Source organism: Streptomyces sichuanensis, assembly GCF_020328095.1.
GTDB classification, from domain to species: domain Bacteria; phylum Actinomycetota; class Actinomycetes; order Streptomycetales; family Streptomycetaceae; genus Streptomyces; species Streptomyces cinnamoneus.
The window spans coordinates 1-56,399 of the sequence record NZ_JAIXMK010000080.1; the positions used below are offsets into that span (position 1 = coordinate 1).

The window sequence follows — 56,399 nt, forward strand, 5'->3', positions numbered from 1 at the left end:
ACCGACCTCACCCGCGAGACCGGCACCACGGCCGACGCCGTCGAGCTCGTCCCGCGCGGCGACCGCGACCTGGTCATGGTCAAGCTCGCCAAGCCCGTCACCGGCGTCGCTCCCGTGAACATCTCGGGTTACGAGCCCCGCAAGGGCGAGGACCTGCGCGTCACGGGCTACGGCCGCACCAAGGACGAGTGGGCCCCCGACCTGCTGCACACCGCCGACTTCGGTATCGGCGCCGTCTCCGGCGCCACGCTGGAGCTCACCGGCAAGTCCGCGGACGCCGCCTTGTGCAAGGGCGACACCGGCGGTCCCGCCTTCCGCGAGAAGGACGGCGCCGTCGAGCTCGCCGCCATCAACACCGGCTCCTGGCAGGGCGGCTGCTTCGGCACCGACGAGAGCGAGACCCGCAAGGACGCCACGAGCACCCGCGTCGACGACATCGCCCACTGGATCGCACAACTCCGCCTCACCGGCAGGACCGACCAGCTCACCAACGTCATCACCACCGCCGACTTCAACAACGACGGCCGCACCGACATCGCCGCCGTGCTCAAGGACGGCTCGCTGCACGCGTTCTACGCCGGGCCGGACGGGACGTTCGAGTACGGGCGCGATCTGTGGCGCGACAAGACCTGGGACGGCAAGAAGCAGATCATCGGTGGTGACTTCAACGGCGACGGCAAAGCCGACGTCCTCGCCATCGGCTACGACGGCGGCATGCACCTCTACGCCGGGCAGGACAACGGCAAGCTCGCCGACGGCAAGGCCGCCTGGGGTGACAAGTCCTGGGGCAAGATCCCGCTCGTGACCCGTTACAGGGGTGACGGCTGGAACCGCGACGGTCTGATCGCCCAGTGGGACGACGGCACACTCATGGCCTACTCCCCCGCCCCCGACGGTACGCTCAGCGGCGGTTCACGCAAGGAGATGTGGCGCGACAAGACGTGGACCAAGAAGCGCATCGCCACCGGGGACTTCAACGGTGACGGGCGCGACGACGTCGCCGCGGTCGCGGCCAACGGCCAGCTCCACCTGTACGCCGGCAACGGCAAGGGCTCGTTCGACAACGCCCGTGACCTGTGGCGCGACGCCAGCTGGGACACCATGCAGCTCGTTTTGGGCGGCGACTTCAACGGCGACGGCAAGGGCGACCTTCTCGCCCGCTGGGGCCGCGGCGACCTGCGCTGGTACGCCGGTGACGGCAAGGGCAGCCTCGCCGACGGCCGGGCGGTCTGGCCCGCCGGGTCCTGACCGGCGTCATGAAGAAGGGGTTGGCCCCCACCACTCCCGTGGTGGGGGCCAACCCCTTTGTACACACCCGCTACTTCAACTCCAGCCGCCCCGACTGCAGCGTCCCCTCCGGCGTGAGCGAAGCCGCGACCAGTCGCTTCTTGGCGTCCACCGCGACCGACGGCGGACCCACCATGTGGGTGCCGAAGGTCGACCAGCGCTGCTTGGCGCCCGCGCCGATGGCGCTGGCGCTCAGGGTGCCCGAGCTGTTGCGGGTCACCAGGACCGCGCGTGACGGGTCCGCCGGGTCGCCGGCCAGGGCCATCGCGCCGTAGCCGCGGCCCGCGAGGCCGAGGTGGACCGGCTGCCACTGGTTGCCGACGGCGTCGGGCAGGCGGAAGGCCAGGGGCTTGGACGTCTTCGGCTCGCGGTAGGTCAGCAGCAGCGAACCGTCGGGCTGGGCGAGGAGCGTGGGCGGGTCGGCCGGGGTGGGCAGGCGGCCGTCGTAGGACGGGGTGAGCTCGCCGTTGGGCCTCTCCTGGGCCCAGTGCAGGATGGTGCCGTGGCCGGAGCCGACCACGTGGATGCGGCCGTCCTTGTCGGTGACCGCGCTGAGGCCCTCCTGCACCTCGTCCGGGCCGCCGCCCGAGCCGGCCTTCGCGCCGGGGCCGCTGCGGGGGCCCTCGGCGAGGCCGCCGAGGCCGCCGGAGCCGGAGTTGCCGGAGGCGTCGCGCCGCGGCGCGTGGTCCGGCTCGTCGGACTCGGGGCCCAGACCGCCGGGCGCCGCGTCGGCGAGCACCTTCCACTCGCTCCAGCTGCCGTCGGGCGCCTGCCGTCTGGTGCTCACGCCCTTGGCCGCGTTGCGTGCGAACACCTGGGCGCTGCCGTCGGCGTTGCGCGCCACCACGGGCGCGCCCGTGAGGCGGTCGCGTGCCGGGTCGGCGTCGGGCGTGCCGAGGGAGGTCCAGGTGCCGAATCCCCCACCGGAACGTTCCTGCTCCACGGTCACGATCTCGCGGCGGTTGCTCTCCGGTGCGTGACCGAGCCCGGCGATGCGCTCGCCGAACAGTTGCCAGCGGCCGTCCTTGGTCCGGGAGACCGCCAGGTGCGGCATGAGGGGGCCGCCGCCGAGCAGCTTCGGGCCGTCGAAGCGGCCGCTGCCGGGGGCGGTCTCGGTCCACATCGCGGCCTGCCGGTCGAGCACGCCGAACGCGGTGAGGCGGCCGTCGGGGCCCTGCTGCAGCCACGTCGTGGTGCCGGGGTAGCGGTGGACGGTGCTCTGCAGCCAGCCCGTGCCGTAGCTGCGGTCGCGGCCGACGTCGTAGTCGCCGCAGCCCGCGGCGAAGCCGCAGCCGAACTCCGGGGAGCCGCCGTAGGCGTTGAGCACGTTGCCCTTGTCGCGCACCGCGGCCGGGGTGAGGTTGAACGGCCAGCGCTCGTTGTAGTAGCCGCGGTAGGCGGTGACGGTGAAGTGCTTGCCGCCGCCCGGGCCCTTGTAGCGGTCGAGCGCCGCGTAGGTGAACTGCGCGGCGGCCGTGTGGTCCGGGTGGTCGGAGAAGCCGGGCTGGTCGTGGTGCTTGCGGTTGGTGGCGTCGTGGATCTGCGCGTCCGGGTCCGGGTCCATGGTGCGCACCAGCGTCGGCTTGAACCGCTCCAGCACGTTGGCCAGTGCGTCGACGACGCCGGCGCCGGTGACGGGGCTGGACTCGCGCACGGTCGAGCCGGTGGCCACGCGGGTGCGGCCGACGGCCTGCGGGTCCGCCCACAGCTTCTGCAGGCGTACGTCGGAGCCGGGCTGGTCCGCGGTGTGCTGGGCCACGCCGAGGAAGACGAGGGTGACGCCGGGGTGGTCGACGAGGCTGTCGGTCTCGGCCTTCCAGCCGCCGGGCAGGTCGAGGGTGGTGCGCTTCCACTCGGCCAGCGGCTTGCCGGTCGCCATCAGGGAATACGCCTGGCGCAGTCCCTGCTGGCGGGAGCCGGCGTAGCCGCCGAAGTCCGGCTGGGGCTTCACCTTCTGCCCGGGCACGTTGTTGCGGCCGTCGGCCTCGCCACTGGTCAGGTAGACGCTGACCACACGGTGGTTGGCGTCGATCGACTGGTGGACGTCGGGGTTCATGAAGTACAGGTCGTCGTCGGGGTGGGCGACGACCTGCAGGGTGACGGCGCCGGCAGTGCCGTCCTTGCGGGCGGAGACCTCCGCCCGCGGCGCGGCGGCCGGGGCGGAGGGCTTGGGCTTCTCACCGCCGGAGGCGGTGCAGCCGGCGACGCCGAGCGCGAGCATGGCCGCGAGCACGCTCCTTCTGCTGGGGCCCGCCACCCCCGTCACCGTGCCCCGTGGGCGAGGCGGCTGTTGCGGACCGAACCCTTCTCGTACTGCGAGGCGACGGGGAAGTAGCTTGCCAGGAAGACGGCCAGGGCGTCGGCCTGCTCGTCCTCCGGCACGTCGCCGTCGTGGTAGTCGTTGATGCAGAACACGTCGTGGGAGCGGGCCGCCAGCAGGCGGTGCAGCCGGACGTGGTGCTCGCGCAGGCCGACGTTGACGAAGGCCGAGCTGATGCCGCTGGGGACGCTGCGGCCGGTGAACATGCCGTACCAGTGGTGCAGCGACGAGGTGATCGCGAGGTCCGTGCGGGCGCGGAACTGCGCGCCGGCCGTGAGGGCGACCTCCTCGGCGAAGCGCTCCTCGATCTCCTCCAGCGTGCTGCGGCGCAGCGGGTGCGGCGCGTGCAGGAAGGTGTTGGCGACCGTCTTGCCGAACTCCCGCTCGATCAGGGCGCGGTTGTTCTTGGCGGCGGCGAAGACGAGGTCGCTGTCGAGCGACGGGTCGCCGGCCGGCACGGCGGTGGGCGAGACGAAGCACTTGGCCAGGCCGCTGCCGAGGAAGAACGACTCGGGCTGCATCGGACGGCCGAGGAAGACGTCGTCGTTGAAGTACAGGACGTGCTCGGCCAGGCCCTCGATGCGGTGCAGCCGGCTCTCGATGGCGTGCGAGTTGTACGAGGGCAGGCGGCCGGTGTCGCCGAAGATCTCGCGGTGGCTGACCACGCGGACCCGCGGGTGGTCGGTGTCGAGCCACTCGGGCACCTGGTCGTCGGTGACGAGGTAGATGTTGCGCACCCAGGGGGCGTGCAGGTCCAGGGAGCGCAGGGAGTAGCGCAGTTCGTCGCGGCTGCGGAAGCGGGCGGAGCTGCCGGCGGAGGCGGCGGCCAGGATGCCGTGCTCGGCCTGCGTGCGCTCCTTGCGGGCGAGCCACTCCGGGTCGGTGCCGTCGACCCACGTGTAGACGACGTCGATGGGGAAGTCGACCTGGTCGACGAAGGTCTTGGTGTACGCCTCGACGGTGCTGTACTCGCGCTCACCACCGACGCTCTTGCGGGCGGTGCGGGCCAGCTCGGTGCGCGGCAGGGTGGCGCCGTAGCGGGTGCCGCCGGGGATGGTGACGGTGCTCTCGTCGTCCTCGGTGTCGCGCCAGAAGGCGACGTCGCAGCCGTAGACGCCGCTGACGCGCAGCTGGCCGCGGCCGGTGAGGACGGGCCGGAAGACGCGCACGGCGGTGCAGCCGGCCGGCAGCGAGGCGGGGGTGAGGACCGCGGCGAGGACGGTGCGCAGGACGGCGCCGCGCTCGTTGAGCAGGCCCGCGTAGACCGGCTCGTCGCGGTAGCGCTCGGCGAAGTCCTTGAGGAAGGCGTCGCGCTGGGCGCCGTCGACGGTGAGGGTGTGGCGCAGCTGCGGGGTGTCGGTGAGGACGTAGGGGATGTCGAGGGACTCCAGGACGTCGACCGCGAGGTCGAGGTTGTCCCGCATCACCTCGAAGGGGGTGGTGTCCTCGCGGACGAGGCAGATCTGGCCGCCGGCCCGGCGGACGTCGGGGCGGGCCGCCTCGATGCGCACCTCGTGCGCCTTGTCGGCGACGCCGGCCTGGGGGCGGTCGACGCCCTTGGGCACGGCCGCTCCGACGATGCCGCCCTGGGCGTCGGCCGCGGCCTGCAGGGTGCGGCGGACGGCCTTGTCGGCGTCGCGGCTGCCGCTGTCGCGGTGGGCGGCGAGCTCCTCCAGGAGCTCGTCCCACTTCTGGGCGACCTCGCCGTCGGTGAAGCGGGTGGAGGTCTTGAGGGCGGCGGCGCCCATCTCGTGCCGGAGGGCGTCGTCGTCCATCAGGCGGGCGAGGGCGGCGGCGAGCTCGCCCTCGTCGCCGAGGGGGACGAGGAGGCCGTCGTGGCCGTCGGTGAGGATCTCGGCGGGGCCGTTGGGGCAGTCGTAGGCGATGACGGGCACGCCGGCGGCCTGGGCCTCGACGAGGACGAGCCCGAACGCCTCGACGCGCGAGGTGAGCATGGCGATGGACGCCTTGGCCCATTCCTCGGTCATGTTGGGGGTGCTGCCGACGAGCTGCACCTGGTCGGCGACGCCGAACTGGCCGGCGATGCCCTTGAGGGCGCGCATGCGGGGGCCGTCGCCGAGGACGCGCAGGGTCCAGCGCGGCCGGTCGGCGGCGGCGGTGGCGAAGGCGCGGATGGCGTGCTCGATCTGCTTCTCGGAGGCCAGGCGGGCGCCGAGGACGACGGTGCGGGTCTCCAGGGTGGAGCGCGGGCGGTAGCCGTCGGGCAGGGCGTTGCCGATGGTGGCCAGGCGCGGGGCGCAGTCGCCGAGGGTCTCGGCGAACCAGTCGCGGGTGCGCTCGGTGAGCGAGACCAGCCCGTCGATGGCCGAGGTGAACATGCGCAGCGGCTCGCCGGAGGTGCCGCGCAGCTCCGAGACGCGGTGGTCCAGGTGGACGGTGAGGACGTGCCGGGGCGCGAGCTGGGCCATGTAGGCCATGAGCGCCGGGGTGGTGGAGATGAGCACGTCGGCGTCGATGGTGCGCAGCGCCTCGGTGAGCTCCAGGTCGGTCAGCCGGTTGAAGGCGGACTCCCACTCGGGGCGCACGAGGGCGCTGGGGGTGGCGGCGAGGCGCTTGTGCGCCGCGGTGAGGTCGGGGCCGCCGGCGGGGGCGCTGCGCACGGGGCGCTGCTGGCCGCGCTTGTCGACGAGGTTGCGCACGCGCACCGTGCCGCTGTCGAAGAACGACTCGCCGCGGGTGCGGAAGACGCTCAGGATCTCCACCTCGTGGTGCCGGGCGAGCAGCTCGGCGAGCGTCATGGTGGCGCGTTCGGTGCCGCCCATGGTGTCGGCGGAGGTCAGCAGAAAGGTGATTTTCACGTGCGGCCTTCGAAGTGTGCGGCGGTCCGGGTGCGGTGGCCTCGGTGGTCTAGACGGGTTGGCTCGGTGCTCGGTTGCCTCAGGTGCTCCCGAGGCTGCTCGGGGTGCAGACGAGCTGGAGCGCGCCGCGGCGGGTGTACTGGGGTTTGACCTGGATGAACGCGCCGGTCTCCGTCCGCACGGTGAAGGCGGGCGGGGTGAGGACCTTGCGGGGGGCGTTCAGGTCGTGCTCGTGGCGGCCGAGGTCGAGCGGCTTGGCGCCGCGGGGGCCGGGCACGAGGCGGAGCGAGAGGGTCTGGCGGCCGGAGGTGCCGGCGAGGAGCCGGCCCAGCGGCAGGGTGACCCGCCACGCGGTGTCGTCGCCGGGCAGCGGCTCGGCGTCGTGGTGCAGGAGCCGGCGGCGCTGCTGGTCGACGAGCTCGACGGCGGGGCGCGGGTCGCCGGCGGTGCCGGCGGCGGGCCCGTAGAGCGCGAAGAGCAGCTTGGCGCCGGTGAAGGAGCGCTCGATGCGCAGGACCTCCGCGCGGGGCAGCGGTGCGGCGACGGTGAGCCGCAGCGCTCCGGCGGGGGTGAGGCCGAGGCGGTGCCGGCGGCCGGTGCGCGGGCAGGTGGCCAGGGCGCGGGTGGGGCCGGCGTAGTCGGGCGGGCCGTCGCCGAGCAGGCGCAGCCGTACGGGCGCGGTGTCGCCGTCGAGCTCCAGGCCGAGGGTCCAGCGGCCGGTGCCCAGGGGCAGGCCGCCGATCTCCTCGCCGAGCAGGACGGTCGCCTCGGCGGTGGTGCGGCCGTCGGCGTCCTGCCGGAGCCGGGCCTCGGCCCGCAGGCGGGTGGAGCCGCTGACCAGGAGCACGTGGGCGCCGCGGTCGGCGGGCGTGCCGGAGGGCAGCGCGGCGTTGAGGTTGAGGGTGTGGCCGTCGAGGACGGCGGCGTACTGCACGCGCGCCGCGGAGCCGTGGGCGGCGGGCATGAGGACGGAGTCGACGAGCGTGCTGCGTCCCGTGGCGAGGCCGGAGGCGGCCCGGCGGCGCACCGTCGCACCGACCTTCATGACCGGGCTGCGGCGCAGCGCGATGCGTGCGGACTTCTTGATCACGCGCAGGGCGTGACGGGGCGCGGTCACGGGCGTACCCCGCGTCCGTTCGCCGCCGGCGCGGGGCCGGAATCGTCGCGCGGGCTCCGCCGGGCCCCGGGAGTCATGATCTGGAAGTACACCCAAACAGGGTAAACGGATCTCCGGCACGCGTGCGGCCGACGATGAGTCGATCTTCGGCCTGGGTGCGGCCGGTTCCGGGCGTATGTCCGCCGTGGTTCCGCCCGTGGTTCCGCCGTGCCGGGGTGGCAGGCACCGTACCGCCCCGGGGGCACGGCCGACAGCCCCTTTCACCCCCGGGTGAGCTTCCCCACACGCCGCCCGGAATTGCCGCGTCCGTTTCAGGGCTGCCCGGGCGTGATGCGACCCTTGGGGGTGAGGGGCGCGCACGGCGCCGTCCGGCCCCCGGCACTGCTGGCATTGGTCCCGCTTTGCGGGCATGCGAGAGATTGCTTCCGGGTAAAAATCTCTGGTAGTTACTTAACTCTCTGTTTTCCGGCGCCGCCGGGTTCACTGTCGGGCTGGTGACGTGCTGTTCTGAAGGGTTCCCGGGGTACCCGGGAGTACGGAAGGGCGCCCATACAGGACGACCGAGGGGTTGAAACGATCATGTCACGCGAGCCGTCGACCCCGCCCTCCCGCGGCGCGGACATACCTGCCGCCGCAGGTACTCCCCCGGCGGGCCAGACGGCTCCCCGCACCCCCGCCCAGCGCGCCAACCCCGAGAAGTCCGGGCTGGTCAAGGCGTACCGCAGGGTCCTGCCGGAGAGCGCCCGCCGGGCGATCGCCCAGCGCGTGTCCGTCGAGACCCGCGGCGCGCTCATGCAGCACATGGCCAACTCGCTCGACCTCCAGCAGCGCCGCCAGAAGATCCGCGGCCGCCGGCTCCAGCGCCGCTACGCCGGCCACCTGGACGCGGCCCTCCCCCGGGTCGTCCTGGTGGACGGCAAGGCGCACATAGCCCTGGTCGACCCGGCCCTCACCCCGCACGGCACCCGCGCCGACACCCTCACCCTGCTGTGCTCCACGCTGGAGGACGCGGGCATCGCCCACTTCTGCGTGCGCCACGCGAGCGCCGGCACCACGCCCGCGATCGCGGTGGCCGCCGCCGACCGGCGCCGGGTGCTGCACCACCTCGCCCGCCTGTGCGGGCACATACCCGGCTACGTGGCGCCCGTGGGCCGCGACGGCGTCCCCGGCCAGCCACTGCCCGGCTTCGTGCCCGGCACCTGGCGCCAGGTGGAGAAGAGCGACGTCACCCGCGTCACATGGTTCCGCACCACCGGCGACGGGACACTGGTCCTCGGCCAGGAGCACGGCTGCGACATCCAGTTCTGGGCGCGCGAGGAGGGCCCACACGGCCCGCTGCTCGTGGCCCCGCGCCGCAACGGCGTGGTCGAGGAGGTGCCCGCCTTCGCGGAGCCGGTCGAGGCGCCGGTGGAGCTCTTCACGGGCCCGCTGGGGCACACGGTGGACGCGGACGCGAGCGCCCGCGACGGGGCGCGCCGTACGGTCAGCACCCGCCCGGAGCTGACCCTGCGCCTCCCGCAGGACATCACGTTCCCCATCGACGTCGTCTACACCTGGGTCGACGGCAGCGACCCGGTGTGGGCCGCGCGCCGCGCGCAGGCCCAGCGGGACGCGGGCGGCGCCGAGACGCGCCACGAGGAGGCGGCGAACGACGCCCGCTACCTCAGCCGCGACGAGCTGAAGTACTCCCTGCGCTCCCTGCACCAGTACGCGCCCTGGGTGCGCACGGTCTACCTGGTCACCGACGACCAGACGCCCGAGTGGCTGGACACCTCGCACCCCGGCATCCGCGTGGTCAGCCACAAGCAGATCTTCTCCGACCCGAACGCCCTGCCGACGTTCAACTCGCACGCCATCGAGAGCCAGCTGCACCACATCGAGGGCCTGTCCGAGCACTTCCTGTACTTCAACGACGACGTCTTCCTCGGCAGCCCGCTGACGCCGCACACGTTCTTCCTCTCCAACGGGCTGACGAAGTTCTTCCCCTCCCCCGCGCTGATCCCGCTGGGCGCCCACGACCCGGCCGACCCGCCGGTGGCGGCCGCGGCGAAGAACAACCGCGCGCTGGTCGAGGAGGGCTTCTCCACCACCTTCACGCAGAAGATGCGGCACGTGCCGCACGCGCTGAGCCGCAGCGTGCTCGCCGAGATAGAGGAGCGGTACGCGGACGCCCACAAGGCCACCGCCGCCGCCCGGTTCCGCAGCCCCGAGGACCTGTCGGTCGCCTCCTCGCTGCACCACTACTACGCGTACCACCAGGCCCGGGCCATACCGTCCGAGATGCGCTACGTCTACATGGACCTGGCGCACCCGAACACCTCGCGCCGCCTCAACCGGCTGCTGGCCCACCGGGACATGGACGTCTTCTGCATCAACGACACGGTGTCGACGGCGGAGGACATGGAGCGGACGAACGCGCTCATCGCACCGTTCCTGGAGGGCTACTTCCCGGTGCCGGGCCCGTTCGAGAAGCGCGCGTGACGTCCGTCACTCAAAGGGCACGTTGACGCAGGCCAGCCGGGCCCCGGCCATGCCGGCGTGCCCGGGCCCGGTCTCGGTGGCGTGCTCGTGGACGACCACGGAACGGGCCTCGCCGGCGCGGAAGCTCCACTGCACCGTGCTCACCGCGCCGCCGTCGCCGCGCGCGTCGGTGGTGAAGTCCAGCCACACCTCGTTCTGCGCGTTGGCGTACTGCGGGTCGGTCGAGGGCTGCTTGGGGTCCTTGACGTTCTGGTAGTGCGGCCCGGAGGCGTCGGGCGTGCTGCCGCACGCCTGGGTGTGCACGTGGGCCCCGAACGTCCGGTTCGCCTGCACCCCGCTGATCCGCAGCTCGACGCGCGTGCCGTCGTACGAGGTGCGCTCGGTCACCGCGACACGGCTGCCGGCCGGGACGGCCGTCCCGTCGAACGTCACCGCCCGGTGCGTTCCCCCGTCGGCGGCACTGAACCGACCGTCGACGACGAGCCCTTGGGCGGCCATGCCCCCCGTGGGCGAGACGATGGCCATGGACGCGGCGACCACCGAGATGAGAAGCGACATCGTCGACCCCTTTCGGCGTGGCTCCGGTGCGGTACCGGAATTACGGCGACTTCGGGTGCGCGCTCTTCCCGTTCTTCCCGTCCACCGTAGCCAGCCCCGGCGGAAGATGCGCGACGGGCAGGAGCCCGGGGCGCTTGGCCGTACGGCCGTCGCCCGAGGAGCGGCCGCGCAGGCGGCGGACGAGCCAGGGCCCGAGGAAGGCGGCGGCCCAGCGGGCCTCCCCGGCGGCACTGCGCCACCGTGCGGAGGGTGCGGCCGGGGGCGGCAGGGGGTGCGTCCAGGAGTCGTCGCTGCCGGGCAGGCCGAGGGCGTGGGCGACGGCGGCCGCGATCCGCTCGTGGCCGAGGGGGCCGGCGTGCAGCCGGTCCGGGCTCCACAGGCGGGGGTCGGTCACGACGGGGTGGTGGGTGGTCTCGGCGACGACGACCCCGTGCCGGTGTGCGGCGCGGCGGATGCGGTGGTTGAGGGCGCTGACGCGGGGGCCGAGGGGGCGGGCGAGCGGGGTGATCCGTGCGACGTCGGGGAAGGTGAGGGTCGCGACGCGGGCCCCCTGCGCGGTGAGCGCGGCGAACATCGCCTCCAGGTGCCCGGCGACCTCGTCGGCGTCGAAGCGCGGCCGCAGCAGGTCGTTGACGCCGGCGACGACGGTGGCCAGGTCGGGGCGGAGGGCGAGGGCGGCGGCGAGCTGTTCGTCGCGGACCTGCCCGGCGAGGCGGCCGCGCACGGCCAGATTGGCGTACAGGAGGCCGGGGTTGTGCGGGGCGAGATGGCCGGCGGCGAGCCGGTCGGCCCAGCCGCGGGGACGGTCGGCGTCGTCCGGGTCGCCCAGGCCCTCGGTCTGGCTGTCGCCCAGGGCGACGTAGCGCACGTACTCACGCCCGGGCACGGGCCGACCGCCTCTCGTTCAGGATCGCCACGCTGCGCTCGCACCAGTCGCGGTTCTCCTGCTCGAAGGCGAGGCCGCGCAGACAGGTGAGGTAGGGGCCGATCCGTTCGCCGTGGCGCAGGTACTCGTCCTCGGTGCGGTCGCCGCGCATCGTGTGCAGCAGCGAGCCGAACAGCTCGACCTTGGCCCGGGCGAAGGCCGCCCGTTCGGTGAGCTGGGCGATCAGCTCGCCGGTGTCGACGTGGTCGGCGGCCTGGACCTTGACGAGCAGGTCGTCGCGGATGAAGGAGGGCTTGGTGGCGGCCGCCGTGAACCGTTCCATCTCGGCGGTTCCGGCGTCGGTGACGCGGAACAGGCGCTTGGTGGGCCGGGTGTCCTGCACGACCTCCCGGCCGGTGATCAGCCCGTCGTTCTCCAGCCTGGTCAGCTCGGCGTAGAGCTGCTGCGGCAGCGCGTGCCAGAAGTTCGCCACTCCCGTGTCGAACGCCTTGGCGAGCTGGTAGCCGCTCAGCTCCTCGTTGAGCAGCGCGGCCAGGACGGCGTGGCGCAGGGCCATGGGTGGCTCCCCTCTGTTCACGGATCCCGGGGGCATGGTACTCATAAATTTGAATAGTCAGAATGATGAGTACCGAGGAGGAGCCGTGACGGCAGTGTCAGCAGCGGACCGCTTCCGTGCCGCCGTGGAGGGCGGCGACGTCACCGGCCTGGAGGGGCTGTTCACCGAGGACGTCCGCCTCTACAGCCCGGTGAAGTTCCAGCCGTTCGAGGGCCCGGAGACGGTGCTGGGGCTGTTCGGGGTCCTGCTGCGGGTCTTCGAGGACTTCCGCTACGTCGGGCGCCTCGACGGCACGACGCGGACGAGTGCCGACGGCACGGACGCCGCGTCGGCGGTCCTGCTCTTCCGGGCCACGGTGGGGGGCCGGGAGATCCACGGCATCGATCTGCTGCATCTGGACGAGGAGGGGCTGATCAAGGAGTTCACGGTCATGGTCCGCCCGCAGTCGGCGGTGCACGCCCTGGGCGAGGCCGTCCTCGCGGGCCTGGTGGCCGACGGCCTGGTCCCCGCCCCGGCTCCGGCTCCGGCTCCGGCTCCGGCTCCGGCTCCGGCTCCGGCTCCGGCTCCGGCGGACGCCTAGCTCTCGCGCACGGCCTCGACGTCGACCGTCACGTCGATCATGTCCCCGACGACCACCCCGCCCCGGTCGACGGTGTCGTTCCAACTGACGCCGAAGTCGTGCCGGTTGATGCGCGCGGTGGCGCAGAACCCGGCACGCCGCCGGGGCCCGAGGTCGCGCCCGTCCTCCCACCAGGGGGTGTCCCACTGCCCCAGGTACGTCACGTCGAACGTCACGGGCCGCGTCACGCCCCGCACGGTGAGGTCTCCGGTGAGCAGGAAGTCCGTCGGGCTCAGCTGCCGGACCTGCGTCCCGGTGAACGTCCAGGTCGGATGGTGCTCGGCGTCGAAGAAGTCGGCGCTCCGCAGGTGCTCGTCGCGCTGGGGCTGCCCGGTGTACACCTGCGTGGCGTCGACCGTCGCCTCGACCCGCGCCGTCTCCGGCGCGTCCGGGTCGGCCTCCAGCGACCCCTGCACGTTCTTGAGGGCTCCGCGGACGTGGGTGACCATCATGTGCCGGGCCCGGAATTCGGCGCCGGTGTGCCCGGGCTCGAAGAACCATCTGGTCGTAGCCATGGCGACTCCCCTGGCATCGTGACCCCCGTCCAGAATAGGCCGCCGGGGCCGTCCGGTCCTGACCACCGAGGAGGCCCGCCGGTGCGGCCCAGGTGGCTACTGTGTACCCACACAGCAGGCGCCGGTCACGATCTCGCTGACGCAAGGGAGCCACATGAGCGCGCACCCGGTCGAACACGGCGACGAGCCGACCATCGAGCGTCCCGACAGAACGATTTCCGCCCTCAGACAAGCCCTGGCTCGCGTGGCCCCGGCGAAGCTCCCCCTGCTGGAGGCCGAGCGGGACGAGGTCCTCACGCTGGCAGCGGAAACCCAGTCCGTGGGCCCTGTCAACGGTTTCCTGCTGCGCTGGGCGGTGACGGTAGAGATCGAACGTCACCCAGTGGTCGCCCGCCGTCTCCATGAAGCCGAGCGCCTGGTCCGGACGGCCACGGACGAGGAGACCATGCGTTGCGCCGCGCGAGAGGTGGCCGGCATCAAGGCGGCGGCCCGGCGGGCGGTCGGCGAGTGAGCGACGGCTGGGCCTGGGAGTACTGGTGGGCGGAGACCGAGCTGGACCTCGGTCCGGAGCTGGCGGGCCAGATCAAGGAGCGGTGCGAGGAGTTACTCCGTGCCGCAGAGACCCTGTACATCTCGGGGGAACGCCACGAGGGCGGTTCCGACGCCCAGGTCTCCTACGTCGCGGGCGGCATGTTCGAGTACCTGCTCGCACCTCGGCTGCTGAAGCTGGTCGTCGTCAGCGTCACCGCCTACTGATTCACCCGGCGGTGCCATAAAGCCGCCGACAGCTGCCCCGGACGGCAATTCGGCATTCAAATTGCCCGGACTCCTTAACTCCGTTTAATTCTGCCGACCGTACGTCGGGCCCGTAATCGGAGTGGCTCAATATCACTTCTGTTCAACTGATTGACCCTGCTCACCTGCCACTGCTACCAACAAAGGCATCGATTCTCCCGGCAGATGAGGAGTGGCGACATGCTGCGCATCGACGTCAGCATTTTCTCCGGCCGTCCCGACCCGTCCTGGATCATCACCGACGAGAGTGCGGTGAGAAACCTGTTATCGGAGGTGGCCGATGCAGCGGAAGAAGCGGTGGGGATTCCGGGGGCGGGATACGACGGTCTCGGATATCGCGAAGTGGTGGTCTCCGCCGTCAGCGACGACGAGCCCTGGCCCGAGTCCGTACCCCGCAGTTTCGCCCTGGGCACCCTGGGCGCCCGCAACCCGGGCCGCTCGGCCGAGCTGGCCCGCCGGGTCGTGGAGGGCATGACCCGGCACGCGGACACGCAGCTGGCCGAGCACGAGCAGACCCCGCTCGACGACGAACTGCGCGAGCTGGTGCTCGGCGAGCTCGACGCCTTCGCGGCCGGGCCGCCGGCCTGGACCCGGTCCCCGGCGCTTCCCGCGCACCCGCTGCGCACCACCGGCCGGGAAATCGAACCGGCCGCCACCTGTTACATCGAATACGGCCAGTTCAACCCCGCCTTCTGGAACCGCCCGGAAGTGCAGCCGTACAACAACTGCTACAACTACGCGCGCAACATACGCACGGACACCTTCGCCCAGCCCGGCCGGGCGCACGGCGCCCAGACCGGGACGATGGCCTGCCCGAACGTCACCCAGGCCACGCTCGCCGACGGTTTCGTCCGCCGCTTCCAATGCCTGCCGGACAGCGAGAAGCCCCGCTGGCTCACTGCGCTTGTCGTCTGGCCGGGCCGTGACTTCCACTGGTACCGGATCCAGAGCGGCAATTTCTGGGGACACAAGCCCGGATCGACGCAGGCCCGGGACTACGACAACAGCGGTAACCGGATCACCAACCCGGAAACCTGCAACCGCGGAAATTACCGCGACTTCTGTGGATACTTCTACGCCGGACGCTCGGTCGTCATCAGGTGACCGGGCCGGACGTCGCCGGCCGGGGCCGGGCGGGGTGAAGAGGGGAGTGAGGAGGGACCGATGCTGGTGGAACTGGACCTGTTCAGCGGTTGCCCCGCTCCGCGCTGGCATCTCGGCCCCGGGGCCGCCGAGGAGTTCCGCACGCTCACGGCCGCTCTCCCGCCCACGGGCCCCGTGAGCCGGCCCCGGAGCCCGGGGCTGGGCTACCGCGGCTTCACCGTCACGGACGGCGACACGGTGGTCCGGGTCTTCGCCGGCCGGGTCACCGAGGGGACCACCTCCCGGGACGACCCCGGCAGGCACCTGGAGCGCTGGCTCCTGTCCCGGCTCCCCCCGCCCCTGCGCCACCTCCGCCCCGTGGTGGCCGAGGCGATCGACGAGGACGGCCGGGACGCCTGACGCAGCGGCGCCCACGCGCAAGCGAAAGGCCCCCGGCCTGCACGTTCGCAGATCGGGGGCCCTGTCGCTCAGGCGGTGGACGAGTCGGCCTGTACGCCGGGTTCTGTCTCCCGGGGGCCTTGCGGCCCTCGGGGAGGCGGCCATCCATCTAGACCTGGCGTTGCCGCCAGGTTCGTGCGGTCTACCCGCGGACTCGGGCGGGCAGCCCTCGGTCGTCCGCGCAGGGCCGTTCGGAAACGGCCCCTCTTGACCTTGCTCCGGGTGGGGTTTACCTAGCCGCCTGGGTCACCCCAGGCGCTGGTGGTCTCTTACACCACCGTTTCACCCTTACCGGAATCCGAGGATTCCGGCGGTCTGTTTTCTGTGGCACTGTCCCGCGGGTCACCCCGGGTGGGCGTTACCCACCACCCTGCCGTATGGAGCCCGGACGTTCCTCGGGGGACCCCTGAAGGTCCCACGCGGCCGCCCGGCCGGCTCATCCACCGTGTCGACCATGGTACCGGCCGCTCACGCCGGGGCGAACCAGACCTTTTCGCGGCCCGGGTCCGCCTCGATCACCCGGACCCGCATGCGCCGGCCCAGCTCCAGCGGCGGGCCGTCGCCGTCGCCCTCGACGTGGCCGACCACCGCCGGGTCGTAGAGGTGGACCGTGCCCGCCGTGGGACGGGACTCGACGACGTCCACGACGTAGCCCTCGAAGACCTCCCCGATGCGGTGGCGCAGCAGCGCCGCCTCCACCAGGTCCACGCACTCCCGCTCCGCCTCCGCCGCCCGTCGCGCACCGCGTTCCATCGTGGCCGGCAGCCCGTCCAGCGCCGTGCGCACCCACTCGGGGGCGTCCAGCCCCACGGACGCCGCCAGGCACAGCTCACTGGTGTAGCGGTCGGCCAGGCGGCGCAGCGGCGCCGTGCAGTGGGCGTACGGGGCCGCCAGCGCCGCGTGCACGGGGTCGGCGGGGACCGGGTGGGTGGTGGGGCGGTCACGGTCGAAGACCACGTAGCCGGCGCCGCGCAGCAGCGTCGTGCACTCCTGCAGGAACGCCGCGTGCTGCGGATGGTGCGGGTCCAGCGCCCGCACCACCACCGGGTACGGCATCCCCTCGGGCCACCCGACGCCCAGCGCCTTCGCCACCCGCCGCAGCCTCTGCACCGCCCCCGCGGGCGCGGCGGGCAGCGTGCGCAGGATGCCCGTCCCCGCGTCCAGCATCAGCCGGGCCGCCGCCATGCCCGTCATCAGGGAGATCTGCGCGTTCCACTCCTCCGCCGGCAGCGGCACCCGGTAGTGCAGCCCGTAGCCGCCGTCCTCCCGCGGCACCACCTCCTGCTCCGGCACGTTGAGCGAGATCCCCCCGCGCGTCCGTTCCAGCTCCTGCCGCCGCGCCCCGATCTCCCGCAGCAGCGACAGCGGCTCCTCGGCCGTGCCGGTGTCGACGGCCCGCTGCACGCCCGCGTAGTCCAGCCGCGCCCGGCTGCGCACCACGGCCCGCCGCACGTCCGTGGCCACGACCTTCCCGTCCGTGTCCATGTCCAGCTGCCACAGCACGGCCGGCCGGTCGTGGTCCGGCAGCAGGCTCGCGGCGCCCTCGCCCAGGCTCTCGGGGTACAGGGGCACCCGCACGTCCGGGTAGTACAGGGTCATCACCCGCTCGTGCGCCTCCTGGTCCAGCGCGCCGCCCGGCCGGACGAAGGCGGCCACGTCCGCGATCGCGTAGTGCACGCGGTAGCCCCCGGTCCTCCGCCGGGACAGGAACATGGCCTGGTCGAGGTCCTGCGCCCCCGGTGGGTCGACCGTGAACAGCGGAACGTCCGTGGCGTCGTACGCGGGCATGCGGGGGCGCCGCGCGGCCTGCTCGGCCTCCTGGAGCGCCCGGGCCGGGAAGCCCTCCGGCACGTGCGCCCTCTCACGTACCTCACGCAGTGCCGACAGAAGCGGATGGCGCTCCGTGTCCGTCACGCGGATCGGGCGGCGGGGCATGATCCCGAGCCTAGGGGCGGCACCGGCGGGCGGCACGGCGAGCGAGGCGGACGGCGTCAGGGCGGGACGGCGCCGGGGCGGACGGCGTCACGACGCGACGGCGTTAGGGTGGCACGGATCCGCGACGTTCCGATGGGGAGATTCACACCGTGCTCGTGCTGTTGCCGCCGTCCGAGGGGAAGGCCACCGGAGGTGCCGGACCGGCGCTGGAGCTCGGCTCGCTCTCCCTGCCCGCCCTCACCGACCACCGCCGGGCCGTGCTCGACGAGCTCACCGAGCTGTGCGCCGGCGACGAGGAGAAGGCCGCCGGCGTCCTCGGCCTCAGCCCCGGCCTGCGCGGCGAGATCGCCAAGAACGCCGCCCTGCGGACCGCGCCGACCCGCCCCGCCGGCGAGATCTATACCGGCGTCCTCTACGACGCCCTCGGCATCGCCGGCCTCGGCGCCGCCGCCCGCCGCGCCGCCGGCCGCTCGCTGCTCGTCTTCTCCGGCCTGTGGGGCGCGGTGCGCATCGACGACGCCATCCCCTCCTACCGCTGCTCGATGGGCGTCAAGCTCCCGGCCCTGGGCGCGCTCGGCGCGCACTGGCGCGCCCCCATGGCCGAGGCCCTTCCCGAGGCGGCGGGCGACGGACTCGTCCTCGACCTGCGCTCCGCCGCCTACGCGACGGCCTGGAAGCCCAAGGGCGAGCTGGCCGAGCGCACGGCGACCGTGCGCGTGCTGCAGTCGAAGACCGTGAACGGCGTCGAGAAGCGCTCCGTCGTCAGCCACTTCAACAAGGCCACCAAGGGCCGCCTCGTGCGCGACCTCCTCACCGCCGGGTACGAGCCCGCCTCCCCCCGCGAGCTCGCCGACGCCCTGCGTGGGCTGGGCTACGCGGTCGAGGGCGACGCCCCGGCCAAGCGCGGCACGCCGTGGGCCCTGGACGTCGTGGTCACCGAGCTGTAGGCGTCAGCCCGCGACGCCGAACCGGGCTCTGGCGTACGCGTAGATGTCGGCCGTGAGCTCCGGTTCGGTCCAGGCGAACTGCACGTCGCAGGGTTCCCGGTCCAGCCTGCGCAGCGTGACGGAGACCGGCAGCTCGCCCTGGAACCGCAGGGCGCCGGGCAGCGCCCGCGCCTTCTCCGAAGGGCTGCGCTGCCCCACCCTCACGACCACCGGCCGCCCGTCGCGCCCCTTGAGGCGCACCCCGACCTCGACGGACGCCTTGGCGCAGCCGCGGGCCTCCATCCCACCGCCGAGTCCGAGGACGGAGACGGAACGACGGGCCGACGCCCCGAGCTCCGTCGCGACGGACGAGCCGGCCGGTACCGTCCACGACAGCGTCCTGAGGGAGTAGCACGTCTGGCCGGTGGTGTCGTTGTTGCATTGGGCGGACACGCTGATGTCGGGCTTCGCACCGGAGCGGTGGTCGAGGCCCACACCACTGGAGGCCATGTAGCTGACGAGCCCCACGATGATCAGCCCCATCAGGGCGAAGCCGAACTGCGACGCCGCCGGCACGAAGGGCAGGAGCGGCTTCCAGTTCCAGCGCGCGTCCCACTCGACCTCCAGGACCGAACCCTTCGGCGGCCGGCCCCCGCCGCTCAGCTGCTCCTGCAGCCGCGCGTGGCGGAACTGGTAGACGGCACCGGTCTGCCGCAGCACCCCCAACTCGTGCGCGTCGTCGAGGAACCGCATCAGCCGCGGCGGAAGCCGCTTCGTCAGCCCGAACCACGCGCGCGACAGCTGGTACGCGCCCCACGCCGACCCGAGCAGCGTGGCCGAGCCGAGCCCCCCGCCGACGAGCAGGCCGTACTCCCACGCGGTCCCCGCCGGAACGTGCACCGCACTACGCAGCCAGCAGCCGACGACCACCCCCACGACACAGGCCACGACCAGGGCCGACAGCACTCCCAGCAGCCCGTACCGCAGCAGGGTGGCCCGCGGGCCGTGCAGCGCGTCCTTCGCGATGTACACCTGCTTGCGCCCGCTCCGGACCCCGGCGTACGCGACGTAGCCGCACCCGCCGGACAGCACCCCGGCCACCACACCCACGCCCGGCCCGAACAGCAGGGAGAAGAACCACCCCCACACGCAGCCGTAAGCCGTACCGACCAGAGGCCCCGTGATCAACGAGTCGATCTGCCACCAGGCGAAGTCGGACGTGCCGTCGCGGCGCATCCGGCGCGCGATGAGCTCCAGGTACCGTCTGGCCTGCTCGGACTTGTACCGCGTGTCCGCCGACTCGGCGTAGACCGTGGGGAGATACCTCTCCAGCAGATGGGACTCGATGTCACGCCGCTTCCCGAACCGCTTCCCCCTCAGCAACTCCCCCGGGTCGGTCGAGCCCGCGCGGTAGGCCGTGCGCGCCAGGTCCAGCATCAGCGGGGACGACAACGCCGCCGCCACCGGGCTCTTCGGAGTCCTCCGCAGGGCCTTGAAGACCCCGTCCCAGCGGCGGTCCTCCGGCACCTTGGAGTGTTCGAGGTAGGTGATCGCCGCCTCGGGCTTCACGGATTCGAGTTCCACGACGGCGGCTCTGGTGAGGTAGTCGCCGGTCGCCTCCACCGTGGTCTCGTACTCGGCGGCACGACAGGTCACCAGCAGCGGTACGTCCTCGGCGACAGCCGTCTCGATCTCCTTCACCGCGCGGGCGTGCAGTGCCGCGGGCAGTTCGTCCAAGCCGTCCAGTACGGGCATCACCTTGCCCTCGTCGACCAGCCGCTGCGCCGTCACCTTGTCGAGGTCCGGGCTGAGCGCCCTGAGCCGCCGGGCCATCCACCTGCGTAACGAGACCGCCGGTCTCCAGGACGACAGCGACAGCAGAACCGGCACCGGCTCCCCGTCCTCCCACGACGCGAGCAGCTCCCGGGCGAGCAGCAGCGCGAGCACGCTCTTCCCCGCCCCCGGCGCCCCCAGCACCACCAGCTGCCGCCGGGGCAGGCTGCGGAAGAAATCCGGTACTTGGGTGACGTCGCCCTGCCGGCTCAGGCCCTCGGTCCCCAGCACCTCCGCCGACGACTGGACCGGCCGCCCGCTGGGCGACCACCGGACCTTGATCGGCTCCGGGTGCTCCAGCCTGCGCCGCGAGACCTCGTTGTTGACCCGCTTACGGACCTCCTCGCGCAGCCCGCGCGCGGCACGGTCGGTGTCCGTGACCTGCCGTCCGTCCACGACCTGGATCTGGACCAGGTCGCGCCCCACCTTCGCCCTCGTGACTGATTGCTGCGAATGTCTGCGCATGCGCTCCCCCGGTGATGGAGACTGGCTCTGTTGCGTGGATCACAGGGAGTATGCGATGGGGTTACACGGTAAACGAGCACTGGCGGCCGCGGGAACCGTTGTGATGGCGGCGGCGGTGAACGTCGCGACCGGCATGCTGACGCAGAAGTGGTCGCTGGCCTGGGGGATCTGCACCGCCGTGCTGGTCGTCGTCGGCGGCGGCCTCCAGGCGTGGCTGACGGTGGCGGAGCGCGGGGCCGAGCGCCGCCAGCACTTCGAGGACGTCGAAGGCCGCGCGATCGAGCAGACGATGGCGGGCCCCGGCGAGCAGACGGTGAAGCGCGCCAGGGTCGACGGTGACCTCGTCCAACGCCAGGACGGCTGACGCCTAGAGGGCACCACGCTTGACGTCCGCGACGAAGGCCGCCCAGGCCGGGGCCGGGAAAACCAGCTCCGGGCCCTGGGGGGCGGCCTTACTGTCCCTTACCGGGACCAATCCGGGGATATCGGGGGCTATTTCTATGCAGTCGCCCGCGTCGTGCCCGCTGTAGCTGCTCTTGCGCCATGCTGTCATCGCGCCCGTACCCTTTCATCGCATCGCTGATCAGGGCGGCAGAATCAGAGCCTGAGAGGCAGTCAGCTCTGAGCACATCATAGATCCTGGCGTACCGAGTGATAAGCGCCGGATCATTGGTGAAGTGCCCCACCTCCAGGGATTCCGAGTAGATCCAGGTCTCCTCACCGGGGAGGGTAATCAACGACATCGAACTCTTCGGCTTGGTCAACGGCAGGCTGAACGGCGCTACTTGAACACGCAGGTTCGGCCGCTCGCCGGCCAGCAGGAGCTGCGCACACTGATCACGCATCACAGCGCTGCTCCCGACGAGGTTGCGAATGACGCTCTCGTCCAGGACCAGCATGAGAAGCGGACCGTCGGACTTCAGGAAGACTTGTTGCCGGCTCATTCGGGCCGCCACCCGTTCGTCCAGTTCGCGGCCCGTGAAGATCTGGGAAAGCAGAGCCCGTGCATATTCTTCGGTCTGCACCAGTCCCGGCATCACGTCCGTCTCGTAGGCGCGAAGAACCGTCGCCTTCGCCTCCATCTCCACCCGTCGCCTGAACCAGTCGGGATGGGTCGTGTGCGGGTACCAGTCGATCTTCTCCCAGAGCTTGACGAACATCTCGGCACCCCCCAGCAGCCGATCGCACGCCACCACGAAGTGGCGTTGCGGAACCCGGCTCCCCGCCTCCACCCTCGCCACCAGCGACCGGTCGCACGGGATCTTCCCCGCCAGTTCCTCCTGCGTCAGCCCCGCGACCTCCCGGTGGTGCCTCAGCACCTCCCCGAACACCGCCGCCGTCGTGGCCGCTCCGCCCCCGCCGTTGCCGTTGCGTCGCTTCACGTCGTCGCCCCCTGTGACAGCTTGCCCATGGCACGTGCAAAACGTTGTGAGCGTAAGGCGGCACACGGAACTCTGTAGTGACAACAGCGAGTTGGTCACCCACATGGGGTGATTTCCCTGCCAAGCACGAGGAACCCGATGGCGCCCATCCCCTCCGACGCCGACCTGCGTCGCGTCTCCGCCCAGACAGCCACCGAACTGCAGGCCGTGTGCCGTCAGCACGGCTGGGCCCTGCACATCACCGCCGGCGAGCCGGTCAGCGGCACCGGATATGTGACGTTTCCGCCGCTCCGCGTAGAGGTGGCGCAGCAGATCGTCGCCGGGTTGCGGCGGTTGCTGACGGGGCGGTGCGCGGAGTGCGCGGAGATCAAGCGGCGGCGCGCGCAGGCGGTCCGGGAGCAGGACGCGCATACCGCGGCCGCGATGGCCGACGCCATGGGGCGACACCAACGGGCGGTTCACTGACAACATGTGAACGCCGGTGACCGGCGGGGCGATAACCTGCTGCCGCCATGAACGATTTCGTTGACGAAGCACGCTCGCGAGTCGCACATCTGCTCCGGATGGCCAATACGACCGATGACCGGGTCAGGGCACAGATCATCGAGTACGCCGACACGACCCCGGAACCGCCCGTCATAAGTCCCCGGATGGGGATCGTCACCACCGGCTGTTCGCGCTGCCTGCGGACGGCGTGGCAGCAGTACGACTCCGAGGGCCCGCTGTGGGTCTGCGGCACGTGCGGGCACGTGGAGCCCGTCCCGTAGGCGCGCCGGCCCGACGACGAGGGGCCCCCGTTGCTTCCGCAACGGGGGCCCTTCCGTACCTACCGCAGGTGCGACGTGTCGTTCAGCAGCCGCAGCGAGGCGTTGCCGTCCGCGTAGTAGGCGACGGCCGACAGCGAGGCTGCTGAGAGCTCCATGCGGAACAGTGACTCGGGCGGCGCGCCGAGGGCCAGGCGTACGAGCGTCTTGACGGGCGTCACGTGCGTCACGAGCAGCACCGTGCGGCCGGCGTAGCGGGCGAGGAGCTTGTCCCGGGCCACGGCGACGCGGCGGGCGACCGTCGCGAAGCTCTCGCCGCCGCCGGTGGGGGCGGCTTTGGAGGAGGCGAGCCAGGCGTCGAGGTCCTCGGGGAATCGCTCGCGGACCTCGGCGAAGGTCAGGCCCTCCCAGCTGCCGAAGTCGGCCTCGCGCAGGCCGTCCTCGACGCGGACGTCGAGGCCGAGCCGGGTGGCGATGGCCTCGGCGGTCTCCCGGCAGCGGCGCATGGGCGAGGTGACGACGGCCTGGATGGTGCCGCGGGCGGCCAGGGCGGCCGCGGCCGCCTCGGCCTGGCGGCGGCCGGGGGCCGACAGCTCGGGGTCCGTGCCGCCGCTGCCGGAGAAGCGCTTCTGCGGGGTGAGGGCGGTCTCGCCGTGGCGCAGCAGGACGAACGTGGTGGGCGCGCCGAGGTCGGCGGGGGCCGCCCAGCCGACGGGTGCGGCCTTGGGCTCGGCGAGCGGCTCGGCGGCGGGCACCTCAAGGGCGGCCGCGACGCCGGTCGCGGACCCGCCCCCGGCACCCGAACCCGCGGAGGCCGCGACGGCGAGGCCGGCGGAGGAGCGTCCGGGCTCCCACTGGCGGCCGGCCTTGCCGGCGTCCATGGCCTCGTTGGCCAGGCGGTCGGCGTGCTTGTTCTTCTCGCGCGGGATCCACTCGTAGGCGACCTGCCCCGCGGGGAAGAGCGTCCTCGCCCGGGCGGCGAGCGGCTTCATGTCCGGGTGCTTGATCTTCCAGCGGCCGGACATCTGCTCGACGACGAGCTTGGAGTCCATGCGGACCTGGATCTCGGCGTCCGGGTCGATCGCCCCGGCGGCTTCGAGGCCGGCAATGAGGCCCTTGTACTCGGCGACGTTGTTGGTCGCCGTGCCGATGTACTCGGCGGCCTCGGCCAGCACCTCGCCGCTGGCGGCGTCGAGGACGACCGCGCCGTAGCCGGCGGGGCCCGGGTTGCCCCGGGAACCGCCGTCCGCCTCGACGATGAAGCGAGGGGCCACGGGGCTTATAGGCCGGACTCGGAGGTGCGGACCAGGATGCGGCTGCAGTTCCCGCAGCGGACGACCTGGTCCGGCGAGGCGGCGCGGATCTCGTTGATCTCGGTGATGTCCAGCTCCAGGCGGCAGCCCTCGCAGCGGCGCTGGTTCAGGCGCGCGGCGCCGATGCCGCCCTGCTTCTCCCGCAGCCGGTCGTAGAGCTTGATCAGGTCGGCCGGGATGGAGGCGGCGACGACCTCGCGCTCCTTGGTGACGGTGGCGACCTCGTCGTCGATGACGACGGTGGCGGCGTCCCGGCGGGAGAGGGCGTCGTTGACCTTGGCCTGGACGGACTCGACGCGGCCGGTCAGCTCCTTCACGCGCTCCTGGGCGGCCTCGCGGCGCTCCATGACCTCCAGGACGACGTCCTCCAGGTCGCCCTGGCGCTTGGCGAGGGAGGCGACCTCGTGCTGGAGGTTCTCCAGGTCCTTGGGGGACATGCCGGCACCGGAGTCCAGGCGCTGCTGGTCGCGGGCGGCGCGCTGACGGACCTGGTCGACGTCCTGCTCGGCCTTGGTCTGCTCGCGGGCGCAGTCGCTCTCCTCGGTCTGCGCGGCGACGAGGAGGTCGCGGTGCTGGGAGAGGTCGCCTTCGAGGGTGACGATCTCGGCGTGCTCCGGGAGGCTCTTGCGCTTGTGGGCGAGCTGGGTGAGGCGGACGTCCAGGGCCTGGAGGTCGAGGAGGCGGATCTGGTCGGCGGGCGCGGCGTTTATTTGGGGGCTCCTGTTAGTGGTTGTGAGCGGACGATGCCGCGTGGGCGGTCCAGGGGTCGGTGACCGTACGGGAGACGTGGGTGCGCAGGCCCCAGCCGTGCCGGTCGGAAATCTCGTCGAGCTGGGCCGCGGCCTGCTCGGTCCAGGGCCACTCGGTGGCCCAGTGCGCGGCGTCGACCAGCGCGAGGGGGCTGTGCTGCTGGGCCTCGGAGGCGGGGTGGTGACGCAGGTCGGCGGTGACGTAGGCGTCGACGCCGGTGGCCCGTACCTCGTCGAAGAGGGAGTCGCCGGAGCCGCCGCAGACGGCGACGGTGCGGATCGTGCGCGCGGGGTCGCCGGCGACGCGGATGCCCTGCGCGGTGGCGGGCAGGCGCTTGGCGGCGCGGTCGGCGAAGTCGGCGAGGCTCATCGGCGGGTCGAGCTCGCAGATGCGGCCGAGGCCGCGGCGGCCGGCGGGGTCGGTCGCGTCGGGCACGAGGGGGCCGGTGACGCGCAGGTCGAGGGCGCCGGCGAGGGCGTCGGAGACGCCGGGGTCGGCGCGGTCGGCGTTGGTGTGCGCGACGTGCAGGGCGATGTCGTTCTTGATGAGGGTGTGCACGGCGCGGCCCTTGAAGGTGCCGGCCGAGACCGTCGTCGTTCCGCGGAGGTAGAGCGGATGGTGGGTGACGAGCAGGTCGGCGCCGAGCCGCACGGCCTCGTCGACGACCTCCTGGACGGGGTCGACGGCGAAGAGGACCCGGGTGACGGCGGCGTCGGGGTCGCCGCAGACCGTACCGACGGCGTCCCACTGCTCGGCCCGCTCCGGGGGCCACAGGGCGTCGAGGGCGGCGATGACTTCAGACAGTACGGGCACGGGGAAAGGCTACCTGTCCCCGTGCCCGTACTTCACTGACGCGTGCTGCCGGCCGCTCGCGAGCCCCGCTACTTGACCAGGAAACCGCGCAGGTCGTCGAGGACGCTGTTCGCCGCGGTGACGCCGAGGCCCAGGTACCAGGTCTCGTCGGGGACGTTCTTGGCCCGGCCCTCCTTGACGGCGGTCAGGGTCTTCCACAGGGGGTTGTCCTCGGCGGCGTCGCGCTTGGTCTTCTCCGGGTCGCCGTAGACGCCGGTGAAGATCCAGTCGGCGTCGGCCCGGTCGATGTTCTCCGGGCTGATCTCCTCGGCGAGCTTGTCCACCTGCTGGTTCTTCGGCCGGGGCAGGCCGGCGTCCTTGAGGATGGTGCCGATGAAGGACTGCTGCGCGTACAGGCGGGTGAACTGCGGCATGTAGCGGAGCATGGTGATCGTCGGCTTCTTCTCGCCGAGGTCCTCGCCCAGCTTCTTCGCCTTGGCCTCGTACGCGGCGAGCTGCTTCTTTGCGTCGGCCGTCCGGTCGAGCGCGGCGGCGCTGAGGAGGTAGTTCTCCTTCCAGGTGAAGCCGGGGCGGACGGAGAAGACGGTGGGGGCGATCCTGGAGAGGTCCTTGTAGGTCTTCTCCGCGCGCAGCTTGCTGCCGAGGATCAGGTCGGGCTTGAGCTCGTTGATCGCTTCGAGGTTGAGGTTGCTGATGGTGCCGACGCTCTTGGGCTCGCCGATGTCCTTCTTCAGGTACTCCGGGATGTCCTTGCTGCCCTCGCTGGAGGCCCAGCCGACGGGCTTGATGCCGAGGGAGACGACGTTGTCGAGCTCGCCGACGTCGAGGACGACGACGCGCCGGGGCTTCTCCTTGATCTCGGTCCTGCCGAGGGCGTGGGTGACGGTGCGCGGGAACTGCCCGGGCTGGGCGTCGGTGCCCATTTTGGCGGTCTGCTCGGCGGCCTTGCCGAAGTCCTTGCCGCCCTGCGCGACGCTCTTGGAGCCCGCGCCGCCGTCCTTGCCCGCCTTGTCCTCGCCGTCTGACGAGCCGCACGCGGTGAGCACGAGCACGGCGGCTGCGGACAGGGCGACGGCGGCGGTGCCGCGGCGGCGCAGGGACATGGGGGGCTCCTGACGGGGGTGGGGGCAGCGGGCGGCGGGCGGCGGGTGGGGGACCGGTCAAGAGGGCCAGGTCAGCCACGTCCGAGGACCGCTTAGGTTCGCCTTACCTTAATAGCCGGGGTCAGCACAGCACACACACCCCCCATTCCTCAGCCGAACGAAACAAGACACACCCTTACGCGTGAAGCGCCGGGGGTGGCGAGGTGCGGTGGCGAGCGCGATAACTACGTTCTGTGCCGGAGGTGACGTTTCTCATGACGGTCTGTGCTCCTCACAGCGCCCAGGGCACCGCTCAAACCACCCCGCGGAGTGCTTCTCCGGCGGACATGCGGCGCTCGGCGTTCACCGTCACGGTGGACGGGTCGTACGCGGCGTGGCTGGCTCTCGGCCAGGGCACCGACGGCTGGTTCCCCGAGCGCTGGACCCTCGACGGCCCGGAGCCCTACGCGGTGTCGCTGCCCGGCAGCCAGCCCGAGGAGCCCGACAGCGAGGTGCTGCCGCTGACCGACGGCCGGGTGCTGATCCGGCGCCGGGTGGCCGAGCGGTTCGCGCTCTCGCTGCTCTACCCCGCCGGGCCGGGCACGGGCGAGCTGCCGCTGGGCGCGATCGAGTGCCCGCGGCTGTCCCTGCTGCCGCCCGCGCCCGACGGCTCGTCCGCCTACGCCCTCGTGCACGGCGAGCAGCAGACCACCCTCTGGCGCGTCCACGGCGGCACGACCGGCCCCGAGCTCCTGGCGACGGTGCCCGGGCTGTGCGAGGGCGGCGCCTGGCTGGACCGTTCGGGGCGGCTCCTCGCGCTGGACCGGGAGCTGGACGGGCTGACGAAGGCCGTCGTCGTCGACCTGGGGCGGGGCGGCGAGACGAGCCCGCTGCTGCAGATCGCGGAGAAGAGCAACGACCGCCTGCTGCTGGCCGAGCCGGACAGCGGGCTGCTGATCGTCCGGTCCGACGCGCCCGGCGTCGACCGGGTCGGCTGGGGCGTGCTCGGCTCCGCCCGCCCGGTGCGCTTCCCCGAGTGCCTGCTGCTGGCCGACACGACGCTCACCCCCTTCGCCGCCCAGCCGGGACAGGGGCTGACGCCCGAGGCGAGCTCGGTGGCCTTCCGCATCGACGCGGCGCCGCCCGGCCCGGCCGTCCCCGGCGCCACGACCAGCTGGGTGGGGGTGTGGCGGCCGGCGAAGAAGCAGCTGCAGCAGTTCCAGGGCCCGGCCGGCTGGCTGGCCGGGGCCGGGCTGTGGACGGCCGGCGGGGAGCTCAAACTGCCGTTCGTCACGGCGACGGTGCCGTGCGGACTGGCGCGGCTGCGGATCTCGCAGGACGGGGACGTCCTGGTGCCGGGCGCGGGCGCGGCGGCCGCGACGTCCAGCACCTCGCGGCCGGCCCCCGACGACGCCGGCACCGATGCGGACGCGGACGACGAGCCCGCCTCGGTGCCGGCTCCCCGGCCCGTTCCGCTGCAGCAGGCGCCCTGCGCCCGTACGCCGTAACGGACGGACACGCCTTCGGCACGGGTGGCTCGATGATCAAGGTCCCGTTAGACTCGGGCGGGGGCCGCACAGCTGTCCGGCCGGGCACCCGGGGTGCCTGCGGCGCGGTACGCCACTGCTGTGGCCCCGACGCGCACGCGCAGAGCACGCATCCCCATCCGACGGAGTGACTTCCCCATGCCCGATGCCCGAACCGACACGACCGAGGCGCGCCACGCAGAGGCGTCCGCCCAGGCCGCAGCCGCCGGCTCCGGCAGGCACCGCGGTCCGGCCTCGCCGGACGAATCCCCCGCTGCCCCGGCCCCCGCACCCGGCAAGCACCGCCGCCCGCAGGCGAACTGACCCGGAGTCCGCCGACTCCTCCTCCTGCCCGACCTTCCCGTGACCGGGGCCGTGCCCTGCGGCGCAGCGCCGCTCACGGGAAGGGGCGGGACGGGCCCGGCTATCCCCGCTGACCCCGCCTCAGCCGCAGCACCTCCGGCGCCGCGAAGCCCTCGCCCTCCGCACGTTCCGCGTAATAAGGGGTCAGGGTCGCGTCCAGCTCCTCCGCCGCGAAGCGCTCGCCCTTCGCCTCGAACAGCGCGCCCACCCGTGGCCTCTCCATCACGGCCACCAGCCCGCCGTGCACGACGAAGACCTGCCCGGTGATCCGCCCCGCGGCCCGTGACGCCAGGTACGCCACCAGCGGCGAGACGTGCCCGGGCGCGAGCGGGTCGGTGCCGCCCCCGGCCACCGCGGCGCCGAAGACGTCCTCCGTCATCCTCGTCCGCGCCCGCGGGCAGATCGCGTTCGCCGTCACGCCGTACTTGCCCAGCGCCGCGGCCGTCGACGTCGTCAGCCCCACGATGCCGCCCTTGGCCGCCGCGTAGTTCGGCTGTCCGGCCGAGCCGGCCAGGAACGCCTCCGACGAGGTGTTGACGATCCGTCCGTGGACGGGTGCGCCGCCCGCGGCCTTCGAACGGTCCCGCCAGTGCGCGGCGGCGAAACGCGTGGTGTTGAAGTGGCCCTTCAGGTGCACGCGGACGACCGCGTCCCACTCGTCCTCGGTCATGGAGAAGACCATGCGGTCGCGCAGGATGCCGGCGTTGTTGACGAGGACGTCCAGCGCCCCGTAGGTGTCGACGGCCAACTGGACGAGTTCGCGGGCCTGTTCGAAGTCGGACACGTCGCCGCAGTGGGCCGTGGCCCGTCCGCCCGCCGCCCGGATCTCCGCGGCGACCTCCTCGGCGGGGGCCGCGGACGTCTCGCCGGAGCCGTCGCGGCCGGGGCGGCCGTAGTCGTTGACGACGACGTTCGCGCCGAGGCGGGCGAGTTCGAGGGCCTCGGCGCGGCCGAGGCCGCGGCCGGCGCCGGTGACGACGGCGGTGGCACCGTTCAGCATGGCCGGTGGTCCCCTCTCCGGTCGGGTGTCGCAGCGGTCCCGGGCAGCGGTCTCACATCGTGATCCAGGTGCGCAGCGCCTCGCCCGTGCGCATCTGCTCGACGGCGTCGTTGATGCGGGCGAGCGGCACGCGGTGGGTGATCAGACCTTCGAGGTCGATGCGGCCGGCCCGCCAGAGGGCGATGGCACGCTCGTAGGAACGCAGGACGTCGCCGCCGCCGTACAGCGACGGCAGGATCCTCTTCTCGTCGAAGAACAGCTCGAACATGTTGAGCTGGAGGTGGTCGTCCAGCGCCCCCGCCCCGACGACGCACAGCGTGCCGCCGCGCCGGGTGGCCTCGTAGGCGGTGCGGGCGGTGGCGGACTTGCCGACGACCTCGAAGACGTAGTCGAAGCCCTCGTTGCCGGTGAGGCGGGCCTTGGTCCCGGGGAGCCCCTCGGGGGCGACGGCCTCGGTGGCGCCGAAGCGCAGGGCGGCCTCGCGGCGGCTCTCCACGGGGTCGACGGCGAGGATCTGCGCCGCGCCCGCGACGCGGGCGCCCTGGACGACGGAGATGCCGACGCCGCCGCAGCCGATGACGGCGACCGACGAACCGGCCGTCACCCGCGCAGTGTTCAGGGCGGCGCCGAGTCCCGTGGTGACGCCGCAGCCGAGGAGGGCGGCGATCTCGTAGGGGACGTCGTCGGGGACGGGCACCGCGCATCCGGCGTCGACGACGAGTTCCTCGGCGAACGCACCGGTGCCGGCGAAACCGAAGACGTCGGTGGCGCGGTGCCGGAAGTTGGGGGTGCCGGAGTTCATGAACCCGGCCAGGCACAGCTGGCTCTGCCCGCGCCGGCAGGAGGGGCAGCTGCCGCAGGCGGGCAGCCAGCACACGAGGACGCGGTCGCCGGGCGCGACGTGCGTGACGCCCTCGCCGACCTCGACGACGTCGCCCGCGCCTTCGTGACCGGGAACGAAGGGCGCGGGCTGCGGCAGCACCCCGGACATCGCCGAGAGGTCGGAGTGGCACAGTCCGGCGGCCCGGATGCGCAGTCTGACCTTGCCGGGGCCGAAGCCGACCGCTTCGACGTCGTCGAGCACGTCGAGCAGGTCCTGACCGGTCTTCTGCTGAACGGCGGCACGCATGGGGCTGCTCCCTTCGGTGTCACCTGCGCTGCGCCGGCCGCTTCGGGCGGCCGCGCGGGGGTGGTGTGCCGGATCGGTGCGCCGGGGTGGTGCGGGCTCAGGTGTGCTCGACGACGGTGTCGGTGAGGACGGGCGCGTCCCCGCGCTCCACGGCGGTGGCCGTGACCTGGATGCGGCCGGGGCCGGGGGTGTCGCGCCAGATGCGCACGCGCAGGGTCTCGCCGGGGTAGACGACGCCGGCGAAGCGGGTGGCGTACGAGCGCACGCGGGAGACGTCGCCGCCGAGAGCGGTGTCGACGACGGCCTTGAGGACGATGCCGTACGAGCACAGGCCGTGCAGGATCGGCTTGCCGAAACCGGCGAGCCCCGCGAACTCGGGGTCGGCGTGGAGCGGGTTCCAGTCGCCGGAGAGGCGGTAGAGCAGGGCCTGGTCCTCGCGGACGGGACGGTCGACGGTCAGGTCGGGCTCGGTGGCGGGGGTCTCCAGGCGTTCGCCGGAGCCGCGTTCGCCGCCGAAGCCGCCCTCGCCCTTGACGAAGATCTCGCTGACCGACGTCCACAGCGGGCCGTCGGCGTCGGCGACGTCCGTGCGCAGCACGATGACGGCCGCCTTGCCCTTGTCGTGGACGGCGGCCACGCGCGCGGTCGCGGTGGCGTCGGCGGCGCGGACGGGCAGCGGGCGGTGGAGGGTGACGGACTGTCCGCCGTGCAGCACGGCGGCGAGGTCGACGTCGATGCCGGGCATGGACAGCGTGGCGGCCACGGTCCGGCCGCCGCCGGCGACGGTCGCGAAGGAGGGCAGGACGTGGAGCCGGCTCTCCAGGGTGTAGCGGAGCTCGTCGGGGTCGGTGGCGGGGTGGGGCCTGTCGGGACGGGACCCGGCTCCGATGCCCAGGTGGTAGAGCAGGACGTCCTTGTGGTCCCAGGCGAGGGGGACCGTGGTGGGGGCGGCGGCGGTGGCCTTGGCGGGGTCGATGGGCATGGAGTTCCGTGCTCCCGTCTGACGAGGACCGAGGATTAGAACGCGTTCCACCCGGCGCGGCCTTCCTGTATAGCCGATGGCGCAGGGCGGGGGAAGACAAATGTCATGGGCGGCCGGGGACATCCGCGCCTACGGGGCGTACGGCCGGATTCCGTAGGGTCGGTGGCATGGAAGACACCGTGGTGAAGGGCGGGCGCGGACGGCCCGGCCTGCTGGGAGGGGTGCAGCCGCCGAAGCGGCCGACACCGGCGACGTTCATGCCCTGGCTGTTCATACTCACCGGCGACGTCGTCGACCTCTGCCGGGGCGAGGTCGCGCTGCCGTGGCTCGCCGCCGGCGGCCTCGTGGTCTTCCTCGCGCTCTACGTCACCGCGGTCGTCGTCGGGCTCGACGAGGAGCGTTGCCTGACGCCGCTCCCGCTGGTCCTGCTGGGCGGGCTGACGGCCCTCACGTACGCGATGTCCATCGGGTACGGCGGCGACTGGCTGCTGTTCTTCCCGCTGTTGTCGCTGGTGGCCGGCATCGTGCTGCGCAACCGGGGGCGGTGGCTGTCGGTGGCCATGGGCGGCTACGGCATCACGGTCGGGGTGATCCTGTCCGCGCAGAGCGGCACGGAGAACGTCCTCGCCATCGCCTGGGGCACGTCGCTGTCCGGGCTCGTCGCGTCCGCGATCCTGAACCTCTCCGAGACCGTCGCCCAGCTGAGGGCCACGCGCGAGCAGCTGGCGCACGCCGCGGTGGAGCGCGAGCGCCTGCGCTTCTCCCGCGACCTGCACGACCTGCTGGGCCACACGATGTCGGTCGTCGTGGTCAAGGCGGAGGCGGTGCGCCGCCTGGCGCCCCGCAACCTGGACGCGGCGATGGGCCAGGCCGCAGACATCGAGGCGGTGGGCCGCCAGGCCCTCACCGAGATCCGCGAGGCCGTCACCGGCTACCGCGAGGGGAGCCTGGTCACCGAGCTCGACCGGGCGCGGTCCCTGCTCGACGCCTCCGGCATCACAGCCGACATCCGCCAGTCCGGCCCCCCGCTGCCGCCGCAGACCGCGGCGCTGCTCGGGTGGGTCGTACGGGAGGGCGTCACCAACGTGGTGCGGCACAGCGGGGCGGGCAAGTGCGCCATCGAGGTGCGCGGGGAGCCGGACCGGGTCCATCTGGAGATCAGCGACGACGGGCGCGGCGTAGGGTCGGACGCGGAGACGGCACCGGGCACGGCACCCGGCACGGGCGGCAACGGCCTCAAGGGCCTGACCGAGCGGCTGGCCGCCGCGGGCGGCTCGCTGACGTCCGGGCCGGACGGGCGGCGCGGGTTCCGCCTCGTGGCGGAACTCCCGGTGGACGAGAACGACGAGGAGGAACGGGCCGCGTGAGCAGCGAGCTGACCAGGATTCTGCTGGCCGAGGACCAGGGGATGATGCGCGGGGCGCTCGCACTGCTGCTCGGTCTGGAGGAGGACATGGAGATCGTCGCCCAGGTGGGCAGCGGCGACCAGATCCTTCCGCAGGCCCTGGAGACCCGCCCCGACATCGCCCTGCTCGACATCGAACTCCCCGGCCGCAGCGGCCTGGACGCGGCCGCCGACCTGCGGGTGCGGCTGCCCCAGTGCCGGGTGCTGATCCTCACCACCTTCGGGCGCCCCGGCTACCTGCGGCGCGCCATGGAGGCGGGCGCCTCGGGCTTCCTCGTCAAGGACGGCCCCGTCGAGGACCTCGCGGCCGCCATCCGCCGCGTCCTGGCCGGCGAGCGCGTCATCGACCCGGCCCTGGCGGCGGCCGCGCTCAGCGCGGGCCCGAATCCGCTGACGCAGCGGGAGCGGGACGTGCTGTCGGCGGCGGTGGACGGGGCGACGGTCGTGGACATCGCGGCGAAGGTGCACCTGTCGCCGGCGACGGTGCGGAACTATTTGTCGGCGGCGATCGGGAAGACCGGGACCCGCAACCGGATGGAGGCCGTGCGCGCGGCGCGCCAGAACGGGTGGCTGTAGGGCTGAAAATCAGCCCCTCCGGCGATTGAGGAGCGGGGGTCCGGGGGCGGAGCCCCCGGTTACGGGAAGGGGCGGGGCTGGGGAAAAATGGCCCACGGCCGCAGCCGGACACGCACAGGACGGGGACACCCCATGCCACCCAAGCCCGACGTACTCGCCGCCTTCGAGGCCGCGAAGGGATTCATGCCGGTGGACGAGGGCCTCGCCCTCCACGCGGCGGCCCGCGACGCCGGGCGCCTCGGCCTGCCCCTGCTGGAAGTGGGGACGTACTGCGGCCGTTCGACCATCCTCCTCGCCGACGCCGCCCGCGAAAGCGGCACCGTCGCCGTCACCGTCGACCACCACCGCGGCAGCGAGGAGCAGCAGCCCGGCTGGGAGTACCACGACCCGGAGGTCGTGGACGGGACGCCCGGCGTCGGCCGGATGGACACGCTGCCCACCTTCCGCCGCACCCTCTACCGCGCCGGCCTCGAAGAGCACGTCGTCGCGGTTGTGGGGCGCTCGCCCCAGGTGGCGAAGGTCTGGGGCACGCCGGTGGGGCTGGTGTTCATCGACGGCGGGCACACCGACGAGCACGCCACCGCCGACTACGAGGGCTGGGCGCCGCACCTCGCGCCCGAGGGCCTGCTCGTCATCCACGACGTCTTCCCCGACCCCGCCGACGGCGGCCAGGCCCCGTACCGGGTGTACCGCAGGGCCCTTGCGTCAGGGGCGTTCACCGAGGTCTCTGTGACGCGCTCCCTGCGCGTACTGCGGCGTACCGGTCTCGGAATCTGAGCGGCAGCGCTAGCATCGCCCGCGTGTCCAACGCCAGTGGTTCCCCGATATCCCCGCGATTCCTCGCCGGGGCGACAGCGCTCTTCCTGGCGGCCGCCGGCCTGACGGGCTGTTCGGGCGGCGGGGGAGGTTCCGGGGACGGGGCCGCCGACGACGCCGGACGGCAGCCCGTCGCCGCGTCCTCGTCCGCCGACGGCCGCCCCGCGCCCCGCCCCCAGCCGTCCGAGGCGCCGTCCGGCACGGCCGGGGCCACCAGCGCCGCGCCCTCCCCCTCCGCGCCCGCTCCCGCGGCCGCGGAGGGCGCCGCGGACGGGCCGCTCAAGGGCAAGGTCGTCGTCGTCGATCCGGGCCACAACACGCGCAACGCCCAGCACACCGCCGAGATCAACCGTCAGGTCGACATCGGCACCGGCCACAAGGAGTGCGACACCACCGGCACCGAGACCAACTCCGGTTACTCCGAGGCCGCCTTCACCCTGGACGTGGCGCACCGGCTGCGGACGATCCTGCAGGCGCAGGGCGCCAAGGTCGTGCTGACCCACGACGGGGACCGGCCGTACGGGCCGTGCGTGACCGAGCGCGCCGAGATCGGGAACGCCGCGCACGGCGACGCCGCCGTGTCCCTGCACGCGGACGGCGCCGGCGCCGGCGACCGCGGCTTCCATGTGATCCTGCCCGCCGCCGTGCGCGGCGGACGCGCCGACACCTCGCCCATCGTGGGGCCGTCGAAGGAGCTGGGCGCGCGCATCGCGGGCAACTTCGTGCGCACGACCGGCAGTGCCCCGTCCAATTACATCGGCAAGGGAACGGGGCTCGACACGCGGGGCGATCTCGGGGGTCTCAATCTCTCGACGATTCCGAAGGTCTTCATCGAATGCGGCAATATGCGCAACGCGCAGGACGCGGCCCAGCTCACTGATGCGACATGGCGTGAAAAGGCGGCGCAAGGTATTGCGGACGGCATCAAGGACTTCCTGCGCGGGTAAGTACCAGCAGGCCACGGCCGTGTCACGAGGGTGATACGAAGGAGACGCCCGGAGCTCCCGGGCGATAGGTTCCCCGTACGATGGGTGGCCGCCACCCCCGCGCCCTCGCGCCCCCGGCATCTCGCGTACCGGCGACAGCGACATATCAACGACAGCCCCGACAAGCACTGACAAAGGATTTTAGGTGAACATCCGCTCCCTCACTAGAGGCGACGGCGTGGTGACCGGAGCAGCGGTGTTGCTGTTCATCGCCTCGTTCCTCAGCTTCCGTTCGTACGACTGCGGGTCGGCGATCAACTGCCCCAAGGAGCCGATCGGCTGGAAGCCTGAACTCTTCCCCGTACTGCCGTCGATCTTCCTCGCCGGGATCATCGCCGCCGCCCTGATCGTCGCCGCCCGCTTCCAGCCGGAGGGGCGCAAGCTCGTCGGGCTGGGCCTGGAGCAGTGGGGCATCGCGCTCGCCGTGTTCGCCGCCTGGTCCTCGCTGTGGACGATCTTCGGTGGCCCGGACGTGGACCAGATCTCGCCCGGCGTCGGCCAGATCCTCGCGCTCATCGCGAACCTCGTGCTCGCCGTCGTGGCCGCGCTCACCCCGCGCACCCCGGCCCTCAAGGCCCCGCTGATGGGTGCTCCGCAGCCCGCGGCGGCCCCCTACGGTGCCCCGCAGGGTTACGGCTACCCGGGCCCGGGCGGCATGCAGCCCGGTGCCGGCCCGGCCCCCTACGGTGCGCAGGCCCCGCAGCCCTACGGTGCCCAGCCGCAGCCCGGTCCGGCGCAGGCCCAGCCGCAGGCGGGCGGCGCCCCGGCTCCGCAGCCGGCGGCCGCGGCCCAGCCGGCTCCGGCGGCCGGCGGCGACTTCGCCCCGTTCTGGTTCGCGGTGCCGGTCAACCGCCCGCTGTTCGCCGAGGACGGCTCGCCGAACCAGATCGCCGAGCTCGCGCCCGGCACCTGGTACCTGGCGGTCGAGCAGCGCGGCCAGGCGCTCGTGGCGCAGACGCAGGACGGCCGTCGCGGTCTCCTGCAGGACACCTCGGGCATCCAGCGCGGCTGAGCACACCGCACGGCCTCTTGCGGCGGCCCGCCGGGGACTTCCCCGGCGGGCCGCCGTCTTGTCGCCGCACGGACGGCGGCCCTACCCTCCCCTGAACTGACACTCCGTCAGCACTCGGCGTGCGGGAGGCTCCCCATGCGGCTCGGTCTCGCCCTCGGCTACTGGGGCCGCGGCCCCCGGCCCCACGACCTCGCCCTCGCCCGGGAGGCCGAGCGGCTCGGCTACCACTCCGTGTGGACCGCCGAATCCTGGGGCTCCGACGCCTTCACCCCGCTCACCTGGATCGCCGCGCACACCAGCCGCATCCTGCTCGGCACGGCCGTGGCCCAGATGGCGGCCCGCACGCCCACCGCCACCGCCATGCACGCGCTGACCCTCGACCACCTCTCCGGCGGGCGCGTCCTGCTCGGCCTGGGACTGTCGGGCCCCCAGGTGGTGGAGGGCTGGTACGGGCGCCCGTTCCCGCAGAGCCCGCTGACCGCGACCCGCGAGTACGTCGACGTCGTCCGGCAGGTCCTGCGCCGCGAGGCCCCCGTCGCCCTCGACGGACGCTTCCACCCGCTGCCCTACACCGGGCCCGGCGCCACCGGCCTGGGCAGGCCCCTGCGTTCCATCACCCACCCGCGACGCGCCGGCCTGCCCGTCCTGCTGGGCGCCGAGGGCCCGCGCAACGTCGCCCAGACCGCCCGCATCGCCGACGGCTGGCTGCCGCTGTACTGGTCACCGTCGCGCACGGACCTGCACACCGCCGCCCTCGCCGCCGCCCCCCGCGGCTTCATGGTCGCTCCCCTGGCCCGGGCACGGCTGTGCGCCGACGTCACGGAGGGGCTGCGCCCCGTCAAGACGATGCTGGCCTTCTACATCGGCGGCATGGGTCACGCCGCCCGCAACTTCCACGCCGACCTGATGGGGCGCATGGGCTACGAGGAGGAGGCCCGGCGCGTGCAGCGGCTGTTCCTGGCCGGGCGGCGGGACGAGGCCGTGGCCGCCGTGCCCGACGCCTTCGCCGACGAGATCTCCCTCGTCGGCCCCCGCGAGCGCATCGCCGAGCGGCTGGAACTCTGGCGCGCGGGCCCGGTCACCGACCTGCTCGTCACCGCACCGGACCCCGGCACCCTGCGCCTGCTCGCCGAGCTCAACGCCTGACGGCGGCTCACCGCCGGGCGGGCCTGCCCTTCCCGCGGAGCCAGACGTCGAAGACCTCCCCGACGTCACCCCGGCCCTCGCAGAAGTCCACGAAACCCTCCGTGCTGACGTTCTGATGGCGGTACTGCGCCACCCAGTCGCGTACGAGGCGGAAGAACTCGCGGTCCCCGAGCTTCTCCCGCAGCTTGTGCAGCACCATGGCCCCGCGCCCGTAGACCGGCAGGCCGGACACCGTCTCAGCCGTCGGCTCGGCCGGCGGGAAGTCCCAGATCGTCTCGCCGTCCGCGCCCCTGCTCTCCGGGTCCCTGCCGTCGTAGTAGTCGTCGAAGATCTGCCGGACCGGACGTCCGCCGCTCTTCTCCTCCCACATCCACTCGGCGTACTGCGCGAAGCCCTCGCTCAGCCACATGTCCGACCACCGGTCCGGCGTGAGCGCGTTGCCGAACCACTGGTGGGCCAGCTCGTGCACCACGAGCCTGTCGCCGGGCGCGGCGTGGAAGTACGGCTTGGGCTGCGTCTCCAGCTCGTAGCCGACACGCGGGTTGCGGTCGATGACCGCGCCCGTGGACGAGAAGGGGTACGGCCCGAACAGGCCGCTCTCCCAGTCGAGGATCCCCGGCAGGACCTTCGCCACCCTGTCCGCCGCCTCCGTCTCCCCGGGGTGCGCGGCGATGTACACCGGCAGGCCCTTGGCCGTCCGGGACGTCGTCACCCGGAACCGGCCCACGGCGACGCTGGCCAGATGGCTCGCCATCGGTTCGCCGGTGTGCCAGGTGAAGGTGGTGCGCCGGGCGCCCTCCGGGCCCTTGTCCTCCGTGCGCTTCAGCTCGCCGTTGGCCACGGCCGTCAGGCCGGCCGGCACGGTCACCGCGATGTCGTACGTGGCCTTGTCGGACGGGTGGTGGTTGCCCGGGAACCAGGCCATCGAGCCCGCCGGCTCCCCCAGCGCCACGGCCCCGTCCTCCGTGCGGACCCAGCCCTCCGTGGAGCCGTCCGCGTCCTCGACGGCCTGCGGCTTCCCGTCGTAGACGATGGTCGTCTCGAACGTGCGGTTCTTGGCGACCGGCTCGTTCAGCTCGACCGTCAGCTCGCTGCCCCTGCGGGAGGTGCGGACCGGCTCGCCGTCGACGCGGGCGCTGCGCACGGTCAGGCCCTTGAGGTCGAGGTTGAAGGCGCTGAGGTGCTGCTCGGCCCGGGCGGTGATGACGGCGGTGGCGGAGAGGCGGTTGTCCGCGGGCTCGTAGTCGAGGGTGAGGCCGTAGTGGCGGACGTCGTACCCGTCGTTGCCGAGGCGGGGGAAGAGCGGGTCGTGGGCGCCCGCCGCCCCGGGGCGGGCGGCCGGCTCCGAGCCGCCGCCGCACGCCGTGACGAGCATCAGCAGGGCGGCGGGCAGCAGGGCGCGGCGCGACGGCCCCGGGTGGCGGGATCTCATCAGAAGGCGGCCCGCTCCAGCCAGAAGTCGAGCACCTCGCGGTCGCCCAGCACCTCGACGCCGGGGGCGTCCACGGGCGTGCGCCGGTAGAACACGCGCAGCAGCTCGGTCATGGGGGCGCGCACGACGACGGCCGCCTTCTCGTGGGCCCGGCGCCAGGTGACGGACGGGCCGGTGGCGTCGATGAACCACTCGGCGTTCAGGCCGGGGTCGGTGTCCGTGGCGTGCAGGTGCAGGGTGCGGCCCGGGCCGGGCAGCTCCCCGTACACCGGCCGGAAGGCCACGGCCTGCGGGGAGGTGATGATCTGCAGCCACTCGTCGAGGCAGTCCGCGGCGACGACCGGGTCGACGGTGTACTCGGCGCCGGAGGCCAGGCAGGCGTCCATGCGGTGGACGACCGTCTCGTGCGTCATGCGGCGGGCCCAGAAGCCGGCCTTCTGGTCGCCGCCGAAGGTCCACACCCGGGCGTCCGGCCCCGCCTCGCGCAGGGCCTGCGCGACCTGCTCCGCGCCTTCGGCCAGCCAGGCGTCGAGGGCGGCCACGTCGAGCTCGCCGGCCTCCGGCGCCTCGCCGGCGACGGAGGTCGGGATCGTGAACTCCTGGATCCTGTCGCGGACGATCGCCGCGGCTCCGCGGTGGGCGCTGGAGACGTGCAGGACGAGCTGGGCGAGGCTCCAGTCGGGGCAGGTGGGAACAGTGGTGCCGGGGTCCGCACCGCGCAGGGCCGCACGGAACGCGTCGGTCTGGGTGAGGATCTCGTCGCAGTAACGCTCATGGGACAGCAGGCTCATGACGCCACCTTAGGTGCTCGCCCGTCCGGACGGCCGCGGGGTTTTCCCCGGCCGGGCCGGCCCTGTTGGGGAACAACGTCTTCCGGTTCTCGGCCAGGAAGGCGAACCAACCCCCGGCGGGAATCAGCCCCCTGCCGGCCGCCCACGCACGGGCCCGGCCGCCCGTCCGGGCACCCGCACCCCGGGAACGCGCGCGGGGGCGGCCCGCCTCCCGGGAAAACGGTCCGGTTGGCGCCGAAACCGATGGGAAACAAGCCTTCCCATCGCGGCCCGGGATGATCTGTCCCCGCATGATCAACGCCTGGCACGCTCCCGTCGTATGACGATTGCTTACGTTTTTGGCGGAATGCACAACGAGGGGTCGGCCGCCGGCCCCATGTACGAGCGGCACTCCGCTGCCCGGGCGGTGTACCGGCAGGTCGAGGAGTGGACCGGGTACGACGCGGACCAGCTGCTGGGCCGCAGCGCACCGCCCCCGGGTGCGCCCTCGCGCCGGGTGAAGGCGCTGCAGCAGGCCGCGCAGGCGCTCGCCGTGCACGACGTGCTGGCCGGGCACGGGGTGCGGCCCTCGGTGACGGGCGGGATCAGCCTGGGGGCGCAGGTCGCCGCGTGCATCGCGGGGGCCGTCAGTCGCGAGGCCCTGTTCACGCTGTTCGCACGGTCGTGGGACGAGCCGCAGGAGCACCGGGGACGGACGGCCGGGAGAGCACAGGGCGTCGCCTTCGTGGGGCTGCCGGTGGCGGAGGACCCGGACGGGGACGCCTACGCGCCGGAACGGGTGGGCGGCTCCTACCGGGGGGTCGACCTCGGGCCCGTGGGGGACGGCACGATGCGGTGCGTGATGTTCTCCGGGTACCTGGACCAGCTGGAGCGGCTCGCGGACGCGCTGCCGCCCGGACACCGGGTCGCCAAGATCTCGCCGGAGCTGCCCGCGACGCATTCGCCGATCCAGCAGCGCATCGGCGAGGCGATGGCGGCCGAGATCGCGGGCATGGACTTCCTGGACCCGCAGATTCCGGTCTGCTCCTGCCTGGAGCCCCGCACGCTCACCACGGCCGGGGACGTGCGGGACCTCTTCCTGCGGATCACCACGACGGGCGTGAGCGTGCCGAAGCTGCTCGACGGGCTGCGGCGGCACGAGCCCGCACTGGCCGTCGTGCTGGGCCCCTCCCAGTTCAACCGGTACCTGCGCTCGGTGGTGCCGGTGGCGCACGTCGAGCGGCCCGGGCAGGTGGACGCGGCACTGGAGGCGGTGGGTGCCGCCGGTGCGTTGCTCGCACCGCAGGCCGTGTGAGGCGCCCGGCGCTTCCCGCTCCCGCGCCACGACCGGCACCGCCCGGACCGTACCGCGGCGGGGTCAGGCCCGGGCCGGTCCGCCGCAGGTGCAGTCCGGCTCCAGGCCGGCCGGCAGGAGGTCGCCGCCGAAGACCGTCGCCGTGGCGTCGTGGCCGCCCAGCGCGGCCACGGCCAGCAGGAGCGAACCCGCCGTCCAGGTGGTGAGCTCCTCCGGCCACACCGCCTCGTCCTCGAAGACGTAGCCGGTCCAGTACAGGCCGTTCTCCGCGCGCAGGTGCTGGATCCACTGGAGGATCTCCACGGCCCGGTCGGACTCGCCCATCGCCCACAGGGCGAGGGCGAGTTCACAGCTCTCGCCGCCCGTCACCCAGGGGTTGGGCACCACGCAGCGCACGCCGAGGCCGGGTACCACGAAGTCGTCCCAGCGCGCCTCGATGCGCTCCTTCGCGGCCGCACCGGTCACGGCGCCGCCGAGCACGGGGTAGTACCAGTCCATGGAGTAGCGGTCCTTGTCCAGGAACCGCTCGGGGTGGTGACGTATCGCGTGCCCCAGCAGCCCCACCGCCAGCTCCCAGTCGGGCTGCGGCTCCTCGCGGTGCTCGGCAATGGCCAGGGCGCAGCGCAGGGCCTGGTGGATGGAGGAACAGCCGGTGAGCAGGGCGTCGGTGACGTCCCGGCCGCCGTCCTCCTCCGCCTCCCGCTTCCAGCCGATCTGGCCGCCGGGCTGCTGGAGGCGCAGGACGAACTCGACGGCGGCGAAGACGGTCGGCCACATGCGGTCGAGGAAGGCGTCGTCGCCGGTGGAGAGGTAGTGGTGCCAGACGCCGACGGCCACGTAGGCGACGAAGTTGGTCTCGCGGGAGCGGTCGGTGGGGGCGTCCGCGGCGCCGTCGGCGTAAGCCGCGTACCAGGATCCGTCGGGGTTCTGGTGGTCGGCGAGCCAGCGGTAGGCGGCCTCGGCGCGGGTGTGCTCGCCGGCCGCGTCCAGGGCCATGGCGGCCTCGACGTGGTCCCACGGGTCGAGGTGGTGCCCGCGGAACCACGGTATGGCGCCGTCGGGCCGCTGCACCGCGGCGATGCCGGCGACGGTGCGGGCGGCCTGGTCGGCGGTGAGCACCCCGGGCAGGACGAGGCGCTCGGTGCTGCTGGGGCCCTGGCCGAAAGGGGTCATTCGGCGGCCGCCGCGGTGGGCAGGTGCGGCTTGGTCGCGTACGCGACGAAGCTCTTGCCGATGACGGGGTTGAGGAGCTGCTCGGCGACGCGCGTGGCCTTGGGCTTCTTCATGATGTCCCAGACCAGCAGCTTGTGGTACGCGCGGACGGGCAGCGCCTTGTCGTTGCCCACGCCGAAGGCGCACTTGAGCCACCAGTAGGGGCTGTGCAGGCCGTGGGCGTGGTGGGTGCCGTAGGGCTTCAGGCCGGCCTCGCGCATCTTGGCGAGCAGTTCGTCGGCCTTGTAGATGCGGATGTGGCCGCCCTCGACCTCGTGGTACTCGTCGCTGAGCGCCCAGCAGACCTTCTCCGGCCCGTAGCGCGGCACCGTGACGGCTATCCGGCCGCCGGGCTTGAGGACGCGCACCATCTCGGCGAGCACGCCCTTGTCGTCCGGGATGTGCTCCATGACCTCGGAGATGATGACGACGTCGAAGCTGGCGTCGGGGAAGGGCAGCGCGAGCGCGTCGCCCTCCATGGCGGTGGCGGTCGCGCCCGCGGGGGCCTCGCCGGCCTCCTTCATGGCGGCGAACCACTTGGCGACCTCGCGGATCTCCTCGGCGTTGCGGTCGAGGGCGACGACCCGGGCGCCGCGCCGGTAGCACTCGAAGGCGTGCCGGCCCGCGCCGCATCCCAGGTCGAGGACGCGGTCGCCGGCGGCGAGCGGGAAGCGGGAGAAATCGACGGTCAGCACGTCTTTGCTTTCGTGTCGGAGGAGGGACTACAGGTCGTTCGGCACCGCCGGACAGGGGCTCTTCCCCCGCCGCGACCGGGCTCAGCCACTGCGGCGCGGGCCGGCGGCGCCGAACCGGTCCGGGTCCGGCCTGCGCGACCGGCCCGCGGTCCCTGCGGCCCGCGCGATCGCCCGGCGGTAGTGCTCGGCCGTGCCGATCGCCGCCTGACGCCACGTGAACTTGGCCAGTACCCGCTCACGGCCCGCCGCGCCGAGCCGCCGGCGCAGTTCCTCGTCGCCGAGCAGCCGGGACAGGGCGGCGGCCAGGGCGTCCGGGTCGCCGGGCGGCACGGCCAGGCAGCTCTCGCCGTCGGGGCCGGCGACCTCGGGGATGGCGCCGCCGGTCGTGGCCACCAGCGGCGTGCCCGTGGCCATGGCCTCGGCGGCCGGCAGGGAGAAGCCCTCGTACAGGGAGGGGACGCAGGCGACCTGGGCGGAGCGGACCAGGTCGACGAGCTCGCGGTCGGTGATGCCCTTGACGAACTCGACGGCGCCGCCGAGCCCGTGCCGCTCGATGGCGGCGGCCACGGGCCCGTTCTCGGCGCGCTTGCCCACGACGACGAGGTGGGCGCCGGGGTGCTCCCGGCGCAGCCGGGCGAGCGCCTCCACGAGGTGGACGAGCCCCTTGAGGGGGACGTCGGCGCTGGAGGTGGTGACGATCCGGCCGGGCGTCTCGGGGACGGCGGGGTCGGGCGAGAACAGCTCGGTGTCGGCGCCGATGTGGACGACGTGGACCTTGCGGGGGTCGACGCCGAGGTGGTCGACGATCTCCTGCCGGGAGGAGCCGGAGACGGTCAGCACGGACGGCAGCCGCCGGGCGACGCGCTTCTGCATCCGCGTGAAGCCGTACCAGCGGCGCACGGAGGCGCGGCGCTTCCAGTCCGCCGCGGCGTCCAGCTCCAGCTGCCGGTCGACGGTGATGGGGTGGTGGACGGTGGTGACCAGGGGGGCGCCGAGGACGCCGGGGCCGCCGAGGAGCCCGTAGCCGAGGGTCTGGTTGTCGTGGACGACGTCGAACGCGCCGCGGCGGGAGGCGAGGTGGCGGCGGGCGCGCAGCGAGAAGGTCAGCGGCTCGGGGAAGCCGCCGGTCCACATCGTGCCGACCTCCAGGGCGTCGATCCAGTCGCGGTACTCCTCGCGCGCGGGAGTGCGGAAGGGGTCGGGCTGGCGGTAGAGGTCGAGGCTGGGCAGCTCGGTGAGGGCCAGGCGGCCGGGCGCGGGGCCGTCGGCGCCGTCCGGCGCCCCGGCCTCGTCGAGCACGGGGTAGGGCTGGGAGCCGATGACCTCGACGGAGTGGCCGAGGCGGGCGAGTTCACGCGAGAGGTGGCGCACATAGACGCCCTGACCGCCGCAGAAAGGATTTCCCTTGTAGGTGAGCAGCGCGATGCGCAGTGGTCCTTCGCCGTCCCCGCCGCCGCTCCGCTCCCGGAGGCTGCTGCGGTTTCGCGTGAGCGATGCCTCCGTGGCCTCAGCGGTCACTCCGGCCTCCTTCTCGCTGGCTGTTCCGCCGGAGCGTAACGGGTCGCGCTAATCTAGAACAAGTTTCAGACTGGGTCGTCCAGAGGCTTGAATCTACCGGCATGTCAGAGGGCCGAAAGAGCGGCGCCGGGTGATTCGCGCCACGGCCCGACCCCTGCCATGCTGTGCCGTCCGGGCCGCACAGGCACCGCTGGACTAAGCGCCACGGAATGGGACATACAGACATATGACGACGGACTCCGGGTCGGCCATGACTTCTGTCGAGCCCATGCCCCCCGCCGCCCCCATGACAGCACGTCAGGAAGCCCGGCGCCGCAGCATCCTGCGGGCCACCGCCCGGCTGGCCGGCCGCGGGGGCTTCGACGCCGTGCAGATGCGGGCGGTCGCCGAGTCGTCGGGCGTCGCGCTCGGCACGCTCTACCGCTACTTCCCCTCCAAGGTCCACCTGCTGGTCGCCGTCATGCAGGACCAGCTGGAGGACCTGCACGAGACGCTGCGCAAGCGCCCGCCGACCGACGAGGACCCCGCGGCGCGGGTCGCCCGGACGCTGATGCGGGCGTTCCGCGCGATGCAGCGCGAGCCGCACCTGGCCGACGCCATGGTGCGTGCCCTCACCTTCGCGGACCGCTCGGTGAGCGCGGAGGTCGAGACGGTCTCGCGGCTCACCACGGCGATCATCCTGGACGCCATGGGCCCGGCGGGCAGCCGGCCCACCCCCCGGCAGCTCTCGGCCGTCCGCGTCATCGAGCACACCTGGCACTCCGCGCTCATCACCTGGCTGTCGGGCCGGGCGTCGATCGCCCAGGTCGGCACCGACATCGAGACGGCCTGCCGGCTGATCGACCCGGCGGGCGCCGTACGGCGGTAGGAATGACTCAGCAGGCGCAGGGCATCCGTAGTTGAGGCGTGCATGACCTCCCGACCGCGTCCTTGCGCCCCCCGTGGACGGGGTAACCGCCCCCGTAACAGTGGGCCACGCCGGTATGTATTTATCGACGTGCCCGAGGCGGTTCGCTACACGGAGCGGGGAGAGACGTAAGTGACCCGAGTTCTTCTGATACACGACACCTATCTGCTGCGCATGGCCCTGGCGGTACTCATCGGCAGAGAACCGGACCTGGAGGTGTCCTCGTCCTCCTGGCCCGGGGCCGTCTCCACCTCGCGGGCACTGCGTCCCGACGTGTACGTGGTGGACATGGACAGCGCCCACGCGGCAGGGGAATGCGGTATCGGCGAGCTGGGGAACCGATGTCGCAACGGGGGCGAACCGGGGGCACTGCTCGCCCTGGCGACCGCGGGGCGGCCGGGGCCACTGCGCCGGGCCTACGAGATGGGGGCCTTGGGGTACTTGAGCAAAAACGCTTCGCCCGACCGGCTGGTGGAGGGCATACGGCATGTGGCGAAGGGCGAGCGCTACATCGACGAATCGCTCGGCTTCGGCTTCCTGCAGGCGGCCGAGATCCCGCTGACGCGGCGGGAGTTAAGCGTGCTGTCACTCGCGGCCGAGGGGGCCTCCGTCGGGGAGATCGCACGCAGCCTGCACCTGTCCAACGGCACGGTGCGCAACTACATGGCGGCGATCACCCGCAAGACCGGGGCCAGGAACCGCGTCGACGCGATCCGCATCTCGCGCGGCGCCGGCTGGCTGTGACGCCGACGCGCCCAGCAGGTCGCGGTAGAGCGCCGAGCGGGCCGGCAGCTCGCGGGGCGTCCCGACGAGGGTGGCGGGCCCGTCCATGACGAGGACGCGGTCCGCGCGGCGGGCCGAGCCCGCGCGGTGCGCGACGACCACCAGCGTGCCGCCGGGCCGCGCCGCGAAGGCGCGCTCGGCGCGCGCTTCGGCGGCCGGGTCGAGGTGGCACGTGGCCTCGTCCAGCAACGCCACGGGGGCCGTCGACACGTACGCGCGCACGAGCGCGACCAGCTGCCGCTCCCCCGCCGACAACGCGCCCGGCACCACGGGCGCGTCGAGCCCGGCCCTGCTCACGAGCGGGCCGGCGCCGATCGCCTCGACGGCGGCCATGACCTCCTGGTCGGGGACGGGATCGTCGCGCAGGTAGCGGAAGTTGTCGCCGAGGGTGCCGGAGAAGACGTACGCCTCCTGCGGGATGAGCACCCGCCCCCGCCGCGCCCCCCGCTCCCCGGCCGGCACGCCGCCCACCCGCACCACACCGCACACCGGCTCCAGCAGCCCCGCCACCAGCCCGGCCACCGTCGACTTACCGACCCCACTGGGCCCGACGACGGCCAGATGCTCCCCGACCGGCACGACGAGCCCGAGGCCCCGTACGACGGGCTCGGCGTGCGGACCGTACGCGAAGGTGACGTCGTGCAGCTCGACGGCGGGTGGGGGTGCGGCCCCGGGCGGCCGGGGGCCGGGCGGGGTGGTGGCCCGGCCCGGCGGGGCCGTCGCGGGCGGCGCGGCGGCGTGTGGCAAGCCCGCCGCACGCGGCGGCTCCGCACCGGCCGGAGGGGCCGCGGTGGGTGGTGTTGTGGTGAGGTGGCGCGTCACCACCAGCAGTCGGGTGCCGCTCGTGCCCAGGCCGTGGACGAGGTTCTGCAGCGCCGGGAGCAGGGACTGGGTGAGGTAGGTCAGGGCACCCACCAGCGCACCCGCCGACACACCGTGGTCCAGCAGCCACGGCGCGGCCACCAGCAGCGGGATCACCGGCAGGCGGCCCGCGACCGCCAGCGCCCCCACGCGGGCCACCGACCAGCGCGCCAGCGCGTTGGCCGCCCGCAGCTCCGCGTCGACCAGGGCGCCCGTCTCCTTGCGCACGTACTCCTCGGCGCCGCCCGCCGTCACGTCCCGCACGCCTGCGCAGACCTCGCCCAGCGATGCGGCCACCGCCTCGTCGGCCGCCAGGAACGCCTCCTGCCGACGCGCCATGGGCCGCAGGGTCGCCAGGAACAGCACCAGCCCCAGGACCAGCGGCGGTACAACCACCGCCAGCAGCACCGGGGCCAGCACGAACAGCCCCGCCAGCGCCCCCGCGGCGGTGAAGACGAACGAGCGGGCCACCATCACCAGGCCCGCGAAGGCGTCGCGGGCGATCTCCACCTGGTGCGTCAGCCGCGACACGGCCCCGCCGTCGTCCCCGTCCCGCAAGGCCCGTTCCACCACGCGCCGCACGAGGCCGTCCCGGAACGGTTCCACGAGCGCGGCGACGCCGCCGTACGTCCGTCCGGTGCCGTACGCGCCCACGACCACGGCCACGGCGGCGACGGCCAGCCAGCCGAGGCCGGTGCCCGGCCGGCCCGCGAGGAACCCCGCGTCCAGCGCCCGGGCCAGGGCGTAGCCGGTGGCGAACGTCTGCACCGCCTCGACGGCGGACCACGCGGCGAGCCCGGCGAGCACGCGTCGGCGGCGCAGCAGGAAGCCCAGGCCGTCACCCCACCGGCCCGGCGGCGGCTTCGGCAGATTCGGCACCGCTCGGCACCTCCTTTCCGTTCGTACTCACTCCTCGAACACCGCCCGGTATCCGGGCAGCCGCCACAGTTCCCCATGGGTGCCCACCGCCCGGACGCGGCCGTCGTCGAGCCAGGCGACCCGGTCGGCGCGGGCCGCCGTGGAAGGACGGTGGGCGACGACGAGGCGGGTGCGGGCCGCCACGTCGTGCAGCAGGGCCCCCGCCACCTTCGCCTCGGTGACCGAGTCCAGGCTCGACGTGGCGTCGTCGAGCACCAGCAGCCGGCCGGCGTGGGCGAAGGCCCGGGCGAGGCCGAGGCGTTGGACCTCCCCGCCCGACAGGGGCGCGGCGGCGCAGGTTGTGCCGTAGCCCTCGGGCAGCTTCCGTATGAAGTCGTCGGCGCAGGCGGCCCGAGCCGCCGCCACGACGGCGTCCCGGTCCGGCGTGAACGAGCCGAAGGCCACGGTGCCGCCCATGGTCCGGCCCAGGAGTGCCGGGCGGGCGAAGGCGTAGCCGACCGCCGCGCGCAGCTCCTCACGGGTGAGGTCGCGCAGGGCGACGCCGTCGAGGGTGACCTCGCCGGCGTCCGGGTCGGCGAGACGCCCGGCGACGGCGGCGAGCACGGACTTCCCGGTGCCGGAGCGGCCGACGACGGCCAGCGTGGTGCCGCCGGGGACCGCCAGGTCCACCTCCTGCAGGACCCGCCGCCCGCCCCGCACCGCGCTCACGCCGCGCAGCCGTAGCGTGCCGTCGCCCCCGGGCGGCAACCGCAGCGTGCCGTGCCGGAGGGGGGCGAGGGCGTGGACCTCCGCGATACGGCGGGCGGCGGTGCGGCCGTGCACCAGGGCGTTGAGGTGTCCGACGAGCGCGCCGATGCCCGCCGCCAGCACCGCGTAGCGGGAGGCGGCCAGCACCTCGCCGACGCTCAGCCTGCCGCGGGACAGTTCGTACCCGGCGACGGCGAGCACGATGATCTGCAGCAGCGGTACGAGCGTGGCGGCCTGGGCCGTCGCACGGCCCTGCACCTTCCACATGCGGTGGCCGTGCTCGGCGAGTCCGGCGAGCGGGGCGAGCACGCGGGCCCGTTCGCGCCCGGTGGTACCGGCGGCGGCGATGGTCCGGGCGCCGCCCAGGGCCTCGACGAGGCGCCCCGCGATCTCCCCCTGCAGCCGCTGGTAGCCGGCGAGGCTGTCGGCGGAGGCACGGGCGAAGGACCGCAGCAGCAGGGCGAGTACGGGGGCGCCGGCGAGGAACGCCACGGCGAGCCACACGTCGGTCAGGGCGAGCGCCACGATGCCGCCGAGCGGCGCGGCGAGCGCGGCCAGGGTCCCGGCGAGGGAGGCGGGGGCGGTACCGGCGTGGGCGGCGTTGCCGACGAGCCGGGTGACGAGGTCGCCGGCCGGGATCGTGGCGGTGGCCCGCGGGCCGGCGGCGAGGACGTGCCCCAGCGAACGGTGGCGCAGCCACGCCGTGGTGCGGGCGGCGGTGGTGGCGGTGAGCAGTTCGTCGCACGCGTCCAGCACGACGGGCACGCCGACGAGGGCCGCGCACAGCAGCACCCAGCGTCCGGCTTCCGCGTCGTGGCGGGCGAGCAGCAGGTCGAGGGTGTGGCCGAGGACGGCGGGGAGGGCCAGGGCGGCGGCGGTGCTTGCGGTGGCTATGAGGGCCAGGGCGGTGGTACGGCCGGGGCTGTGCCGCACGGTTTCTCGGAGGATCCGCTCTCCGGTGGCGGTCATTCGGGCCCCCCTTCCGGACTGGTCGTTGTACGGAGCGGGCCTCGGGGCTGGGGCCCCTGTCCTTCGTGGTGCGGGGGCGGGGGCGGGGCGGGGGGGGGGGGGGGGGGGGGGGGGGGGCCCTTCTGGGGGCTGCATTATTTACGGCAACTGCACTTGGTGCAGCGTGCTCCGGACGTCGCCGCAAATAACGCGTCACGCCCCCTGCCAGGGCCCGCCCCGCCCCCGCCCCCTCCCGCCGGTCGCTGCCTGCAGGAGGGGGCGCGCCCGACAACGGCTCCACGGACGCGTCGATGGGCCCTCCCGTGGGGGAGGGCCCACCAAGAGCGGTCACCCGCAGACGTGGGTCACAGGCAGAGCGCGACGCTCGCCGTGCTCCAGCACAGCAGCAGGCTCACGTTGCTGCCGCCACCGCCGCCACCGCCGTGGGACAGCTCGTCGGACTCCAGGCTCTGCAGGTCGAGAAGCGCCATGGTTCTTTCCTTTCATGGGGACGAACGGTTGGAACGAACTGACTTGCTGGGTCACGGCTCCCCATCGCTGGGGAACCGGCTCTGGGGCCCCCGCAGGGGCGGAAGGAACGGCAGCTGCGCCGGCCGCTCGCCGAGCGCGGCACCGAGCGCCAGCAGACAGCCGGCCGTTCCGGTGGCGAGGTCCATCGACAGGCGCATCATCTGATGGCCGGGGAAGGCGAGTTCGCCCGCGTACGGCATGGCGTACCAGCCGAGCCCGGCTATCTGGGCGGCCACGTCGTCCTCCCGGACGCCCGGCGTCGTGGTGCGGCTGAGGTGCCAGACCATTCCGGCGCGTCCCTGCATCAGACCGGGCTGGGCGTAGAAGCGCGACCGGGCGGCGAGGAGGATCGCGGTACGGGCCTCGGCGAGGTCCTCCGCGCCGGCCTCCCCGCCGCAGTGGGCGACGTAGTCGTCCAGCACCGCGCCGATGCCGACGCTGCCGTCGCCGAGGTAGGGCATGGTCCGCCAGCCCTCGTTGACGTCGAGCGAGCCGAGGGGCGTCCGTACGCACTGGGCGAGGTCGGCCCGGAGGGCGGTGGCCGCCAGGCCGAGGAGGTCGGGCGCGCCCGTGCGCCGGTGCAGCCTGAGGAAGAGCAGGGCGGGCCCGGCTGCGCCGTGCATCAGGCCGGCACGCCGTCGCCCGGCCGGTCCCGCGGCCTCTGCCGCGAGCCGGTCGGCGAGCAGGTGCGCCGCCTCTTGGGCCCGTTCGCCGAAGTCACGCTCCCCCGTGGCCTCGGCCAGGTGGTCGAGGACCAGGCCCACCCCGGCCAGGCCGCCGTACAGCCCGGACGGAAGGCGCCGCCACTGCTCGGCGAGCAGCGAGCCGACGAGGTCGAGGGCGCGCTCGGTGTGCCCGAGGCGGTGGAGGACGAGGGCGACGCCGGCGAGGCCGTCGTAGAGGCCGAGCGGGGTGCCGGGCGGCACCGGATCGGTGCGGTCGAGCAGCCACTTCTCGCCGTCCTCGTAGGGCTCGGCGCCGGTTTCGGCGAGGGCGTGGAGGACGCCGGCGGCGCCGTGCGCGAGTCCGAGCCCGCCGCCGTCCGAGAACTGCGCGATGTCGCCGGGGAACAGCCGGTCGTGGCGGTCGGGCGTGGCGGAGGCGAGGATGGCCCGGACCATGGAGTCCCGGCTGGCGGGCCAGTCCTGCGGCTCGGGCAGGCCGGCGGGCATCCGTCCGCGTCGGGCGTGGCCGGAGGGCTGCGCCGAGATCTCGGCGACGGCCTCGTCGAGGAACTCCCTCGGCACCGGGAAGTGTTCCGCGATGACGTCCGCGAGGTGCGCCGCCTTGGCGCGGTCGACGGCCAGCAGCGTGGTGATCGGCAGGAACAACGCGAGCCGCAGGCAGGCCAGGGCGTAGCGGTCGACGGCGGTGCCCCTCCGGTCCGGCGGGGCGACGAAGCCGGGGTGGGCGACGATCTGCCGGCCGCTCGCGGAGGCGGGGGCCGCGGCCTCGAAGTCGATCAGAGTCACGGACCGTTCGTCCGGCGCGACGAGGATGTTGAACATGTGCAGGTCGTTGAAGACGACGCCCCTGGCGTGCACCCGCTCCACGGCCTCCTCCACCGCCCGGTGGATGCGCAGCGCCCACGCGGTGTAGTCGGCCACGGCGGCCGGGTCGGGGTCGACGGCCAGCAGCGGGTGGCGTTCGGCGAAGAAGGAGTTGAGGGGGCGGCCCTCGACGAAGTCCATGACGAGGAAGCGGTGGTCCCCGACGGCGAGCCAGTCGCGGACGGCGGGCGCGACGCCGAGCCCGGCGAGCCGTTCCAGCGCGTCCTTCTCCCGTTCGAGCCGGGCGATCGCGTCGGCCCCGTCGGCGGCGAGCCCGGCGTGCGGCCGGCCTTCCTTGAGGACGACGGCGCGGCCGTCGCGGGTGTCGGTGCCGCGGTAGACGCCGCCACCGTTGGAGAAGTGCAGGGCCTTCTCGATGCGGTAGGGCAGGTCGCCGACGGTGGTGGCGTTCCGGGCGGCGAGGTGGGGGGCGAGGAAGTCGGGCAGCTCCACCCACGGGGGCGTCTGGAACGCCGGGTTGCGCAGGTCCGGGACGAGCGTGCCGGTGGGGTCCTCGACGGCGGGGACGAGGGCGCCCTGCGCGTCGGTGCAGTAGCGGCGGGCGAAGGCGCCGTAGCGCACGTAGAGCGGCCCTTCGTGCCAGCGCAGGTCGGTGAGGACGTACGGGCCCGGGCGGCCGGCGAGGACCTCGTGCAGGCCGGTGAGGACGGTGTGCAGGGCGGCCTCGTCGGCCGGGTAGACGGTGGCGAACTTCCCGCTGTGGTCGCGGGCCGCGTACTTGCTGTTGCGCAGGTGCAGTTGGCGCGGCGTGGGGACGAACTTGAACGGTATGTCCCGGGCGGTGCAGTAGTCCCAGACGGCGGCGGCGGTGGCGTCGGCGGTCTGCGCGGTGGCGGAGACGTGGATCTTCCAGCCCTGGGCCGGCTGTCCGGGGCGCGGTGCACCGGTGGCGTCGACGGGCGTGAGCTGGAGCCAGTCGCCGTGGCGGGTGCTCCTCCAGCCGTCGGGGACGGGCCGGCGGGCGGTGGCGAAGAGGCCGTTGACGTCCTGGCCCGCGGTGCGCTCGGACATCCGGTCCGGGATCTCGTAGAAGTGCCTGTCGGCCAGGCAGTAGACCTCGTACCGCTTGTCCATGGAACCCCCCTCGGCTGCGACGGGAAGAGATTTCCACGCTGCAGAGGGCCAGGACAGTCACATGTGTCACGAACAACCCGTGCGGAACGCATGCGTAAACATATGTCCGTACCAGGTGTTCGATGGATGCTACGCCTCCGGCTCGTCCGGTGGGAACACCGCCCGGCCGGTGCCGAGTTCACGGACGAGGACGGCCTCGACGGGGCAGCCCTCGGCGGCGTCCAGGACCGCGGGCGAGGGGTCGGTCTCCTCCGCCACCGGGTGCGCCCGGCGCGCGCCGTCCAGCCGGAAGGCCGCGGGCGCGGCGCCGGCGCACTGGCCGGAGCCGACGCACAGCGCCCGGTCGACCGAGACCCGCCAGCGCGGGGCGCTCACGGCGCGCCCTCCGCCTTCGCGCCCTCGTATCCGGCCGGCAGGTGGATGGTCTTCTGCTCGAAGTACTCGGCGTAGCCCTCGGGCCCGCCCTCCCGGCCGAGGCCGGAGTCCTTGTAGCCGCCGAACGGGCCGAACATGTCCAGGCTGAAGGTGTTCACCGAGTACGTGCCCGTGCGCACGCGGCGCGCGACGGCGAGGCCGCGTTCGACGTCGCGCGTCCAGACGCTGCCGGAGAGCCCGTAGTCGGAGTCGTCGGCGATGCGGACGGCCTCCTCCTCGTCCTCGTAGGGCAGGAGGCAGACGACGGGGCCGAAGATCTCCTCCCGGGCGATCCGCATGTCGTTGGTGACGTCGCCGAACAGCGTCGGCTCGACGTACCAGCCCCTCTCCCGCCCGTGCGGCCGGCCGCCGCCGGCGAGGACCTTGGCCCCTTCGCGCTGGCCGAGGGCGATGTAGTCCAGGGACCGCTGCTGCTGCCGGCGGGCCACGAGCGGGCCGACCTGGGTGGCGGCGTCGAGGGGGTCGCCGACGACGAGCGCGGAGGCCGCGGCGGCGAGGCGCTCGGCGAGCTCGGCGTAGTGGGTGCGGGGGGCGAGGATGCGGGTCTGGGCGACGCACGCCTGGCCGTTGTTCATCCAGGCGCTGGGGACGATGCCGGAGACGGCGGCGTCGAGGTCGGCGTCGGGCAGGACGATGGCGGCGGACTTGCCGCCCAGTTCGAGGGTGACCCGGGTCAGCCGCCGGGCGGCGACCTCCATGACGCGCCGGCCGGCGGCGACCGAGCCGGTGAAGGAGACCTTGTCGAGGCCGGGGTGGCCGACCAGGTACTCGCCGACCTCGCGGTCGGCGGGCAGGATCGACACCACGCCCTCGGGCAGGCCGGAGGCCGCGAGGACCTCGGCGAGGACGTAGGAGTCCAGGGGCGTCTCCGGCGACGGCTTGAGCACCACGGAGCAGCCAGCGAGCAGCGCGGGCGCCAGCTTGGCCGCCGCCAGGAACTGCGGCACGTTCCAGGGCACGACGGCGCCCACGACGCCGACGGGTTCGCGCCGCACGAGCAGGGGGCCGAGGAGGCCGGCCCGCCGCTCCTCGTGGGGGAAGCCGCGGGCGATGGTGATGGCGGAGTCCCAGACCATCACGGCACCCAGGGCCTGGGCGAGGAGGCTCCAGGAGTAGGGGGAGCCGTTCTGGGCGGAGACGAGCCGGGCGATCTCCTCGTAGCGGGCGGCGATCCCGTCCTTGATCCGGGCGACCACGGCGATCCGCTCGTCGAGGGGCAGCCCGGACCAGACCCCGGAGTCGAACGACCGGCGGGCGGCGGCCACGGCCCGGTCGACGTCGGCGCGCGAGGCGTGCGGGACGCGGCCGATGACGGCCTCGGTGTGGGGCGAGACGACCTCGATGACGTCCGCGCCACGGCCGGCGGCCGGCTCCGTGAGCGTGCCGCCGATGAAGAGCTGCCCGTGCTCGATGAGTGCGCCCATCGTGGTGGCCTCCCGCCTGTTTCTGACGCTCAATCAGAATTGCGTTCGGTTCCGTTGTAGTGGGTGGGGACGGACACGGGAAGGCGCGGGGACGGACGGGGCCGTCGGGCATGGGCATGACCGCCTTGCGGTGGGCGTGCGTGGCGGCACACGCGGCCGGTGCGGACCTCGGCGTCCGTGACCGGCGCCGATGGCGGTGCGGACGGCGGTAGGAGCCGCCGGAAAACGGCCGGATAAAGTGTTCAGCCACCGCAAAAGCGACCCTCGGCACCGTGCCGGGCACCCACCCGAGAGGTACCACTCCATGGCCCCCTCCCCCGCCGTCCACGTGCGCCGCGCCGCCGTGGCCCTGGCCACCGCCGCCGTCCTGGGCGTGGCCGCGGCCCCCGCCGCCCTCGCCGACGGTTCGCCGTCCCCGGCCGCCCCGGGGCTGTACGGCTCGGGCGACCCGAAGTTCGACGGTGTGTTCCGGCAGTCCCTCGCCTTCATCGCCCAGCACGGGACGGGCACGAGCCCGGCCGCCTCCGCCGTCGACTGGCTGGCGGGGCAGCAGTGCGCGGACGGCGGCTTCCCCGGGTACCGGGCCGACACCTCCAAGGCGTGCGACCCGCAGAAGGACGAGTTCACCGACGCGACCGCCGCCGCGGTGCAGGGCCTCGCGGCCGTCGGCGGCCGCGCCGAGGTCGTCACGAAGGGCCTCGACTGGCTCAAGGCCCACCAGAACGACGACGGCGGCTGGGGCTACCAGGCCGGCAGCCCCACCGACGCCAACTCCACCTCCATCGCCATCGGCGCGTTCGCGGCGGCGGGCCGGGAGCCGGCGAAGGCCGCCGTCAAGAACGGGAAGAACCCGCTGGAGGCGCTGCTCTCCTTCCAGCTCGGCTGCGACGCCAAGGAGGGCGAGCGCGGCGCCTTCTCGTACCTGAAGGACAAGGACGGCCTGCGCGCCGACAACCTCGCCAGCGCCGCCGCCGGCCTGGCCACGCGCGGCCTGGGCTACCAGGTCGAGCCGCTGAAGGGCTCCGACGTGGCCCTGAAGCCGCTGGACTGCGCCGGGGGCGACAAGGACCGCCCCCAGGACGCCCCGGAGGCCGTGGACGCCTACCTCTCCGAGGCGCTCGCCAAGAACGGCGGCTACCTCCTGCCCTCCATGCCCGGCGCCCCGGCCAAGCCCGACCACGGCAACACCGCCGACGCCGCCCTCGCCCTGGCCGCGGGCGGCCACCGCGAGGCGGCCGAGAAGCCGCTGACGTGGCTGCGGTCCAAGGAGAGCGGCACCGCCGAGTGGGCCAAGGGCAACCCCGGCAAGCTCGCCAAGCTCATCCTGGCCACCCGCGCCGCCGGGGGCGACCCGCGCGACTTCGGCGGCACCGACCTCGTGGCCGCGCTGAACGCGACGGGCCCCAAGCCGGAGGCCGCCGCCTCCTCCTCGGAGAAGAAGGACGAGGAGAAGAAGGACGACGACGGCTTCGGCGGCTGGTGGTTCTTCATCGTGCTGTTCGTCGCGAGCGTCGGCCTCGGCATCCTCGTCAGCGGCCGCAAGAAGAAGTCGTGATCCGTAGGAGCACGCGCGCCCTGGGTGCGGCGCTGCTCGCCGG

The 56,399-nt window shown here is 73.4% G+C and carries 52 protein-coding genes, 1 other RNA gene and 1 pseudogene (1 of these 54 running past the window's edge); 24 read left to right on the plus strand and 30 right to left on the minus strand.

The genetic code is table 11. The features are described from left to right. On the plus strand, nt 1–1,248 hold a 1,248-nt coding region (locus tag LE181_RS21630; protein ID WP_225662983.1), incomplete at its 5' end, for an FG-GAP-like repeat-containing protein. A 70-nt stretch (nt 1,249–1,318) separates the two neighbouring features. Here the strand turns inward: LE181_RS21630 and LE181_RS21635 are convergent. From LE181_RS21635 to LE181_RS21645, 3 genes are all read right to left on the minus strand, one after another. Beyond that, nucleotides 1,319–3,508 carry a PIG-L family deacetylase gene (locus tag LE181_RS21635; protein ID WP_225662984.1) on the minus strand — a complete coding sequence of 730 codons (2,190 nt, stop codon included), beginning with the start codon at nt 3,506–3,508 and terminating at the stop codon, nt 1,319–1,321. A gap of 41 nt (nt 3,509–3,549) precedes the next feature. Next, nucleotides 3,550–6,426, minus strand: a complete 2,877-nt coding sequence (locus tag LE181_RS21640) for a stealth family protein (RefSeq protein ID WP_225662985.1) — start codon at nt 6,424–6,426, stop codon at nt 3,550–3,552. Between the two features lie 79 nt (nt 6,427–6,505). Then, entirely contained in the window at nt 6,506–7,543 is a 1,038-nt protein-coding gene (locus LE181_RS21645) for a hypothetical protein (RefSeq protein ID WP_225663204.1), read from the minus strand. 579 nt (nt 7,544–8,122) lie between these two features. Between LE181_RS21645 and LE181_RS21650 the strand changes: the two genes are divergently transcribed. Continuing rightward, nucleotides 8,123–10,024 carry a stealth family protein gene (locus LE181_RS21650; RefSeq protein WP_225662986.1) on the plus strand — a complete coding sequence of 634 codons (1,902 nt, stop codon included), beginning with the start codon at nt 8,123–8,125 and terminating at the stop codon, nt 10,022–10,024. A 6-nt stretch (nt 10,025–10,030) separates the two neighbouring features. On the opposite strand, the gene LE181_RS21655 is transcribed toward LE181_RS21650, so the two are convergent. From LE181_RS21655 to LE181_RS21665, 3 genes are read right to left on the minus strand one after another with little or no spacing between them, the layout of a single operon-like run. Next, a complete protein-coding gene (locus LE181_RS21655; RefSeq protein ID WP_225662991.1) occupies nt 10,031–10,582 on the minus strand; it encodes a superoxide dismutase family protein in 552 nt (183 codons plus the stop codon). A gap of 40 nt (nt 10,583–10,622) precedes the next feature. Further along, the gene (locus tag LE181_RS21660) at nt 10,623–11,468 is read right to left on the minus strand and encodes an SGNH/GDSL hydrolase family protein (protein ID WP_225662998.1); all 846 of its coding nucleotides are present in this window, start codon (nt 11,466–11,468) and stop codon (nt 10,623–10,625) included. After that, nucleotides 11,455–12,024, minus strand: a complete 570-nt coding sequence (locus LE181_RS21665) for a PadR family transcriptional regulator (protein ID WP_225663000.1) — start codon at nt 12,022–12,024, stop codon at nt 11,455–11,457. Before LE181_RS21665 ends, LE181_RS21660 begins: the two co-directional genes overlap by 14 nt. A gap of 94 nt (nt 12,025–12,118) precedes the next feature. Here LE181_RS21665 and LE181_RS21670 point away from each other — a divergent pair, with 94 nt between their 5' ends. Beyond that, complete coding sequence (locus LE181_RS21670; RefSeq protein ID WP_225663195.1) at nt 12,119–12,604, plus strand: nuclear transport factor 2 family protein; 486 nt, start codon at nt 12,119–12,121, stop codon at nt 12,602–12,604. On the opposite strand, the gene LE181_RS21675 is transcribed toward LE181_RS21670, so the two are convergent. Next, nucleotides 12,601–13,158, minus strand: coding sequence for a YceI family protein (locus LE181_RS21675; protein WP_225663001.1), 558 nt, complete (start codon nt 13,156–13,158; stop codon nt 12,601–12,603). The genes LE181_RS21670 and LE181_RS21675 overlap by 4 nt on opposite strands. A gap of 154 nt (nt 13,159–13,312) precedes the next feature. On the opposite strand from LE181_RS21675, the gene LE181_RS21680 reads away from it, so the two are divergent. From LE181_RS21680 to LE181_RS21695, 4 genes are all read left to right on the plus strand, one after another. Next, nucleotides 13,313–13,669 carry a hypothetical protein gene (locus LE181_RS21680; RefSeq protein WP_225663003.1) on the plus strand — a complete coding sequence of 119 codons (357 nt, stop codon included), beginning with the start codon at nt 13,313–13,315 and terminating at the stop codon, nt 13,667–13,669. Then, on the plus strand, nt 13,666–13,914 hold the full coding sequence (locus LE181_RS21685; RefSeq protein ID WP_225663005.1) for a hypothetical protein: 249 nt from the start codon (nt 13,666–13,668) through the stop codon (nt 13,912–13,914). Before LE181_RS21680 ends, LE181_RS21685 begins: the two co-directional genes overlap by 4 nt. Before the next feature lie 219 nt (nt 13,915–14,133). Further along, nucleotides 14,134–15,057 (plus strand): hypothetical protein, encoded by a 924-nt coding sequence (locus LE181_RS21690; RefSeq protein WP_225663007.1) that lies wholly within the window; start codon nt 14,134–14,136, stop codon nt 15,055–15,057. A gap of 60 nt (nt 15,058–15,117) precedes the next feature. Next, nucleotides 15,118–15,456 carry a hypothetical protein gene (locus tag LE181_RS21695; RefSeq protein ID WP_225663015.1) on the plus strand — a complete coding sequence of 113 codons (339 nt, stop codon included), beginning with the start codon at nt 15,118–15,120 and terminating at the stop codon, nt 15,454–15,456. A 76-nt stretch (nt 15,457–15,532) separates the two neighbouring features. Here LE181_RS21695 and rnpB read toward each other — a convergent pair. Together rnpB and LE181_RS21705 are read right to left on the minus strand one after the other, a co-directional pair. Continuing rightward, an RNA gene (gene rnpB / locus LE181_RS21700) (RNase P RNA component class A) lies at nt 15,533–15,934 on the minus strand. A gap of 29 nt (nt 15,935–15,963) precedes the next feature. Then, on the minus strand, nt 15,964–17,430 hold the full coding sequence (locus tag LE181_RS21705) for an RNB domain-containing ribonuclease (RefSeq protein ID WP_225663022.1): 1,467 nt from the start codon (nt 17,428–17,430) through the stop codon (nt 15,964–15,966). Between the two features lie 149 nt (nt 17,431–17,579). On the opposite strand from LE181_RS21705, the gene yaaA reads away from it, so the two are divergent. Continuing rightward, a complete protein-coding gene (gene yaaA, locus LE181_RS21710) occupies nt 17,580–18,377 on the plus strand; it encodes a peroxide stress protein YaaA (RefSeq protein WP_225663031.1) in 798 nt (265 codons plus the stop codon). A 3-nt stretch (nt 18,378–18,380) separates the two neighbouring features. Here yaaA and LE181_RS21715 read toward each other — a convergent pair whose 3' ends face one another. Next, the gene (locus LE181_RS21715) at nt 18,381–20,615 is read right to left on the minus strand and encodes an NACHT domain-containing protein (protein ID WP_225663039.1); all 2,235 of its coding nucleotides are present in this window, start codon (nt 20,613–20,615) and stop codon (nt 18,381–18,383) included. 94 nt (nt 20,616–20,709) lie between these two features. Here LE181_RS21715 and LE181_RS21720 point away from each other — a divergent pair, with 94 nt between their 5' ends. Further along, the gene (locus LE181_RS21720; RefSeq protein ID WP_225663041.1) at nt 20,710–21,018 is read left to right on the plus strand and encodes a hypothetical protein; all 309 of its coding nucleotides are present in this window, start codon (nt 20,710–20,712) and stop codon (nt 21,016–21,018) included. A 3-nt stretch (nt 21,019–21,021) separates the two neighbouring features. Here the strand turns inward: LE181_RS21720 and LE181_RS21725 are convergent, their stop codons facing one another. Then, nucleotides 21,022–21,156, minus strand: coding sequence for a DUF397 domain-containing protein (locus LE181_RS21725; protein ID WP_308103183.1), 135 nt, complete (start codon nt 21,154–21,156; stop codon nt 21,022–21,024). Next, the gene (locus LE181_RS21730; protein ID WP_225663043.1) at nt 21,107–22,036 is read right to left on the minus strand and encodes a helix-turn-helix domain-containing protein; all 930 of its coding nucleotides are present in this window, start codon (nt 22,034–22,036) and stop codon (nt 21,107–21,109) included. The genes LE181_RS21725 and LE181_RS21730 overlap by 50 nt, the downstream gene beginning before the upstream one ends. Nucleotides 22,037–22,174: 138 nt before the next feature. On the opposite strand from LE181_RS21730, the gene LE181_RS21735 reads away from it, so the two are divergent. Continuing rightward, nucleotides 22,175–22,501, plus strand: coding sequence for a hypothetical protein (locus LE181_RS21735; RefSeq protein ID WP_225663045.1), 327 nt, complete (start codon nt 22,175–22,177; stop codon nt 22,499–22,501). A 98-nt stretch (nt 22,502–22,599) separates the two neighbouring features. Continuing rightward, entirely contained in the window at nt 22,600–22,803 is a 204-nt protein-coding gene (locus LE181_RS21740; RefSeq protein ID WP_225663047.1) for a hypothetical protein, read from the plus strand. Nucleotides 22,804–22,862: 59 nt separating this feature from the next. Here LE181_RS21740 and LE181_RS21745 read toward each other — a convergent pair whose 3' ends face one another. From LE181_RS21745 to LE181_RS21765, 4 genes are all read right to left on the minus strand, one after another. Then, nucleotides 22,863–24,074: a bifunctional RNase H/acid phosphatase gene (locus LE181_RS21745; protein ID WP_225663055.1), complete on the minus strand. Its 1,212-nt coding sequence runs from the start codon at nt 24,072–24,074 to the stop codon at nt 22,863–22,865. Nucleotides 24,075–24,079: 5 nt separating this feature from the next. Further along, nucleotides 24,080–24,823 carry a zinc ribbon domain-containing protein gene (locus tag LE181_RS32495; RefSeq protein ID WP_308103185.1) on the minus strand — a complete coding sequence of 248 codons (744 nt, stop codon included), beginning with the start codon at nt 24,821–24,823 and terminating at the stop codon, nt 24,080–24,082. A gap of 13 nt (nt 24,824–24,836) precedes the next feature. Beyond that, nucleotides 24,837–25,676: a Nif3-like dinuclear metal center hexameric protein gene (locus LE181_RS21760; RefSeq protein ID WP_225663073.1), complete on the minus strand. Its 840-nt coding sequence runs from the start codon at nt 25,674–25,676 to the stop codon at nt 24,837–24,839. A 68-nt stretch (nt 25,677–25,744) separates the two neighbouring features. Next, complete coding sequence (locus LE181_RS21765) at nt 25,745–26,779, minus strand: ABC transporter substrate-binding protein (protein WP_225663075.1); 1,035 nt, start codon at nt 26,777–26,779, stop codon at nt 25,745–25,747. A gap of 254 nt (nt 26,780–27,033) precedes the next feature. On the opposite strand from LE181_RS21765, the gene LE181_RS21770 reads away from it, so the two are divergent. Both LE181_RS21770 and LE181_RS21775 read left to right on the plus strand, forming a co-directional pair. Next, nucleotides 27,034–28,266, plus strand: a complete 1,233-nt coding sequence (locus LE181_RS21770; RefSeq protein ID WP_372458447.1) for a hypothetical protein — start codon at nt 27,034–27,036, stop codon at nt 28,264–28,266. Nucleotides 28,267–28,443: 177 nt separating this feature from the next. Continuing rightward, nucleotides 28,444–28,608, plus strand: coding sequence for a hypothetical protein (locus tag LE181_RS21775; RefSeq protein WP_225663084.1), 165 nt, complete (start codon nt 28,444–28,446; stop codon nt 28,606–28,608). A 100-nt stretch (nt 28,609–28,708) separates the two neighbouring features. On the opposite strand, the gene LE181_RS21780 is transcribed toward LE181_RS21775, so the two are convergent. The 3 genes from LE181_RS21780 to LE181_RS21790 form a co-directional block, all read right to left on the minus strand. Next, complete coding sequence (locus tag LE181_RS21780) at nt 28,709–29,647, minus strand: 3-oxoacyl-ACP reductase (protein WP_225663092.1); 939 nt, start codon at nt 29,645–29,647, stop codon at nt 28,709–28,711. 52 nt (nt 29,648–29,699) lie between these two features. Then, nucleotides 29,700–30,776 carry a Zn-dependent alcohol dehydrogenase gene (locus LE181_RS21785; protein WP_225663094.1) on the minus strand — a complete coding sequence of 359 codons (1,077 nt, stop codon included), beginning with the start codon at nt 30,774–30,776 and terminating at the stop codon, nt 29,700–29,702. A 97-nt stretch (nt 30,777–30,873) separates the two neighbouring features. After that, nucleotides 30,874–31,758, minus strand: coding sequence for a MaoC family dehydratase (locus tag LE181_RS21790; protein WP_225663102.1), 885 nt, complete (start codon nt 31,756–31,758; stop codon nt 30,874–30,876). 167 nt (nt 31,759–31,925) lie between these two features. Here LE181_RS21790 and LE181_RS21795 point away from each other — a divergent pair, with 167 nt between their 5' ends. From LE181_RS21795 to LE181_RS21820, 6 genes are all read left to right on the plus strand, one after another. Then, nucleotides 31,926–33,125, plus strand: coding sequence for a sensor histidine kinase (locus LE181_RS21795; RefSeq protein ID WP_225663109.1), 1,200 nt, complete (start codon nt 31,926–31,928; stop codon nt 33,123–33,125). Nucleotides 33,126–33,133: 8 nt separating this feature from the next. After that, the gene (locus tag LE181_RS21800) at nt 33,134–33,739 is read left to right on the plus strand and encodes a response regulator transcription factor (protein WP_225663198.1); all 606 of its coding nucleotides are present in this window, start codon (nt 33,134–33,136) and stop codon (nt 33,737–33,739) included. Nucleotides 33,740–33,871: 132 nt separating this feature from the next. Then, nucleotides 33,872–34,516 (plus strand): class I SAM-dependent methyltransferase, encoded by a 645-nt coding sequence (locus LE181_RS21805; RefSeq protein WP_225663116.1) that lies wholly within the window; start codon nt 33,872–33,874, stop codon nt 34,514–34,516. A 23-nt stretch (nt 34,517–34,539) separates the two neighbouring features. After that, nucleotides 34,540–35,502, plus strand: coding sequence for an N-acetylmuramoyl-L-alanine amidase (locus tag LE181_RS21810; protein ID WP_225663123.1), 963 nt, complete (start codon nt 34,540–34,542; stop codon nt 35,500–35,502). Between the two features lie 184 nt (nt 35,503–35,686). Beyond that, on the plus strand, nt 35,687–36,553 hold the full coding sequence (locus LE181_RS21815) for a DUF5336 domain-containing protein (RefSeq protein ID WP_225663132.1): 867 nt from the start codon (nt 35,687–35,689) through the stop codon (nt 36,551–36,553). Nucleotides 36,554–36,688: 135 nt separating this feature from the next. Next, a complete protein-coding gene (locus tag LE181_RS21820) occupies nt 36,689–37,699 on the plus strand; it encodes an LLM class F420-dependent oxidoreductase (protein ID WP_225663142.1) in 1,011 nt (336 codons plus the stop codon). A 7-nt stretch (nt 37,700–37,706) separates the two neighbouring features. On the opposite strand, the gene LE181_RS21825 is transcribed toward LE181_RS21820, so the two are convergent. Then, complete coding sequence (locus LE181_RS21825) at nt 37,707–39,131, minus strand: M1 family metallopeptidase (RefSeq protein ID WP_225663149.1); 1,425 nt, start codon at nt 39,129–39,131, stop codon at nt 37,707–37,709. Then, complete coding sequence (locus LE181_RS21830; RefSeq protein WP_225663151.1) at nt 39,131–39,922, minus strand: maleylpyruvate isomerase family mycothiol-dependent enzyme; 792 nt, start codon at nt 39,920–39,922, stop codon at nt 39,131–39,133. The genes LE181_RS21825 and LE181_RS21830 overlap by 1 nt, the downstream gene beginning before the upstream one ends. 346 nt (nt 39,923–40,268) lie before the next feature. Here LE181_RS21830 and LE181_RS21835 point away from each other — a divergent pair, with 346 nt between their 5' ends. Beyond that, complete coding sequence (locus tag LE181_RS21835) at nt 40,269–41,216, plus strand: hypothetical protein (protein WP_225663153.1); 948 nt, start codon at nt 40,269–40,271, stop codon at nt 41,214–41,216. A gap of 63 nt (nt 41,217–41,279) precedes the next feature. Here the strand turns inward: LE181_RS21835 and LE181_RS21840 are convergent, their stop codons facing one another. The 3 genes from LE181_RS21840 to LE181_RS21850 all read right to left on the minus strand — a co-directional run bounded on the left by LE181_RS21840 (nt 41,280) and on the right by LE181_RS21850 (nt 44,641). Continuing rightward, on the minus strand, nt 41,280–42,389 hold the full coding sequence (locus LE181_RS21840; RefSeq protein WP_225663155.1) for a prenyltransferase/squalene oxidase repeat-containing protein: 1,110 nt from the start codon (nt 42,387–42,389) through the stop codon (nt 41,280–41,282). Beyond that, nucleotides 42,386–43,123, minus strand: a complete 738-nt coding sequence (locus LE181_RS21845) for a class I SAM-dependent methyltransferase (protein ID WP_225663157.1) — start codon at nt 43,121–43,123, stop codon at nt 42,386–42,388. The genes LE181_RS21840 and LE181_RS21845 overlap by 4 nt, the downstream gene beginning before the upstream one ends. A gap of 81 nt (nt 43,124–43,204) precedes the next feature. Beyond that, nucleotides 43,205–44,641: a glycosyltransferase family 4 protein gene (locus LE181_RS21850; protein WP_225663159.1), complete on the minus strand. Its 1,437-nt coding sequence runs from the start codon at nt 44,639–44,641 to the stop codon at nt 43,205–43,207. A 226-nt stretch (nt 44,642–44,867) separates the two neighbouring features. On the opposite strand from LE181_RS21850, the gene LE181_RS21855 reads away from it, so the two are divergent. Together LE181_RS21855 and LE181_RS32760 are read left to right on the plus strand one after the other, a co-directional pair. Next, entirely contained in the window at nt 44,868–45,509 is a 642-nt protein-coding gene (locus tag LE181_RS21855) for a TetR family transcriptional regulator (protein ID WP_225663161.1), read from the plus strand. Nucleotides 45,510–45,971: 462 nt separating this feature from the next. Beyond that, nucleotides 45,972–46,208: pseudogene (locus tag LE181_RS32760) on the plus strand (LuxR C-terminal-related transcriptional regulator); the annotation flags it as partial. On the opposite strand, the gene LE181_RS32765 reads toward LE181_RS32760, so the two are convergent. The 6 genes from LE181_RS32765 to LE181_RS21890 form a co-directional block, all read right to left on the minus strand. Continuing rightward, a complete protein-coding gene (locus LE181_RS32765; protein ID WP_225663162.1) occupies nt 46,134–48,071 on the minus strand; it encodes an ABC transporter ATP-binding protein in 1,938 nt (645 codons plus the stop codon). The pseudogene LE181_RS32760 and the gene LE181_RS32765 sit on opposite strands and share 75 nt — an antisense overlap. Nucleotides 48,072–48,098: 27 nt before the next feature. Beyond that, nucleotides 48,099–49,787 (minus strand): ABC transporter ATP-binding protein, encoded by a 1,689-nt coding sequence (locus LE181_RS21870; protein ID WP_225663164.1) that lies wholly within the window; start codon nt 49,785–49,787, stop codon nt 48,099–48,101. Nucleotides 49,788–50,131: 344 nt separating this feature from the next. Further along, complete coding sequence (locus LE181_RS21875; RefSeq protein ID WP_225663172.1) at nt 50,132–50,257, minus strand: SapB/AmfS family lanthipeptide; 126 nt, start codon at nt 50,255–50,257, stop codon at nt 50,132–50,134. Between the two features lie 51 nt (nt 50,258–50,308). Next, nucleotides 50,309–52,942, minus strand: coding sequence for a class III lanthionine synthetase LanKC (gene lanKC / locus LE181_RS21880; RefSeq protein ID WP_225663180.1), 2,634 nt, complete (start codon nt 52,940–52,942; stop codon nt 50,309–50,311). Nucleotides 52,943–53,071: 129 nt separating this feature from the next. Beyond that, nucleotides 53,072–53,317, minus strand: a complete 246-nt coding sequence (locus LE181_RS21885) for a ferredoxin (protein ID WP_225663182.1) — start codon at nt 53,315–53,317, stop codon at nt 53,072–53,074. Beyond that, a complete protein-coding gene (locus LE181_RS21890; protein ID WP_225663189.1) occupies nt 53,314–54,801 on the minus strand; it encodes an aldehyde dehydrogenase in 1,488 nt (495 codons plus the stop codon). Before LE181_RS21890 ends, LE181_RS21885 begins: the two co-directional genes overlap by 4 nt. A 304-nt stretch (nt 54,802–55,105) precedes the next feature. Here LE181_RS21890 and LE181_RS21895 point away from each other — a divergent pair, with 304 nt between their 5' ends. After that, complete coding sequence (locus LE181_RS21895) at nt 55,106–56,356, plus strand: SCO2321 family membrane protein (protein WP_263869262.1); 1,251 nt, start codon at nt 55,106–55,108, stop codon at nt 56,354–56,356. Further along, nucleotides 56,356–56,399, plus strand: the beginning of a protein-coding gene (locus LE181_RS21900; RefSeq protein ID WP_225663202.1) for an SCO2322 family protein. 631 nt of this gene lie beyond the right edge of the window; the window shows 44 of its 675 coding nt (coding positions 1–44); it begins with the start codon at nt 56,356–56,358; its stop codon lies off the right edge, out of view. Before LE181_RS21895 ends, LE181_RS21900 begins: the two co-directional genes overlap by 1 nt.

Coding starts and splice junctions, on each gene's coding strand:
- LE181_RS21735 (WP_225663045.1), top strand. CDS start 22,175: ATGGCGCCCATCCCCTCCGACGCCGACCTGCGTCGCGTCTCCGCCCAG.
- LE181_RS21855 (WP_225663161.1), top strand. CDS start 44,868: ATGACGACGGACTCCGGGTCGGCCATGACTTCTGTCGAGCCCATGCCC.
- LE181_RS21770 (WP_372458447.1), top strand. CDS start 27,034: ATGACGGTCTGTGCTCCTCACAGCGCCCAGGGCACCGCTCAAACCACC.
- LE181_RS21875 (WP_225663172.1), bottom strand. CDS start 50,257: ATGGCGCTTCTCGACCTGCAGAGCCTGGAGTCCGACGAGCTGTCCCAC.
- LE181_RS21775 (WP_225663084.1), top strand. CDS start 28,444: ATGCCCGATGCCCGAACCGACACGACCGAGGCGCGCCACGCAGAGGCG.
- LE181_RS21780 (WP_225663092.1), bottom strand. CDS start 29,647: ATGCTGAACGGTGCCACCGCCGTCGTCACCGGCGCCGGCCGCGGCCTC.
- LE181_RS21675 (WP_225663001.1), bottom strand. CDS start 13,158: ATGGCTACGACCAGATGGTTCTTCGAGCCCGGGCACACCGGCGCCGAA.
- LE181_RS21830 (WP_225663151.1), bottom strand. CDS start 39,922: ATGAGCCTGCTGTCCCATGAGCGTTACTGCGACGAGATCCTCACCCAG.
- LE181_RS21790 (WP_225663102.1), bottom strand. CDS start 31,758: ATGCCCATCGACCCCGCCAAGGCCACCGCCGCCGCCCCCACCACGGTC.
- LE181_RS21635 (WP_225662984.1), bottom strand. CDS start 3,508: ATGCTCGCGCTCGGCGTCGCCGGCTGCACCGCCTCCGGCGGTGAGAAG.
- LE181_RS21665 (WP_225663000.1), bottom strand. CDS start 12,024: ATGGCCCTGCGCCACGCCGTCCTGGCCGCGCTGCTCAACGAGGAGCTG.
- LE181_RS21765 (WP_225663075.1), bottom strand. CDS start 26,779: ATGTCCCTGCGCCGCCGCGGCACCGCCGCCGTCGCCCTGTCCGCAGCC.
- LE181_RS21705 (WP_225663022.1), bottom strand. CDS start 17,430: ATGCCCCGCCGCCCGATCCGCGTGACGGACACGGAGCGCCATCCGCTT.
- LE181_RS21740 (WP_225663047.1), top strand. CDS start 22,600: ATGGCCAATACGACCGATGACCGGGTCAGGGCACAGATCATCGAGTAC.
- LE181_RS21680 (WP_225663003.1), top strand. CDS start 13,313: ATGAGCGCGCACCCGGTCGAACACGGCGACGAGCCGACCATCGAGCGT.
- LE181_RS21695 (WP_225663015.1), top strand. CDS start 15,118: ATGCTGGTGGAACTGGACCTGTTCAGCGGTTGCCCCGCTCCGCGCTGG.
- lanKC (WP_225663180.1), bottom strand. CDS start 52,942: ATGGACAAGCGGTACGAGGTCTACTGCCTGGCCGACAGGCACTTCTAC.
- LE181_RS21690 (WP_225663007.1), top strand. CDS start 14,134: ATGCTGCGCATCGACGTCAGCATTTTCTCCGGCCGTCCCGACCCGTCC.
- LE181_RS21795 (WP_225663109.1), top strand. CDS start 31,926: ATGGAAGACACCGTGGTGAAGGGCGGGCGCGGACGGCCCGGCCTGCTG.
- LE181_RS21785 (WP_225663094.1), bottom strand. CDS start 30,776: ATGCGTGCCGCCGTTCAGCAGAAGACCGGTCAGGACCTGCTCGACGTG.
- LE181_RS21650 (WP_225662986.1), top strand. CDS start 8,123: ATGTCACGCGAGCCGTCGACCCCGCCCTCCCGCGGCGCGGACATACCT.
- LE181_RS21655 (WP_225662991.1), bottom strand. CDS start 10,582: ATGTCGCTTCTCATCTCGGTGGTCGCCGCGTCCATGGCCATCGTCTCG.
- LE181_RS21890 (WP_225663189.1), bottom strand. CDS start 54,801: ATGGGCGCACTCATCGAGCACGGGCAGCTCTTCATCGGCGGCACGCTC.
- LE181_RS21805 (WP_225663116.1), top strand. CDS start 33,872: ATGCCACCCAAGCCCGACGTACTCGCCGCCTTCGAGGCCGCGAAGGGA.
- LE181_RS21870 (WP_225663164.1), bottom strand. CDS start 49,787: ATGACCGCCACCGGAGAGCGGATCCTCCGAGAAACCGTGCGGCACAGC.
- LE181_RS21840 (WP_225663155.1), bottom strand. CDS start 42,389: ATGACCCCTTTCGGCCAGGGCCCCAGCAGCACCGAGCGCCTCGTCCTG.
- LE181_RS21825 (WP_225663149.1), bottom strand. CDS start 39,131: ATGAGATCCCGCCACCCGGGGCCGTCGCGCCGCGCCCTGCTGCCCGCC.
- LE181_RS21835 (WP_225663153.1), top strand. CDS start 40,269: ATGCACAACGAGGGGTCGGCCGCCGGCCCCATGTACGAGCGGCACTCC.
- LE181_RS21720 (WP_225663041.1), top strand. CDS start 20,710: ATGGGGTTACACGGTAAACGAGCACTGGCGGCCGCGGGAACCGTTGTG.
- LE181_RS21820 (WP_225663142.1), top strand. CDS start 36,689: ATGCGGCTCGGTCTCGCCCTCGGCTACTGGGGCCGCGGCCCCCGGCCC.
- LE181_RS21895 (WP_263869262.1), top strand. CDS start 55,106: ATGGCCCCCTCCCCCGCCGTCCACGTGCGCCGCGCCGCCGTGGCCCTG.